At 38.2% G+C, this 48,259-nt stretch carries 43 protein-coding genes and 1 other RNA gene; 32 read left to right on the top strand and 12 right to left on the bottom strand.

Translation table 11 applies throughout. The annotated features are described in order from the left end of the window. Nucleotides 1-44 precede the first annotated feature (44 nt). The 4 genes from A5849_RS10560 to A5849_RS10575 all read left to right on the top strand — a co-directional run bounded on the left by A5849_RS10560 (nucleotide 45) and on the right by A5849_RS10575 (nucleotide 5,953). Entirely contained in the window at nucleotides 45-890 is an 846-nt protein-coding gene (locus A5849_RS10560) for a Cof-type HAD-IIB family hydrolase (RefSeq protein WP_002314166.1), read from the top strand. Nucleotides 891-1,087: 197 nt separating this feature from the next. After that, a complete protein-coding gene (locus A5849_RS10565; protein WP_002343938.1) occupies nucleotides 1,088-2,308 on the top strand; it encodes a DNA repair exonuclease in 1,221 nt (406 codons plus the stop codon). Further along, on the top strand, nucleotides 2,305-5,025 hold the full coding sequence (locus A5849_RS10570) for an AAA family ATPase (protein WP_002343939.1): 2,721 nt from the start codon (nucleotides 2,305-2,307) through the stop codon (nucleotides 5,023-5,025). The genes A5849_RS10565 and A5849_RS10570 overlap by 4 nt, the downstream gene beginning before the upstream one ends. After that, a complete protein-coding gene (locus A5849_RS10575; RefSeq protein ID WP_002314163.1) occupies nucleotides 5,009-5,953 on the top strand; it encodes a 3'-5' exoribonuclease YhaM family protein in 945 nt (314 codons plus the stop codon). Before A5849_RS10570 ends, A5849_RS10575 begins: the two co-directional genes overlap by 17 nt. A 67-nt stretch (nucleotides 5,954-6,020) precedes the next feature. Here A5849_RS10575 and A5849_RS10580 read toward each other — a convergent pair whose 3' ends face one another. The 3 genes from A5849_RS10580 to A5849_RS10590 all read right to left on the bottom strand — a co-directional run bounded on the left by A5849_RS10580 (nucleotide 6,021) and on the right by A5849_RS10590 (nucleotide 7,983). Beyond that, on the bottom strand, nucleotides 6,021-7,031 hold the full coding sequence (locus tag A5849_RS10580; RefSeq protein ID WP_002316849.1) for a peptidylprolyl isomerase: 1,011 nt from the start codon (nucleotides 7,029-7,031) through the stop codon (nucleotides 6,021-6,023). A gap of 177 nt (nucleotides 7,032-7,208) precedes the next feature. Continuing rightward, entirely contained in the window at nucleotides 7,209-7,556 is a 348-nt protein-coding gene (locus A5849_RS10585) for a YtxH domain-containing protein (protein ID WP_002309926.1), read from the bottom strand. Further along, nucleotides 7,549-7,983, bottom strand: coding sequence for an HIT family protein (locus A5849_RS10590; RefSeq protein WP_002291337.1), 435 nt, complete (start codon nucleotides 7,981-7,983; stop codon nucleotides 7,549-7,551). Before A5849_RS10590 ends, A5849_RS10585 begins: the two co-directional genes overlap by 8 nt. 137 nt (nucleotides 7,984-8,120) lie before the next feature. Between A5849_RS10590 and A5849_RS10595 the strand changes: the two genes are divergently transcribed. The 4 genes from A5849_RS10595 to trmB all read left to right on the top strand — a co-directional run bounded on the left by A5849_RS10595 (nucleotide 8,121) and on the right by trmB (nucleotide 11,779). After that, nucleotides 8,121-8,858: an ABC transporter ATP-binding protein gene (locus tag A5849_RS10595; RefSeq protein ID WP_002309930.1), complete on the top strand. Its 738-nt coding sequence runs from the start codon at nucleotides 8,121-8,123 to the stop codon at nucleotides 8,856-8,858. Beyond that, the gene (locus tag A5849_RS10600; RefSeq protein ID WP_002309932.1) at nucleotides 8,851-10,062 is read left to right on the top strand and encodes an ABC transporter permease; all 1,212 of its coding nucleotides are present in this window, start codon (nucleotides 8,851-8,853) and stop codon (nucleotides 10,060-10,062) included. Before A5849_RS10595 ends, A5849_RS10600 begins: the two co-directional genes overlap by 8 nt. Before the next feature lie 203 nt (nucleotides 10,063-10,265). Next, nucleotides 10,266-11,048: a phosphotransferase family protein gene (locus A5849_RS10605; protein ID WP_002291341.1), complete on the top strand. Its 783-nt coding sequence runs from the start codon at nucleotides 10,266-10,268 to the stop codon at nucleotides 11,046-11,048. A 68-nt stretch (nucleotides 11,049-11,116) separates the two neighbouring features. Then, the gene (gene trmB / locus A5849_RS10610; RefSeq protein WP_002309933.1) at nucleotides 11,117-11,779 is read left to right on the top strand and encodes a tRNA (guanosine(46)-N7)-methyltransferase TrmB; all 663 of its coding nucleotides are present in this window, start codon (nucleotides 11,117-11,119) and stop codon (nucleotides 11,777-11,779) included. Nucleotides 11,780-11,887: 108 nt separating this feature from the next. On the opposite strand, the gene ade is transcribed toward trmB, so the two are convergent. Then, nucleotides 11,888-13,615 carry an adenine deaminase gene (ade, locus tag A5849_RS10615; protein WP_002343940.1) on the bottom strand — a complete coding sequence of 576 codons (1,728 nt, stop codon included), beginning with the start codon at nucleotides 13,613-13,615 and terminating at the stop codon, nucleotides 11,888-11,890. A gap of 131 nt (nucleotides 13,616-13,746) precedes the next feature. On the opposite strand from ade, the gene comGA reads away from it, so the two are divergent. The 9 genes from comGA to A5849_RS10660 all read left to right on the top strand — a co-directional run bounded on the left by comGA (nucleotide 13,747) and on the right by A5849_RS10660 (nucleotide 19,828). Further along, nucleotides 13,747-14,676: a competence type IV pilus ATPase ComGA gene (gene comGA, locus A5849_RS10620; RefSeq protein WP_086310094.1), complete on the top strand. Its 930-nt coding sequence runs from the start codon at nucleotides 13,747-13,749 to the stop codon at nucleotides 14,674-14,676. Next, a complete protein-coding gene (gene comGB, locus A5849_RS10625) occupies nucleotides 14,633-15,682 on the top strand; it encodes a competence type IV pilus assembly protein ComGB (RefSeq protein ID WP_002314159.1) in 1,050 nt (349 codons plus the stop codon). Before comGA ends, comGB begins: the two co-directional genes overlap by 44 nt. Then, entirely contained in the window at nucleotides 15,679-15,957 is a 279-nt protein-coding gene (gene comGC, locus A5849_RS10630; protein WP_002309938.1) for a competence type IV pilus major pilin ComGC, read from the top strand. Before comGB ends, comGC begins: the two co-directional genes overlap by 4 nt. Further along, entirely contained in the window at nucleotides 15,932-16,402 is a 471-nt protein-coding gene (gene comGD / locus A5849_RS10635; protein WP_002316846.1) for a competence type IV pilus minor pilin ComGD, read from the top strand. The genes comGC and comGD overlap by 26 nt, the downstream gene beginning before the upstream one ends. Next, complete coding sequence (locus A5849_RS10640; protein WP_002314158.1) at nucleotides 16,374-16,721, top strand: hypothetical protein; 348 nt, start codon at nucleotides 16,374-16,376, stop codon at nucleotides 16,719-16,721. Before comGD ends, A5849_RS10640 begins: the two co-directional genes overlap by 29 nt. Next, nucleotides 16,684-17,109, top strand: coding sequence for a competence type IV pilus minor pilin ComGF (comGF, locus tag A5849_RS10645; RefSeq protein WP_002343942.1), 426 nt, complete (start codon nucleotides 16,684-16,686; stop codon nucleotides 17,107-17,109). The genes A5849_RS10640 and comGF overlap by 38 nt, the downstream gene beginning before the upstream one ends. Then, nucleotides 17,081-17,440, top strand: coding sequence for a competence type IV pilus minor pilin ComGG (gene comGG / locus A5849_RS10650; RefSeq protein WP_002343943.1), 360 nt, complete (start codon nucleotides 17,081-17,083; stop codon nucleotides 17,438-17,440). Before comGF ends, comGG begins: the two co-directional genes overlap by 29 nt. A gap of 171 nt (nucleotides 17,441-17,611) precedes the next feature. Continuing rightward, the gene (locus A5849_RS10655; RefSeq protein WP_002316844.1) at nucleotides 17,612-18,619 is read left to right on the top strand and encodes a class I SAM-dependent methyltransferase; all 1,008 of its coding nucleotides are present in this window, start codon (nucleotides 17,612-17,614) and stop codon (nucleotides 18,617-18,619) included. A gap of 24 nt (nucleotides 18,620-18,643) precedes the next feature. Beyond that, nucleotides 18,644-19,828 carry an acetate/propionate family kinase gene (locus tag A5849_RS10660; RefSeq protein ID WP_002309945.1) on the top strand — a complete coding sequence of 395 codons (1,185 nt, stop codon included), beginning with the start codon at nucleotides 18,644-18,646 and terminating at the stop codon, nucleotides 19,826-19,828. A gap of 253 nt (nucleotides 19,829-20,081) precedes the next feature. Here the strand turns inward: A5849_RS10660 and A5849_RS10665 are convergent, their stop codons facing one another. The 4 genes from A5849_RS10665 to A5849_RS10680 all read right to left on the bottom strand — a co-directional run bounded on the left by A5849_RS10665 (nucleotide 20,082) and on the right by A5849_RS10680 (nucleotide 22,539). Beyond that, complete coding sequence (locus A5849_RS10665; protein ID WP_002335230.1) at nucleotides 20,082-20,552, bottom strand: universal stress protein; 471 nt, start codon at nucleotides 20,550-20,552, stop codon at nucleotides 20,082-20,084. Between the two features lie 72 nt (nucleotides 20,553-20,624). After that, on the bottom strand, nucleotides 20,625-20,909 hold the full coding sequence (locus A5849_RS10670; RefSeq protein WP_002309947.1) for a hypothetical protein: 285 nt from the start codon (nucleotides 20,907-20,909) through the stop codon (nucleotides 20,625-20,627). Nucleotides 20,910-20,986: 77 nt separating this feature from the next. After that, a non-coding RNA gene (gene ssrS, locus A5849_RS10675) (6S RNA) lies at nucleotides 20,987-21,181 on the bottom strand. Between the two features lie 71 nt (nucleotides 21,182-21,252). Continuing rightward, nucleotides 21,253-22,539 carry a replication-associated recombination protein A gene (locus A5849_RS10680; RefSeq protein WP_002309949.1) on the bottom strand — a complete coding sequence of 429 codons (1,287 nt, stop codon included), beginning with the start codon at nucleotides 22,537-22,539 and terminating at the stop codon, nucleotides 21,253-21,255. Between the two features lie 137 nt (nucleotides 22,540-22,676). On the opposite strand from A5849_RS10680, the gene A5849_RS10685 reads away from it, so the two are divergent. The 7 genes from A5849_RS10685 to A5849_RS10720 all read left to right on the top strand — a co-directional run bounded on the left by A5849_RS10685 (nucleotide 22,677) and on the right by A5849_RS10720 (nucleotide 29,860). Continuing rightward, complete coding sequence (locus A5849_RS10685; protein WP_002316842.1) at nucleotides 22,677-23,348, top strand: DNA-3-methyladenine glycosylase; 672 nt, start codon at nucleotides 22,677-22,679, stop codon at nucleotides 23,346-23,348. Beyond that, complete coding sequence (locus tag A5849_RS10690) at nucleotides 23,314-23,802, top strand: DUF3013 family protein (protein WP_002309951.1); 489 nt, start codon at nucleotides 23,314-23,316, stop codon at nucleotides 23,800-23,802. Before A5849_RS10685 ends, A5849_RS10690 begins: the two co-directional genes overlap by 35 nt. Nucleotides 23,803-23,814: 12 nt before the next feature. Beyond that, on the top strand, nucleotides 23,815-24,762 hold the full coding sequence (prmA, locus tag A5849_RS10695) for a 50S ribosomal protein L11 methyltransferase (RefSeq protein WP_086310095.1): 948 nt from the start codon (nucleotides 23,815-23,817) through the stop codon (nucleotides 24,760-24,762). Next, nucleotides 24,763-25,527, top strand: coding sequence for a 16S rRNA (uracil(1498)-N(3))-methyltransferase (locus A5849_RS10700; RefSeq protein ID WP_002309953.1), 765 nt, complete (start codon nucleotides 24,763-24,765; stop codon nucleotides 25,525-25,527). 231 nt (nucleotides 25,528-25,758) lie between these two features. Further along, a complete protein-coding gene (locus A5849_RS10710; RefSeq protein WP_002314153.1) occupies nucleotides 25,759-27,972 on the top strand; it encodes a bifunctional (p)ppGpp synthetase/guanosine-3',5'-bis(diphosphate) 3'-pyrophosphohydrolase in 2,214 nt (737 codons plus the stop codon). 11 nt (nucleotides 27,973-27,983) lie between these two features. Continuing rightward, on the top strand, nucleotides 27,984-28,430 hold the full coding sequence (dtd, locus tag A5849_RS10715) for a D-aminoacyl-tRNA deacylase (RefSeq protein WP_002291377.1): 447 nt from the start codon (nucleotides 27,984-27,986) through the stop codon (nucleotides 28,428-28,430). 170 nt (nucleotides 28,431-28,600) lie between these two features. Beyond that, nucleotides 28,601-29,860 carry a cytochrome P450 gene (locus A5849_RS10720; protein WP_002309955.1) on the top strand — a complete coding sequence of 420 codons (1,260 nt, stop codon included), beginning with the start codon at nucleotides 28,601-28,603 and terminating at the stop codon, nucleotides 29,858-29,860. A gap of 87 nt (nucleotides 29,861-29,947) precedes the next feature. Here A5849_RS10720 and A5849_RS10725 read toward each other — a convergent pair whose 3' ends face one another. Then, nucleotides 29,948-30,895, bottom strand: a complete 948-nt coding sequence (locus A5849_RS10725; protein WP_002309956.1) for an aldo/keto reductase — start codon at nucleotides 30,893-30,895, stop codon at nucleotides 29,948-29,950. Nucleotides 30,896-31,289: 394 nt separating this feature from the next. Between A5849_RS10725 and hisS the strand changes: the two genes are divergently transcribed. The 4 genes from hisS to A5849_RS10750 all read left to right on the top strand — a co-directional run bounded on the left by hisS (nucleotide 31,290) and on the right by A5849_RS10750 (nucleotide 37,499). Then, nucleotides 31,290-32,582 (top strand): histidine--tRNA ligase, encoded by a 1,293-nt coding sequence (hisS, locus tag A5849_RS10735; RefSeq protein ID WP_086310096.1) that lies wholly within the window; start codon nucleotides 31,290-31,292, stop codon nucleotides 32,580-32,582. A 13-nt stretch (nucleotides 32,583-32,595) separates the two neighbouring features. Further along, nucleotides 32,596-34,365: an aspartate--tRNA ligase gene (gene aspS, locus A5849_RS10740; RefSeq protein ID WP_002314149.1), complete on the top strand. Its 1,770-nt coding sequence runs from the start codon at nucleotides 32,596-32,598 to the stop codon at nucleotides 34,363-34,365. A gap of 108 nt (nucleotides 34,366-34,473) precedes the next feature. Next, complete coding sequence (locus tag A5849_RS10745) at nucleotides 34,474-35,349, top strand: YitT family protein (RefSeq protein ID WP_002291388.1); 876 nt, start codon at nucleotides 34,474-34,476, stop codon at nucleotides 35,347-35,349. Nucleotides 35,350-35,615: 266 nt separating this feature from the next. Then, a complete protein-coding gene (locus tag A5849_RS10750) occupies nucleotides 35,616-37,499 on the top strand; it encodes an acyltransferase family protein (protein ID WP_002314148.1) in 1,884 nt (627 codons plus the stop codon). Between the two features lie 74 nt (nucleotides 37,500-37,573). Here A5849_RS10750 and A5849_RS10755 read toward each other — a convergent pair whose 3' ends face one another. Further along, nucleotides 37,574-37,858 carry a GIY-YIG nuclease family protein gene (locus tag A5849_RS10755; protein WP_086310097.1) on the bottom strand — a complete coding sequence of 95 codons (285 nt, stop codon included), beginning with the start codon at nucleotides 37,856-37,858 and terminating at the stop codon, nucleotides 37,574-37,576. Next, nucleotides 37,848-38,582, bottom strand: a complete 735-nt coding sequence (locus A5849_RS10760; protein ID WP_002309960.1) for a tRNA1(Val) (adenine(37)-N6)-methyltransferase — start codon at nucleotides 38,580-38,582, stop codon at nucleotides 37,848-37,850. Before A5849_RS10760 ends, A5849_RS10755 begins: the two co-directional genes overlap by 11 nt. A gap of 128 nt (nucleotides 38,583-38,710) precedes the next feature. Between A5849_RS10760 and A5849_RS10765 the strand changes: the two genes are divergently transcribed. From A5849_RS10765 to A5849_RS10785, 4 genes are all read left to right on the top strand, one after another. Beyond that, nucleotides 38,711-39,334: a 1-acyl-sn-glycerol-3-phosphate acyltransferase gene (locus tag A5849_RS10765; protein ID WP_002309961.1), complete on the top strand. Its 624-nt coding sequence runs from the start codon at nucleotides 38,711-38,713 to the stop codon at nucleotides 39,332-39,334. Between the two features lie 187 nt (nucleotides 39,335-39,521). Then, nucleotides 39,522-40,643, top strand: a complete 1,122-nt coding sequence (locus tag A5849_RS10775) for an exonuclease SbcCD subunit D (RefSeq protein ID WP_002309963.1) — start codon at nucleotides 39,522-39,524, stop codon at nucleotides 40,641-40,643. A gap of 6 nt (nucleotides 40,644-40,649) precedes the next feature. Next, on the top strand, nucleotides 40,650-43,775 hold the full coding sequence (locus A5849_RS10780; RefSeq protein ID WP_086310098.1) for an AAA family ATPase: 3,126 nt from the start codon (nucleotides 40,650-40,652) through the stop codon (nucleotides 43,773-43,775). 18 nt (nucleotides 43,776-43,793) lie between these two features. After that, nucleotides 43,794-46,988, top strand: coding sequence for a DEAD/DEAH box helicase (locus A5849_RS10785; protein ID WP_025476948.1), 3,195 nt, complete (start codon nucleotides 43,794-43,796; stop codon nucleotides 46,986-46,988). A 145-nt stretch (nucleotides 46,989-47,133) separates the two neighbouring features. Here A5849_RS10785 and A5849_RS10790 read toward each other — a convergent pair whose 3' ends face one another. After that, a complete protein-coding gene (locus tag A5849_RS10790; RefSeq protein WP_002309968.1) occupies nucleotides 47,134-47,841 on the bottom strand; it encodes an HAD family hydrolase in 708 nt (235 codons plus the stop codon). Nucleotides 47,842-48,259 lie beyond the last annotated feature (418 nt).

The following is a 48,259-nucleotide window of genomic DNA, read 5'->3' on the forward strand; positions in this document are numbered from 1 at the left end:
AGACTTATAATCAGTAGTGAATGTATAATTAACGTATAGGAGACATGGATAAAATGAAACTAATTGGTATAGATTTAGACGGTACTCTTTTGAATTCTGACCAGAGCATTAGTCAAAAAAATGCAAGAACAATGCAACATTTACCTAAAGACTGTTTTCCATTCATTTGTTCTGGAAGAGAAGTAGAAGACATTAATAATATTCTCAAAAAATCTGGTTTAATGGTTCCAGCAGTAGGATTAAATGGTTCTGTTGGATTTGATGGAGAAAAAAAAATATTTGAGTCTTTTTTCGATAAAAAGGATGTAAAAAAAATTGATTCTGTCATATCGAAATTTCCAACTAAAATATATACGAATCTCGGAAGTTATGAATCGCAGAACTATAAAAATAAAATGAAAAAAATCTTTCACGAGGTAGGCAGTGAATTTTCTGTCAAGGAGTTGAACTATGAGCTTGAGTATGAAAAATCTATTTGCTCTATTCCTTATAATAATATTGAGGAAATTATAGAAAAGGATGATATCAGCATTTACAAATTTTTTATTTTTATTCCCAATCGTCAATTGAAAGCGAATATATTTAACCGTTTGAAAAAGATGCTAAATGTGACTGTTACTGAATCAGCACCTGTAAACATTGAGATCGTGCCTCAAAATGTATCTAAAGGCACGGTGTTTGATCGTTTGGAATCAATCTACAATTTAAAAAAACCTTTGAGAATCGCGATCGGGGATAGTTTAAATGACTTATCTATGTTTGAGAGTGCAAATATTAGTTTTGCAATGGGAAATAGTCATCAAGAGATCATGAAAAAAGCTGATTATATTACCGTTTCAAACGATAAAGACGGAGTATCTCAAGCTTTTGAAAGAATTCTTACCATATAAACTAATTTAGGGAGTATAGAATATAAATATTTAGGATTGTGACAAAAATCATGTCACAATCTTTTTTCGAATAAACTCATTTTTTGAAGCCGACTATTTATCGTAATTTCTTTACATAATACGAACAAATTTTCGGTTATTGATGAAAAAAAACATTGAAAATGGTATGATAAAAGAAAAAGAGGAGGGAATTTTTAATGGTGAAATTTATCCATGCGGCAGATTTACATATGGATCGGTCATTTGAAGGACTGACAACTCTAGATAAAACTGTACAGGAAAAACTATTGAAGACGAATCTGACCGTTTTATCAAATATCATTGAACAGGCAATAATAAATAACGTTGATTTTGTTTTACTTGCAGGAGATAATTTTCATCAAAATCGTCCTTCATTAAAAATACAGAAACATTTTTCAGAACAGATGAAACGGTTAGAAAAAAATCATATACCTGTATTTATAATATTCGGAAATCATGATTTCTATCAAAAAGAGCGGTATTGGTTCTCCTTTCCTAAAAATGTCCATTTATTTACATCCGAAACGGTAGAGACAAAAAAAATAACGATAAAAAGTGGAGAAACTGTCTCTCTCAGTGGATTCAGTTATCGACAACCATGGATTCAAAAAGACAAAGTGATGGAATTTCCTTCTAGAGAACTCACAGATTACCATATTGGTTTGTATCATGGGGAACCTGGTACCTCGCAAAAAAGGAACTATGCCCCTTTCCAACCTTCAAAAATGCAAGAAAAAGGATACGATTATTGGGCTTTGGGGCATATCCATGTGCCAACAGTTTTAAATGAAAAGCAAACCATCGTTTATCCAGGTGCGCCTCAAGGTCACACTAAAAAAGAACAAACTTCTACATCCATTCTACTTGTTGAATTAAGTAAAGGAAGTTGTCAAATACATCCGATTAAAGTAGCAGAGGTCTATTGGAAGACAAAGGAAATATCATTGAGGCAAGCGAGGACGACAAAAGAGGTCATTGTTCATATTCGTCAGCAACTTTCAAAAGTAGAGGATGGATTTAGTTTAATTGAGATAAAATTAAAAGATTATGACCATCTCAATACAGATGTTCTAGAGCGAATACAATCAGGAGAGTTATTAGATTATCTGTTAGAGGAATTTTCAGATAGGATAAGGGATTTATTTATTTGGCGTATTTCTCTCATGGAGGATACTTTTTATACGAAGATTCCACTTGCTGCTTCTGCTAAATTGATGGAACAGCTATTTCAATACTATCAGACACCTCAAGACTTCCAACAAATTTTAAATGAAGTATATAGCCACCAAGAAGCGGCTAAAATATTGAGCGAACTGCCGGAATATCAAGAAGAAACACTTGAAAAAGCCAAGCAGCTACTTAATCAAGATTTTTTATTTGAGGAGGATCAGGAATGAAGATTTTAAGGATCGAGATTGCTGCTTTTGGAAAATGGCGTCAAAAAAGTTTTGATTTTTATTCAGGCAATCAGCTGATCTATGGGGGAAATGAAGCAGGAAAATCAACGATTTATCAATTTATCCAAGCCATCTTATTTGGATTCCCTTCAAAAGGTCGCAAAAAAAAGGATTATACACCAAAAGACGGCTCAGCCTATGGTGGCAAAATATGGCTTAAACATCCTATATACGGTGAGTTTGCTGTCGAACGCTATAAACAGCAAAATCGTGGAAAATCGAAGGTATGGCTGGGGAATCAAGTTGGAAGTGATGAATTACTAGAAAAACTGATTGCACCTTTGACGAAAGAGTTATTCCAGCAGGTATTTACTTTCCAGCAAGAACAGTTGATGGAACTAGATCACTTGAGAGAAAAAGAGCTACATGATGCACTGATTTCTTTAGGAATTACGGGCAGTTCTCAAGTATTCCAAAAAAGACAAGAATATTATCAGAAAGCACAACAGTTATTCAAGAAAAAAGGCCAAAAACTGCTGATCAATCAAAAATTAAATGAATGGAAAGAGCTTCAAGAGAAAATCCATCTAAAACAAGAACAGGAAGCTTATTTTGGCAAGTTGATCCAACAAGAACAGGAATACGAGTCGCAACAGCAACAGTTACTGGAACAACTAAATGAGGCGAATAAGCAATTTGCACTAGCCAGACAGCAAGAACTCAATTTTTCTTTATATGAAGAATGGCAATCCCTCAAAAAAAACATCGCTACAGGTCTTCCTGATGAACAACTTCTTCTTGATCTGGAGTCTTTTTCCAAACGGTATCAGCAAACAAATGAGCGTTTAGAAGAATTAGAAGCAACTCTGGAAAAGCATAGCGGGATGGATCAGCAGTCAGCTAGATATTATTTTTATTTAGAGCAGGAGCAAGAACTAAAAGACCTCCAACAACTCCAGTTTACAACGGAACAATTAAGCGAAGAATGGCAAAGACTTCAAATAGAGACTAGAGAAACAAATTCAGAATTGAAAATCTTGGAACAAAGATGGCAGTGGCAGAAAAATCCGTTACCGGAAGAATTTTTATATGAAGAAGAGTGGAAGAATCTTCTGGCTGAAGAAAGAAGGATTGCTGATCTAGAAAGCCAGATTTCTGTGCGTCTCCAGATAGCTAAAGAACAGCAAAAAATGATCGAAGCAGAAGTGAATGAGTTGGAAGAGACTTATCCAGCATTATTACAAAATCAGTCAGAGATAGCACCAACCCCTTCATCTAAACCCTATATGCTAATTGCTAGCGGAGCAATAATCATTGCAGGTATATTTGTTCCAATGCCCTTAAAAGTGATCCTTTTACTAATTGGTGCAGGCATGATTGGCTATTTCTTCTACAAACAGCAACCAAAGGTCAAAACTAAAAATGATTTCTCAGAAATAAAAGGAATGTGGCAAGAAAAACTAGGTCAGCTTGATTTAGCTTTAGCCCAATTAGCAGAAGCAGAAGAAAAACAAAAGAGAATAGAAGAAGAAAAACAGATTCTTCAGCAAGAAGTATATCGTTTTGCTGATCATCGGCACTTAGGAAAGATGGATACACTCAAACTCATGAAAGAATATGGGCAAGAAGTCATAGATTATCAGAAATTGTATGGCGTATTTGTGCGGAAACATAAAAGAGAGCAGGAAATCCAAGAAAAACTACAACAGATCGATCAGAAATTTGAGTTTGTTAAAGAATGGCTACCCATACAAGATAAGACGATCTCAGAAAAAATGGCTATGCTTTCCCGTTTTATCCAAGAAATGGAACAGATGAAATTTGCCAGAAGCTATCAGCAAAATACTTTATTGAAGCAAGAAATCAATCAATTGAAAAAGAAACAAAAAGTATGGGTACAAGAATACAGCGAACAATTGAGCCAAGCTGGATTATCTTATCCTTCGGAAGTACCTGTCTTTTTACAAAAAGCCAAACAAGCCGAACAGCAGATGAAAAGATACAATGAACTGTCAGAAATGCTTCGTCCACTGTTTCCTGAAGAACTGACGAAAGAGAAATTATCTGTAAGACTGCGGCAACTGAAAGAAAAACAAGGCCAACTCCAGCAAGAAGAAAAAGAAGCAAGTGAAAATCGGCAACGACTCCAACTTCAAGTAGAAGAGCTGCAAAGAGACGGCACATTGGACGAACTCTATCAACAAGCTAGCCGACAAAAAGCAAAATTGCAGGAATTGCTGGAGGAATGGGGCGCATTTGAAATCGCCGGAACATTCTTAGGCGATCTTTCAACAGAGATGAGTGAAAGACAATTACCACAGTTGTTAAAAGCAGCGGGTGATTATTTAGGTATTTTAACAAAAGGAAATTATCAGAAGATATTACTGAAAAACGATACACTGACTTTAACAGACGGATATACAGACTTTCCAATCTATGAGTTGTCTACAGGTACGAAAGATCAGCTGATAATGGCGATGAGGTTTGCTTACCTCTCGTTAGAAGCCAATCGTTCGATATGCCCGATCATCATAGATGATGGCTGGCTTCATTATGATCATCAGCGAAAGTATCAATTAGCTGAACTTTTAGCTAAATTTGGAGAAAAGTATCAAATAATTTGTTTTTCTTCTGATAAAGAAATGGTAAGCTATTACCATGAGATGAACCAAACCGTAAAACAATTAGAAGGAGCAAATAATGAAAAAAATTCGTGATTTAGTAATCGATGAGCAGTTTGAGCAATTTGTCCTGATCAAAAGTGCAGATGTAAGAATCGCTAAAAACGGAAAAAAATTTATTGCTTTTACTTTCCAAGATACTTCAGGTACTATCGATGGCAAGTACTGGGATGCTTCGGAAGAAGAAATCAATAAATTTACAGCCGGCACAGTCGTTTTTCTAAACGGTAAAAGAGAGGTTTATCAAGGGAACCCGCAAGTAAAGATTCTTCACATGCGTTTAACAAGGATGGATGAGCCAGGGGAACCTAGTTTATACATGGAAAGAGCCCCTTTGAAGAAAGAAGAAATGGAAGAAGAAATCAATCAATTATTATTTGAAATCACAAATGCGCATTGGAATCGGATCGTTCGCTATCTACTCAATAAATACCAAAAACAATTTTTTGAGTTTCCGGCAGCCAAAAGAAACCATCATGCATTTGCCAGTGGATTAGCTTATCATACTTTGACAATGCTTCACTTAGGAAAATCAATTGCCGATGAATATCCTGAGTTGAATCGACCATTATTATATGCGGGTATCATTTTGCATGATTTAGGAAAGGTGATCGAACTTTCCGGTCCTATGTCGACAGAATATACGCTTGCAGGGAATTTAATCGGACATTTGGTATTGATTGACGAAGAAATAACTAAAGCCTGTCTTGCGCTGAAAATCAACGAAGCTGACGAAGATGTTCTCGTATTACGTCATATGGTTTTAGCACATCACGGCCTATTAGAATATGGTTCACCTGTACGTCCAAGGATAATGGAAGCAGAAATATTACATCAAATCGACAATATTGATGCTTCCATGCAGATGATGTTGACTTCGATTCGTCAAACAGAACCAGGAAAATACACAGATCGGATTTTTGGTATGGACAACCGAAGTTTCTATGTACCAAAAGATTTATAGCAAAAATTTATTTTTTTCATTCAAAACAAAAAAGCGAGACATAAGTCTTCGCTTTTTTTGTTTTCTTTTATTTTGATGAATCAGTTGTTTCTTCAGTTGAAGATTCTTTTGTTGAATCAGTTGATTTTGTGTCAGAGCTCTTTGTTGAAGATGTGGCTTCACTTGAGTCTTTAGCACCTGATGAAGTTGTTGTGAATGCACTCAACACATTTTCAAAGGCATCGTCTTTGATTTTTACATTTGCATCTTTTAATTCTTCACCGATTACTTTAGTCGTGAATGCATTGTCACTTAATTTTGTTTCAGTAGCGATTTCTTTTAATTGATCTTTGTATTTATCCATGTCGTTGCCTTTATTTTGGTTTTTCACCATTTTGACAACATAGTATTCTGTTGCATAAGAAGTAGTATTTGTTGCAGTAATAACGTCAGAGACTTCGCCGTCTTTCAATTTGAAAGCTGCTTCTTTTACTTCTGCAGGAATGGTTGTTGTCGTCGAGTCGAATTTGACTTTACCGCCATCTTCTTTTGTCTCTGAATCAGTTGATTTGTCTTCGGCTAATTTAGAGAAATCATCCCCATCGTCCGCTGATTTTTTGACATCTTTTGCTTCATCTTCACTTGATAATTTGATGATTTGTGCTTCTACTTCTGGATGGAAAGATTCCCAAGCAGTTTTCAAATCATCATCTGTAATATCTACATGAGCCTTCAAACCAGCTTCAAAAGCTAGATTGTTACGGATATATTCTTTGTAAGAATCTTTCGTATACCCAGCAGTTTCTAATTGTGATTCAAAAGTATCACCTAAAGATTTCGCTTGTTTGTCGTATTCTGCATCCACTTGTTTATCTGTTACTTTATCGCCGTATTTGTTATTGAATACTTTATAGATGATCATCCGTTGTACTAATGATTGGTTCGATGATTCGAGCTTTGCTTCATCGTAGAAATCAGATACAGTGATCGTTCCGCCTTTCATCGTTGCGATATCTTTATTGGTATCGCCTGAACAAGCCGCTAGAGTTAAAACAGCCAACGCACTAGTAGCTGCCAAAATAATTGATTTTTTTTTCATTAATGTTTGCACTCCTGTAATTAGTTATTATTTTTTATATATTAACTATACCATACCCCATGCCCTTTAAAAGCGTTCTCGTGATAGTTTCAAACAAAATTCAAAATTTCATCACATTCCTAGGAAATGTGCAATTATTCCTCTATTAGACAGTCATATCTGTTGAGAAAATGATCATTATTGTATGTGATCAGGATACTCAGGCAGATCAGCTGTTAGTTTTTCTACTTGTTCATTGATTTGGGCGATACGTGGTTCGGCTTGGAATTTAAAATTTTCGATATCTTTGTTGATGGCTTCTTGGAAAGCGGGAATCACAGATTCAGCTGTTTCTTTTGTCTCGATCAATGCGCTTTTAAAATGATCCAAGCTGTTATTTAAATCGTTTGTCAGAGTGGTTGCTTCTTCCAGTTCTTCAATCAGTTTTTTTCTTGTTTCGTTCCCGCTCCTAGGTGCAAATAGCAGACCACCGACAGTTCCAGCAGCAGCTCCGAATAGCAGTCCTTTGAAAAAGTTTTTAATCATCGCTATGCACCTGCTTTACGATTGTTTCTTGAATAGCTTTTAGTTCTTCTGGTCCATAACTGTCTTGATGGTTGCCAAAGTGGATAGAAAAATCGTCCTCTTTGCTATAGCGAGGAACTAAATGGATATGTGAATGAAAAACAGATTGATAAGCTAATTCACGGTTGTTATTCAAGATATTAAGACCTTTCATTTCTGGAAAAGCTTTTTCTAATGCTTGAGCAATCTTAGGCACACGTGAAAAAACTTCTCCTGCAAGTTCAGGATCATATTCAAAAATATCTGCTACATGACGTTTAGGAACAACTAACGTGTGTCCTTTCGTTGCTTGGGAAATGTCTAAAAAAGCATAGACTTTGTCGTCTTCATAAATTTTATAGCTTGGGATTTCTTGATTGATGATTTTGCAAAAAATACAGTTTTCCATAAAAAACATCCTTTCCATAAAGAATAAATACTTCAGCTTAACTTTACCATAAGTTAAAGCCATTGTAAGGAAAAAAACAAAATACCGTCATTTTCTTCGTGGTATAATAAATAAAAATAAATGGCGGAGGAAAAAGAATGAGTTTAATTATCGATCATGTCACAGGAGGGTATGGCCATCTCCCTGTGTTAAAAGATATCAGTTTCAACGTACAGCCTGGAGAGATAGTAGGATTGATTGGGCTGAACGGAGCAGGGAAAAGTACAACCATCAAGCACATTATCGGTCTGTTGGAAGCTACAAAGGGAACGATAGAAATCAATCATCTATCTTTAAAGAAAAATACAGAAGAATATCGTAAACAAATTGGGTATATTCCAGAGACGCCTTCTTTATATGAAGAATTGACTTTGAGGGAACATATCGAAGTCACTGCAATGGCCTATGATATACCTATGGATACAGCAATGAAAAGAGCTGAAAAGCTGTTAGAGACTTTCCGTTTGTCTAATCGCCTTGACTGGTTTCCGGCTAATTTTTCAAAAGGGATGAAGCAGAAAGTGATGATCTTATGCGCCTTTTTGATCGAGCCTTCTTTATATATCATTGACGAACCATTCTTAGGATTGGACCCACTAGCTATCAATGCGCTGCTTGAATTGATGGTAGAGATGAAAAAAGAAGGAGCCGGTATTTTGATGTCTACGCATATTTTAGCTACTGCAGAAAAATACTGTGACCGTTTTGTGGTCTTACATAACGGAGAGATACGAGCAGATGGAACCCTTGAGATGTTGAGAAAAGAATTTCATCTGCCGGATTCTTCTTTGGACGAAATCTATATCGCTTTAACAAAGGAGCAGGCACATGAGTAGTTTTTTTCAAAAACGTTTAGCAAGGCATCAAAAGAAAATGATGAAATATATGCGCTATGTGTTGAACGATCATTTTGTTTTAGTTTGTCTTTTCTTAATTGGTGGCGTGGGATTGTACTATTCTAGCTGGTTGAAAACCTTGCATCCGCCTTTTGCACTTGGGGGAATGATAATCTCTGTATTTTGGATGCTCTGTTTATTTGTAGGCAAGATGGCTACTTTTGCGGAGGCAGCAGATATTGTTTTTTTACTTCCGAAAGAAAAAGAAATGCAGACCTATTTGGAACGAGCTTTTCGCTATTCTTGCATTTTTCCGATGATCCTTTTGATATTGGCATGCGGATTTGCTATGCCATTAGTGGTGGTTAGTACTCAGCAAGTCTTTTCGATGTTTTTCGTCTATCTGATTATATTATGGAGTTTGAAATTCAGTCATCTGCAAATTAAGCGAGCAGAATTGTTTCGGCTAGATCAACAGGTCATTCGTTATTGGAAAACAGGTTGGTTACTTTCTTCTATGCTCATTTTGCTTCTTTCATTTTATTGGCTAGTCTGGGCAGGGGTAGCAGGTGCATTGGTACAGGCAAGTCTATATTACTGGTTTTTGTGGAAGCAACAGGAAAAAGGATTGGATTGGGAGAAAATGGTGCATGTAGAAGAACAAAGGTTGCATCAAATCTATCAATTTATTAATTTATTCACCGATGTTCCCGAAATTACGGCAAAAGTAAAAAGAAGACGCTACTTGGATCCTATATTGACTCATATTAAGAAAGAATCAAAAAACACTTATCTTTATTTGTTTGCAAGAAGATTGGCAAGAGGTTCTGATTTTAGTGGTCTTTACTTCCGGTTAGTAATTATAGGTGGGGTATTGATTTTCGGAGTGATCGACTTTTATTTTAGTCTGATAATCGGTTCTTTATTTTTATATTTAATCGGTTTCCAATTGTTGCCTTTAGCGAGCCAGTTCCGTTACATGGTGCTCGTTCAGCTTTATCCAATCCATGAGAATCAGAAGAAGCAAGCAATCCAGTATCTGCTCACATGGGTATTAGTTATCGCATCGGTTATCTTTGGATTGATTGCTGCAGTCGTATTGGATGGTCAGCAGCGATGGGTTCCGCTAGCGGCTTATTTGATTGTTACGGGTCTCTTTGTTAAACTATATGTACCAACTCGTTTGAAGAAGATGTCAGACTGAAAACAAAGCTGTGTAGGATAAAAATGAACATGAAAAATAGAGCGTTGACAGTAAGAATGCTGTTCGTTCTATTTTTTTTGAGAAAAGTCGGTTTTTTGAATGGCAAATAAATGAAAAAGAACGTATATGTGCTTGACGTGTAGTGATCAGGCGACTAGAATAATAAGTACTGCAAAACAAAGAGTAAGAGGACGGGAGAATGCATGATGGAGTTTCAGTTAGACCAAGAGTGGCGGTTACGTCCCATCAAAGGCGATACAGGAAAAACATACATAGGCATGCGTGATGAAGACAAAGTCTTTATTAAACGAAACACGACTCCGATGTTGGCTGCTCTTTCAAGGGAAGGAATTACACCAAAACTTGTTTGGACAAAACGAACGGGGAATGGCGATACCTTGACAGCACAAGAATGGCTAGAAGGCCGCTTGCTAACTCCTAATGAGATTGGTCAAAGAAATGACGTGATTGATGTTTTGTACCATTTACATCATTCAAATTCTCTTAAAACCATGCTGACCCGTATCGGCGGACGTGTTATGACGCCGGAGAAGATGTTGCAAAAATATGAAAAAGAATTACCAGAAGAACTCCAGAAAAATCAATTTCTGCAAATCGTCCATCGATTTCTTCGTGAGCAGATCCCGCCGATAGATAAGGAAAATCTATCAGTGGTGCATGGAGATGTAAATCATCGAAATTGGTTAGTATGTAAAAATTATTTATATCTCGTGGATTGGGATTCAATCATGTTTGCAGACCCTGCGGTAGATATTGCAACGATTTTAGGGAATTATGTGCCTCTATCCAGTTGGAATCAATGGCTGATCAGTTATGGCATACGTCCAACTGACGAAATGCTTGAAAAGTTTCACTGGTATGCGGCCATGAATTTGCTCCAAGAAATCACTAGATACTGCAAACGTGAAGATCATCGACGAATGAACGAAGAAATTTTACAATTAAAACGAATTTTCAGTGGCTGAGGTTTGGCCCAAACTCTGCGGAGATTTGGCCAGACCTTTTTAATTAGAGAAAGGAATGGAGATAAATAATGCGTGTCCGAAATCGTCCGGGAGCAGCGGAAATGTTAGCGGCTCACCCGAATTTTGTAATTAGTGATCCAACATTGTGGAAGGGGAAATGGAATGAATTGTTTGGAAACGATCATCCAATCCACATTGAGATTGGAATGGGGAAAGGCCAGTTCATTACTGGAATGGCAAAAGCCCATCCTGAAATCAATTATATTGGAGTAGAAATGCAAGTAAGTGTTGTTTCTATAGCATTAGACAAGTTGATTGAACAACCGCTTCCTAACCTGAAGCTTCTGCATGTGGATGGATCAGCATTGACAGAATATTTCGCTGACAGCGAAATAGATCAGATTTATCTGAATTTTTCTGATCCATGGCCGAAAAAACGACATGAAAAACGGCGCTTGACATACAAAACTTTTCTTGCTGTAGATGAACAGATCCTCCGCCCAAATGGAGAAATCCACTTCAAAACAGATAATCAAGGATTGTTTGAGTATTCGCTGGCAAGTTTTTCTCAATATGGCATGATCCTCAAACAGGTATGGTTGGATTTGCATCAAAGTCAATTTGAAGGCAATATTATGACGGAGTATGAAGAAAAATTTTCTTCGAAAGGTCAACGTATTTATCGAGTAGAAGCTCAATTTCAAGATAAGACCAAAAAGAAAAGTCTGTGAATGAACTTTTTACTTTCATAAAAAGATAAATCCCAGAAAACACATTACATCTGTCATGTGCATTTTCTGGGACTTTTTTGATTTAAGATATACCTATTTCCTCGGTTTTCAACAAGGTGGAATCAATTGGAATCGAGAGAATGAAAATAATCCTTTGTCAGTGATCTTCAATTCGGGTATGACAGATAATGTTAAGAAAGAAAGTGTCAAAAAAGGATCAAAGGTTTTAGCTGCCCCTAGTTGATGTGTTTCAGCTATTAATTCATTCAGCTGTTCATTGACGAACGAAAAAGGTTCCTGTGTCATGATACCGCCTATCGGTAGAGGAAGACAAGCCATTTCCTTCTGTTTATTGACAACAGTCATCCCGCCACCTTTTTGAATCAAAAGATTAGCAGCATACAGCATATCCTCATCATTTGTCCCCACGACAACTAGATTATGAGAGTCATGAGCAATCGTTGTCGCTATCGCCCCTTGTTTCAGCTGAAATCCTTTTACGATGCCTAACCCAATATTTCCGGTTTGATGGTGACGCTCGATCACCGCAATCTTTAATTGGTCTTTTTCGATTGAAGGAATGAATCGTTCGCCTTGTCGGTCCACTTTTTCTACCAAATCGTTCGTGACGAGACTATTCGGGATAATTTCGATCACATGGGCTTGTGAAGAAGGGAGAAGCAGCTCTAACGAACGAGGATGCAATGGTTGAGCATTTAGGTTTGGTAGACAGCACATGTATGGATTTGAATAATCAGCAAATAAATGGTCTTCGAGTTGACCAGATTGGACGACCAATGTTCCCTTATAGAAAACTTCATGAATTGGCAGCTTGGTAAGATCGTCTGTTAAGAAGAAATCAGCTTGATATCCAGGAGCAATCGCACCTAGTGTTTTCAAATCAAAACATTCTGCTGCATTCAATGTTGCCATCTGGATTGCCTGTAATGGATCAATTCCCATTGAAATAGCTTGACGGACGATATGGTCAATTGATCCTTCTTTAACTAAATCATTGATGAGTTTATCATCGGTGACAAAGAAGCATCTTCTTGAATTATCAGGCGTGATCGCCGGTAGTAGCGATGCCAGATCTTTTGCAACGGTCCCTTCTCGAACCATTAAATACATACCAAGATCCAAACGTTCTTTAGCCTCTTTTGCAGTTGTAGCTTCATGATCCGTCCGAATACCAGCTGCGGGATAAACATTTAATTCTTCCATGCCGATACCAGCTGCATGTCCGTCAATCTTTTTCTTATGCTGGTGCATCAATTGGATCTTTTCTAGGATATCTGCTTCATTATTTGCTACTGCTTGATAGTTCATGACTTCAGCTAAGCCTAAAACTTCGGGATTTTGTAAAAAAGGTGCTAGATTTTTGGCATTTAGATTTGCACCATTTGTCTCAAATGGAGTGACAGGTACACAAGAAGGGAGCATAAAGAAAATATTCATAAGCGTTTGTCTTGCGTCTTCTATCATAAATTGAAGACCAGTACTCCCAGCGATGTTTCCTATTTCGTGGGGATCTGTTACTACAGTAGTAACTCCATGAAGCAAGGATACTTTTGAAAATTCACTTGGTGATAAAAGTGAACTTTCAATATGCACATGTCCATCAATGAATCCTGGTACTAGATATTGCCCCTTAGCATTATGTACGCTTTTTCCTTCATATTCACCAATCCCTACAATCATTCCTTCGTAAATCGCTACATCTTTTTCCATGATCTCTTTCGTAAAGACATTGACGATCTTAGCCTGTTTGATTACTAGATCAGCGGGCTTTTTTTTACTTGCTACTTCGATGTATCTCTTTAATGTTGATTCCAATGGAATGCCTCCCAAGATAAATTTTTATAAGTATAACATAAATTCGTTTTTTGCCAATGTTTTTTAATAAATTCATTTTATTTGAAACAAAAAGATCAAAAAGACGTATGTTTTTTGTGGAGGGGAGAATAATGGAAATAAAACGATTATCAGATCAAATGATAAGTGAAAGTTTCGCCAAACATGCCCAAGACGTATATGTCTTGCCAGCTTCAGAAGTATTTTACATCTATTTTCGCTATGGCAAAAAACGAACGTTCTGGAAGGAAGTATCTTCGGTAGATGGCCAGCAATTGATTTCAAGATTTAAGTATTTGGGACAAATGGATATCGGAGAAAAAAGAAAAGCTCAATTAGGTGCATTGACCTATTCTTTAGAAAAACAGAAGGTTCGGTTACGACTGTCTTCTGTAGGAGATTACCTTCAACGAGAAAGCTTAGTGATTCGGCTATTATACGGTATTTCTGAAACACCTCATCGTTGCTTTAATTCTCGAGATTTTGCAACTATTTTGCAGAAAACCGTTAGACGTGGATTATATCTATTCAGTGGACCAGTCGGATCAGGCAAGACGTCATTAATGTATCGGTTGGCTTTGAAAGAAAAACGGCAAGTAATCACGATCGAAGATCCTGTAGAGATCGAAGAACCATTCTTTCTGCAATTGCAGATCAATCCCAAAATAGCACAGACTTATGACACACTTTTGAAGCTCGCATTACGGCATCGCCCTGATTTGTTGATTATTGGTGAGATAAGAGATGAATCAACTGCACATGCTGCGGTAAGAGCTGCACTAACGGGACATCGGGTATTCGCAACCGTACATGCACGCAATCTTGAAGGTACATTGATCAGAATCCATGAACTAACAAAGAAAAAAGAAGAGCTATCTGAATGTTTAGCTGGAGTCATTTATCAAGAACTTTTGGAAGATGCCGATCACCATCCTTCTGTCTTGTGGAGTTATCAATTTATGGAGGAAGAACCAGTAAAAAAATCATGGGAGGAAAGCTATGAAGAAGCTCAGAAAAAAACTTGGCAGTCAGAACTATTTTAAAGGATTGACAAGAAGCCAGCAAAATCAGTTTGCACAAACTATGGGAGAGCTGCTTTTAACTGGTTTTAGTTTGCAAGAATCCCTTTATTTATTACTCACGATCCGTTCGTTCCAGCCTGCTATTTTGGCAAACATCCAACATCAGCTAAAGGAAGGACAACCGTTTAGTGAAGTACTTTCGCAAACAGGGTATGGAGCAGAACAACTGGTACAGATCGAATTAGCTGAACTTCACGGGAATCTGCCGGCAACTTTGTTGGAAATTGCCAAACAGTTACGTCTGGTCGAAGGATTTCGCAACGATTTGAAAAAGCTGCTCGCCTATCCGATGCTATTACTCACCTTTTTGCTAGGTATCTTATTTAGTATGCGTTTGATCGTTTTGCCTCAGCTTATTGGTTCAGGGATGGTTATAGAAGAGCATTGGGGGATTCAGCTGATACAAGTCTTTCACTGGTACGTTCTACTATTTATCCTAGTGGTTACTTTATTGACTTTGCTAGTAAGGTATCGGCTGATGAAATTGTCTCCTATTGATCGGAGTGAATGGATAAGCAGACAATTAGTGATTGGACCAATATATTCCTTATATCAATCTGCTTATTTGTCGCTAGAGATTGGCAAACTTTTTCATGAAGGTTTCGAATTAAGGCAAATCATCGTTTGCTTGAAGGAGACGAAACAAGAAAGTCTGATTCAACACCTTGCTTCCAAGATGATACAAGGATTAGAGGCAGGTATACCATTAGCTGATCAGTTCCAGAATTACCATTTTCTATCTGAAGAATTCAGCAAGATTATTTTGCAGGGAGAGGCAAAAGGAAATTTAGGGAAAGAACTGATATTTTACAGCGAATGGACAAGAAAACAGCTTTTCAAACGACTTCAGCACTGGCTGCATTTTATTCAGCCAATTATTTTTTTGGGCGTAGCGGTTTTGATTTTACTGGTTTATGCTGCTGTTTTATTACCTGTTTATGGAAGTATCGAGGAGGTCTTGCCATGAAAAAGAAAAGAACACCTTATTATAGCGGTTTTACATTAATCGAAATGCTGATCGTTTTACTGATCATCAGTGTACTAGTATTGTTGTTTGTCCCAAATTTGTCACGTTATAGGAATCATGTAGACCAAGAAAGTCGTGAAGCAATCATTCAGTTGGTAGACACACAAAAAGAGCTCTACGCGCTTCAAAACAATGGAAGAATCCCTACCGTGGAGGAATTATTGAATGAAGGCTATATCAAACGAGAACATGCAGACATCTACCAGCGGCCTTGAAGGAAAAACATTAGCATCAGGATATACGTTGGTTGAGTCACTCTTACTGATTTTATTGCTTACAACAATCCTTTCTTTTCCAGTTCTCGCATTTTCTGCATGGAAGAATGAATTGGCAGTCTATCAATTTTTCAGCCAGTTTGAAAAACGAATCTATACCACTCAAAAAATCGCTATTGTGAACCAAATCCAAACAGGTTTTTATTGGAACATTGACGAAAATCAGATCATTTTTCGTATGTCGCAACCCGATGAAGCGAGCTGGAAAGTATTAGATATTCCTGATGAGATTACCTTGAAACGCCATGCTTCCATCACTTTTGCTGCTGGAACTGGAAATGAAAGTTCACTAAAAGCATATCAATTTTATTGGGAAGAAAAAGGGCAAACGATTACGTATCAATTCCAGATGGGGAGTGGACGTTATACAAAAAGAATTGAATAGAAAAGGGTTTATTTTATTAGAATCCCTTACAGCGCTGATGATTGCTTCCGTCTGTGTGTACTTAGTGAGTTTTGGTCAGCTTTTTTTACTTCAGGCAGAAAAGAACAGCGGGGAGGAAATGCTACTTATTCGAATGGTTTACGAAGATACCAAGACACAACGGATATATCACAAAAGACCAGAGCGAAGCGAAGAAATGATTATGTACGATATCCAAATTGTCGAAAATAATGGAGTAATCGAAAAAGTGCTTGTCAATATGGAGAAAGAAGCGATCAATATTGAAAAAACAAGAAATCCCGGCATTTACGCTGATTGAATGTCTAATCGGACTAATGATAGTAAGCAGTATATTGCTGTCATTCAATCTTTTGATCCAGCAAACTATCCAAGTAAGTGACTTTCTGCAGCGTAAAGATCAAAAAGAGTGGCTGATATTTTTAGCACAATTAGAAGAGGAACTTAACAGCAGTCACAATGTTTCCGCGAAAAATCAGCAATTGTATTACACTGTAGAGGATAAACAGTACATCATCGAAAGATACCAGACGATGATACGTAAAAGAAGAACTTCCGGCGGACATCAACCTATGTTAACAAGTATCACTGAGTTTCAATTATTGGAAAAAGAACACACAATTTCTTTTTATGTACACTTTGAAAATGGAGAAGATGGATATGCCATATGGACAAAAAACGATCAATAGAAAATGTTGTAAGGGATCTATTTTATTTTCTGTGTTGCTTTTATTTCTTTTATGTACGTTTTTATTGACGGCAGCATTAGAAAGCTATCGCTTGTCAATAGATCTGAATATACGAATAAAAAATTATTATATAGCAAAAATAATGAAACAGATGTCTCTATCGGAACAGTCTATACTTGCTGAGAAGTCGGAAGGGATTTTTTACTACACAACTGGATCTGTAACATATCAATGGGTACAACAGTCTCTATTCTTGGAGGTAGAAGTCTCGCCGTTTATCTTTCGATTCATAGAAGAAGTAAAAAATGATACAGATACTGGTACAGAATGAGGGGTTGTTCGTGAAAACGCCCTCTTTTCTGTTATAACACTGTTTTTAATAAAAAAATGGTTGCCGTTTCACAAATAAAAAACAGTGAAAACGATTGAAATTTTGTCAATTGTTCGATAGAATTAAACAGGTGAAAAAATTGTTATAATATATCTAGAAATGAGGTGCACCATGTTACCAGAAAAAATGGAACAAGGGTTCAATCAGAACCTGGAAGCTATTCAGCTTTTACAGAATGCATTGGGAACTTCCTTTTTAGAAGCCTATGTCGAAAATGCAGAAAATCTAATAGATGATTATCAAGTACGTGTGGTGGATGGAGTGCCGACAAAAGAGACAACACAACGGATCACAGCTCTTTATGAAGAGTTGAAAAAACTTTCTTTCGAGCCAGAAGAATGGCGCAGATTGTCTCAATTGCTTTTATTGAAGGGCAACCAGACAGAACATCTGCAGGCGAACCATCAACTCACTCCTGATAGTATCGGTTTTTTATTTGTTTTTCTTATTGAACAACTATACACAAATAAAAAGGAACCAGTTAAGATTCTGGATATTGCGGCAGGAATGGGCAACTTGTTATTAACAGTTCTTTTAAACCTATCGAATGCGGGGTATCAAACAGAAGGATTTGGTGTGGATATTGATGATACATTGTTGGCTGTGGCAGCTTCTACAAGTGATTTGACACAAGCAAATGTTCAATACTTCCATCAAGACGGGTTGCAGGATTTATTAATCGATCCTGTCGATTTTGCAATCAGCGATTTGCCGATCGGTTATTATCCGAATGACGAAAAAGCAAAAGAATTTTTAACAAGTACTGAAGAAGGCCACAGTTATGCACATCATTTATTGCTGGAGCAATCAATGAAATACGTGAAGCCGGATGGTTTTGGTTTGTTTTTGATGCCAAGCGGTTTTTTAGAAACGGATCAAAGCGAAGAAATCAAAAAATGGTTTAAAGAAGAAGGCTATCTTCAAGGAATGATTCAATTGCCAGATGAGTTGTTCCGCAACAAACAATCACAAAAAAGTATTTTGATCTTACAGAAAAAAGGACCACAAGCAAAACAAGTAAAAGAAGTGTTGCTTGTGAAACTTGCTTCACTAAAAGAACCAGAGAAGGTGACGGAATTTTTCAACGAGTTTAAAAACTGGAAATCATCTGCTCTGTAATCATTCAACGAGAAGGAGAGTCATATGTCTAAAACAATTGCAATCAATGCTGGAAGTTCAAGTTTGAAGTGGCAATTATATCAAATGCCAGAAGAAACCGTAGTTGCGAAAGGAATCGTCGAACGTATCGGTTTACAAGATTCTATTTTTACAATCAAGTACGGCGATAGTCAAAAATTCGAACAAATCATGGATATCGAAAACCACGAAGTAGCAGTAAAAATGCTGTTAGATCAGTTGATTGAACTGCAAATTTTAAGTTCTTATGATGAAATCACCGGTGTAGGGCACCGTGTTGTTCACGGAGGAGAAACTTATGGGGATTCAGTAGTGATCGATGAGGGAGTAATGGACCGCATTGCTGAATTAGCAGAATTTGCTCCTTTGCATAACCCTGCTAACCTGATGGGAATCAAAGCCTTTAAAAAGATTTTACCTGACATTTTGAGCGTAGCTGTATTTGATACATCTTTTCACTCAACAATGCCAAAGCAAAATTATTTATACAGCTTGCCAGTGTCTTATTACGAAGATTTCAAAGTAAGAAAATATGGCTTCCACGGCACAAGCCATCGTTATGTATCGGAACGTGCAGCAAAATTATTGAATAAACCGATTGAAGATTTAAAAATCATTACTTGCCACTTAGGAAACGGAGTATCAATCACAGCTGTAAATGGTGGTAAATCCATGGATACTTCTATGGGATTCACGCCATTAGCTGGTGTAACAATGGGTACGCGTTCAGGCGATATCGATCCGGCTGTTCTTCCATACTTAATGGAAAAATTAGAGATTGATATTGATGAAATGATCAATGTTTTGAATAAGAAATCTGGTTTGCTAGGCCTAACAGGATTGTCTAGCGATATGCGTGATCTTGAAAAAAACTATGAAAAAGAACACATTCGTTTAGCTTATGATATCTTCGTGGATCGCATCCGAAAATATATCGGCGGATACGTGACAACAATGAATGGTGTCGATGCAATCGTCTTTACTGCTGGTATCGGCGAAAATGACGGACATGTACGCAACGAAATCATTAAAGGTATGTCTTGGTTTGGCTGTGAAATCGATCCAGCGTTGAATGAATTGCATGGTGAAGAAGTAGATATCTCTACAAAAGAATCAAAAGTAAGAGTATTAGTGATTCCAACAGATGAAGAACTAATGATTGCCCGTGACGTGGAGCGTTTGCGCGGCTAAAAATACACGCGTGTTCTCTTTAGAAAATGGATAATTTTATATCCGTTTTCTAAGAGGACATGCTTTTTTATTTTTTACACAGAAGGAGCTGAATATAAAGAAGTGAGTGAATCCAAGTATTCTATGAATCGTGAGAGGAAAGACGCTCAATAAGCGACTTTATTTTTTGAAGAGCAAAAAAAGCTGTGTCCAGACAAGTGATCTTCAAAAGTTTTACTTTTGAGATCCCCTCTGAAACACAGCTTTTTATCAATTAGTCTTTTTTAGGAGGCAATTGGTTTTCTAAATCAGTTCGAACAACAAGCACATCGCAAGCCGCGTTTCTAATAACATATTCAGAAACAGAACCAATAAATAAACGTTCTACAGCATTCAATCCTGTAGCTCCTAACATAATCAAGTCTACTTGATTATCTTCTGGGATTTCTTTCGCAATAATTTGTTTTGGTGAGCCATATTCTACAACAGAGGTTACATTATTCAAGCCAGCTTTCTTCGCGTTGCTTTCATAATCTGCCAATGTTTGCTTTGCCATTTCAGTAGCTTGTTCTGCCAACATTCCATCAAAAGATGAAACGGTTTGGAAAGAACGTGTGTCAATGACATGTGCTAATAGAAGTTCTCCGTTATTTCGGATAGCTACATTGACCGCCTTTTTAAAAGCTAATTCAGCTTCATCAGAACCATCCACGGCAACCATGATTTTTTTGTATTGTTGTAACATAAGCATTCACTCCTCAAGTCAATCGTGTTGTACTCTTTTATTGTAGAACAATTTGTGGAAAAAGAGAATTATTTACTGCTTTGGTTCAGCAATTTTTTTTGCAAAGCGGATACTGAAGGTGGCAGAAACGAGAATCACAATCAATAAAAAGATCAAAGCGATGAAGCGTTGATTGAAAAAAGCGGCTAAAACACCCATAACGCCTAAAACAGCATACGCAGCTCCATAAAATTGTAGGAATCCTTGATTTTTGTCATTTTTCTTGATCAATACAAAAAAGATATCCTGTTTATTAAATAAATAATAGCTAACGAATAATAATAGTAAAGTGGCGATAATCATCAAAATCCTAATCATGAACAAATCCTCCAAAATAAGCAACAAATAGAAAAAGCAATTTGCCAAGAGCAAATTGCTTTATTCTTTAAAAGATGGTAATCTCCGTTAATGCCGTTATTTGTCCTGTAGTATTGATCCCGCGAATTCAAGCAGGTGGGTCCCATGGTCGTAGCTTCGAACTACCAAATGATAAGGCATGTTACCAGCAGTGACACAAGACGGGTCCCAAGATATCAATAAAAATGTTCGGTCAACACACAAAGAGGACAATTCGAACATCACAGATTTCCCATCTCTATAGTAGCATATGAATTTAAAAAGAGCAATGAGAGAGCTCGCAGAAATAGAACCGTTTTCTTGTTTAATTTTTTAGGGGATGTTTTTTCCACTCTTTTATGCGGTAATACTGTTGACCTAGCGCCTGTTCATATTTTCCTGTATCCTTTGGCTGATAATATTGAGCATTTTTTAACCTATCTGGTAAATATTGCTGATTGACCCAAGCATGATCGAAATGATGAGGATACTGATAACCCACACCGCGGTTGAGGGATTTCGCACCTTTATAATGGCTATCTCTCAAATGGTCGGGAACATTACCAGCTTTGCCCTCTCGAATATCAGCAAGTGCTGCATCTAATGCCATATAGGCAGAATTGGATTTTGGCGACAAGCAAAGATCAACGACGACATCTGCTAGCGGGATACGTGCCTCAGGTAACCCTAGTCGTTCAGCAGCTAATACAGCGTTTACTGTACGCGCAGCAGCAGCAGGATTGCCTAAACCTATATCTTCATAACCGATAACCATCAGGCGACGACAAATACTTGCCAGATCACCTGCTTCAACTAGACGGGCGAGATAATGAAGGGCAGCATCCACATCACTTCCGCGAATCGATTTTTGAAACGCTGAAATAACGTCATAATGAGCATCTCCATTTTTGTCATGGGTAAGAGCTTTTCTTTGGACACATTCTTCGATAATCGACAGAGTAAGATGAATCTTTCCTTCTTTATCTGGAGGAGTCGATCGTGCAGCCAGTTCCAACCCATTCAAAGCACTCCGCAAATCGCCATTCGTTGCACGAGAAAGGTGAAGAAGAGCCTCTTCATCTAACTGGATTGCTTGTTGACCAAGACCGCGTTCCTTATCCTTTAAGGCGTGTTTCACTGCCAACTGGATGTCTTGCTCTGTTAATGGCTTGACTTCAAAAATCTGTGTGCGGCTGCGGATCGCTGGATTGATAGTAATATAAGGATTTTCAGTAGTCGCTCCGATCAAGATGATTCTGCCACTTTCTAAATGAGGAAGCAGAAAATCCTGTTTTGTTTTATCTAATCGGTGTACTTCATCCAATAAGAGGATCACAGTACCACTCATTTTAGCTTCTTCCGCTACAACCTGCAGCTCTTTTTTTGAATCTGTAGCCGCGTTCAGCATGCGAAATGCATAATTAGTAGAACCGGCAATCGCACTTGCGATACTCGTTTTTCCAGTACCAGGAGGCCCATATAAAATCATGGAAGAAAGCATACGAGCATCGACCATGCGGCGTATGATTTTTCCTTCACCGACTAGATGTTGCTGACCAACGACTTCATCGATCGTTCGAGGTCGCATGCGATAAGCCAATGGCTGTTGCATAGGATTTTCCTCCTTCTTGTTTTTACGTTCCTTAATTATAACATATTTAGTAATATAGCTAGAAAGAACAGCCTTCTGTTGTTTTGTTTTCATAGCTTATCCAACTAATATTGTGTATGATAAAGTAGGTGAGAAAAATGACGGATAAACAAAAGATAGATGAATTTTTTTGGAATAAAACGACGCCGGAAGTAGCGCGGGATTTATTGGGGATGTATTTGGAGCATGACACACCTGAAGGAAGATTAGCTGGATATATTGTAGACGCGGAAGCATACTTAGGTCCAGAAGACGAGGCCGCCCATAGCTATGGTTTAAGAAGAACACCACGTGTGCGGGCAATGTATGAAAAACCAGGTACAATCTACCTTTACACGATGCATACTCATCGGATTTTGAACATCATCACTCAGCCAGAAGGGATTCCTCAAGGAGTAATGATACGTGCAATTGAACCAGCTACAATGATTGAACAAATGAGTAAAAATCGTGGTGGAAAAACTGGTCCAGATATCAGCAACGGTCCTGGAAAATTAGTGGAAGCATTAGCAATTCCTCAAGAACTCTACGGACAATCTATAGCAGATAGTTCATTACGTTTAGTTTTTGAGAAAAAGAAGATACCAAAAAAAATCGATGCTTTGCCTAGGATCGGTATCCCGAACAAAGGAGAATGGACAGAAAAGCCGTTGCGTTTTGTTGTGTCTGGCAATCCATATATATCTTTACAAAGAAAAAACCAAATCGAGGAAGATTGGGGTTGGAGGAAAGAAAATGAAAAAGAAGGATCTATTAACATACTTAGATGAAATAATCGAAAAACAAGTGACGGACTATGATGTGGCTTTAGATTGGGATACAAAAAATCATACGATCGAAATCGTTGTTCGTTTGTTTGCGGAAAATAAAGCACAATTTGAGATTGATGATGCAGAAGGGATCGTTTCGCAAGAACCAATTATCGAATTTGAAGATGGCGTACTCCTTTTTAATCCTCAGAAATCTGTTTTTGATGAACAAAATTATCTAGCGGTAATCCCCTATGAAGGAAAAAAAGGATTGGCAAAATCAGTAGCTGATTCTTTAGTGGAATATTTGAATGAAGTATTAGCACAAGGGCAAAGTGATTTGCTTGATTTTTTAGATGAAGATGATGACGAAGCTGTATTCGAACTCCATTGGGATAATCAGAAACTAGCAGAGTTAGTAGAAGCAAAACAGCAAAATGAAATAGAGACTTATTTACCGTACCCAAGTTATTAAGGAGTGACAGACATGAAATGGAATGAAGTAAAAGTAGAAACCGAAAGTGAAGCAGTCGAAGCGGTCGCTAATATTTTGATGGAGGCAGGAGCGAGTGGTGTTGCGATTGAAGACTCTTTAGATGTTGAACATTTTCAATCGGATCAATATGGTGAAATTTTAGATAAAAATGATTTTACATCGTTGAAAGAAGGCGCGCTAGTCATGGCTTATTTTCCAGAAACGACTTTTTTACCGGAAATCTTGCCTTTTATCAAAGATCGTATCACGCAATTGCCTGAGTTTGGTCTAGCGATTGGAAAAAACAAAGTAACTGTTAGCGAAGTAGAGGAAAGCAATTGGGCAACAGCATGGAAGAAATATTATCATCCGGTGCGTATTACACGAATGCTGACGGTTGCGCCAAGCTGGGAAAACTATCAGACAGAAGATCCTCTAGAAAAAATCATCACATTAGATCCAGGCATGGCGTTTGGAACAGGCACCCATCCGACGACTTCTTTGTCATTGACAGCACTAGAAACAGTATTGCGTGGTGGCGAAACATTGCTAGATGTTGGAACTGGTTCGGGTGTACTAAGTATTGCAGCAAAATATCTTGGTGTGAAAGATGTCTATGCCTTTGATTTAGACGAAGTAGCTGTTCGTTCAGCGAAAGAAAATATGGATATGAATGAAGTAGCTAAAGATGTTCACGTATCAGCTAATGATCTTTTGAAAGGAATCGAGATTGAAAGTGATGTAATCGTTGCGAACATTTTAGCAGATATCATCTTATTGATGATCCCGGATGCATGGCGTTTACTAAAACAAACAGGGACATTGATCGTTTCAGGAATCATTGAAGAGAAAAAGCAAATGGTTCTAGATGCTATGATAGAACAAGGATTCATCGTGGATCAAATTTTCCAACAAAAAGACTGGTATGCAATTATTTTGAAAAAACCAGAGGTGGAATAGATGCAGCGATATTTTTTGAAAGAATCGTATGAACCAAAAGACCATTTTATTTTAAAAGGGGAAACCTATCATCACATTGTACGGGTTATGAGAATGGAACCGAAAGATGAAGTTTTTTTGGCATTCAATGATCAGATAGCCGTTGTTGCAGAAATCACAAAAATCACCGAAGATGCTGTTTATCTGAAAGAAATTAAAAAAGAAGAAAACCAAAAGGAACTGCCAAGTTCGATAACCATAGCTAGCGGCTATCCTAAAGGAGAAAAATTGGATTGGGTTATTCAGAAGTCCACTGAATTAGGCGCACAAGCTTTTATTGGTTTTCCGGCATCAGCCTCTGTGGTTAAATGGGATGCAAAGAAACGTATGAAGCGACAACAACGGCTTGAAAAGATTGCTCAAGAAGCAGCGGAACAATCCCATCGGCAAATCGTGCCCTCAGTAGAGTTACTGGAAACGAAACGTGACTTATTTGAACGGTTAGATGATTATGATGTAGTCTTGGTTGCTTATGAGGAATCAGCAAAACAAGGCGAAAAATCAAATGTAGCCAAAATTCTTAGTGAAACAAAACCGGGCAGTCGAATCTTAGCTGTCTTTGGACCAGAAGGCGGCTTGTCCCACGAGGAAATCGATTATTTCGTAGAACACAAAGGGATACTATGTGGATTAGGACCAAGAATCCTTCGTACAGAAACAGCGCCTCTTTATTTATTAAGTGCTGCTAGCTATCAATGGGAGTTAATGGATCCCTCTCATAGCTAACATTTTTCATCAATAAAAGAGTATCGACGGAAAGAATTGAAAAAATAGGGAACAATTTGTATAATAGAAACAATTATTTGTACAATGAATACGAAAAATTGTTTGAAAAAGCTTTTTAAAAGCGAACATTTCCGTAAAAAAATGTATAACTTCACGGATTTTGGGGCAACTATCAAACAGATATTTGTCCCGATTCCTGTTTTACCGAAAAAGAAAGGGGGATCGATTCCTGTGCCAAAAGAAGAAATTTTAACGGGTCCCGGTGTCATAAAGCTCGTTAGTCAATATATGGGGCCCGAACATGTAGCATTTGTTGAGAAAGCATGCGAATATGCGACTGCTGCACATGACGGACAGTTTAGAAAATCAGGAGAACCCTACATTATCCATCCTATCCAAGTCGCAGGTATATTAGCAGATTTAAAAATGGACCCCCACACAGTGGCTACTGGCTTCTTGCATGATGTTGTTGAAGATACAGAAGTCACCTTAGAAGATCTGAGAGAAGAATTTGGCGATGATGTCGCTATGTTAGTAGACGGAGTAACCAAATTAGGGAAAATAAAATACAAATCCCACGAAGAGCAGCTAGCAGAAAACCATCGAAAGATGCTGCTGGCAATGGCTCAAGATTTACGCGTTATCATGGTCAAATTAGCTGATAGACTACATAACATGCGTACGTTGAAACATCTGCGAGAAGATAAGCAAAGAAGGATTGCCCAAGAAACTTTAGAAATCTATGCACCTCTTGCACATCGTTTAGGTATCAGCCGAATCAAATGGGAATTAGAAGATACAGCACTTCGTTATCTTAATCCAAAACAGTATTACCGTATCGTTCATTTGATGCAGACGAAGCGAGAAGAACGTGAAAAATACGTGAATGGTACTGTTGAGGATATTCGAGTAGCAACAGAAGAGCTAGGGATTTTTGCAGAGATCTATGGACGGCCAAAACATATTTATTCGATCTATCGTAAAATGAAAGACCAGAAAAAGCAATTCAACGAAATCTATGACTTGCTAGCCATTCGAGTAATCGTAGATTCAATCAAGGATTGTTATGCTGTATTAGGTGCGATCCACACAAAATGGAAACCAATGCCTGGCAGATTCAAGGACTATATTGCCATGCCGAAAGCTAATATGTACCAATCTTTGCATACTACAGTGATTGGTCCGGCAGGAAATCCAGTAGAAATCCAAATCCGTACACAGGAAATGCATGAAATCGCTGAATTTGGGGTGGCTGCGCACTGGGCGTATAAAGAAGGAAAAAATGAAAAAGTAGAACCAGATGGTATGACGAAACAATTAAGTTGGTTCCATGAGATACTTGAACTCCAAGATGAAAGCTATGATGCCTCTGAATTTATGGAAGGTGTAAAAGGAGATATCTTTAGTGATAAAGTCTATGTCTTCACGCCAAAAGGAGACGTTACTGAGCTGCCAAAAGGATCTGGACCACTGGACTTTGCATACAGTATCCATACAGATATCGGTAATAAAACCACTGGTGCAAAAGTAAATGGCAAAATGGTGCAACTTGATTACAAATTAAAAAACGGGGATATCATAGAAATCATGACTTCTCCAAATTCATTTGGTCCAAGTCGTGACTGGTTGAAATTGGTGGCAACTAGCAAAGCAAGAAATAAGATCAAGCGTTTCTTCAAAGCACAAGATCGGGAAGAAAATGTGATCAAAGGTCACGAGTCTGTGGTCAAGTGTATTACAGATTTAGGGTTTACACCTAAAGATATTTTGACAAAAAACAAACTTCAAGAAGCACTTGATCGTTTTAACTATCAATCAGAAGATGATCTATATGCAGCTGTAGGATATGGGGAAGTCAGTCCTTTGACAATGGCCAATCGTCTGACAGAAAAAGAACGGAAAGAACAAAAAATCGAGCAGCAAAAGCAAGAAGCAGAAGAAATCATGAATCAGCCGAAAAAAGAACCTGAGAAAATGAAAGTACGTCATGAAGGTGGCGTTGTCATTCAAGGGGTAGAAAACTTACTGATTCGTATCAGCCGATGCTGTAATCCGATTCCTGGTGATGATATCGTTGGCTACATCACTAAAGGCAGAGGGATATCCATCCATCGTCGAGATTGTCCGAATGTTCAGCCTGATAAACCAAATGTAGCAGAACGTTTGATTGAAGTCGAATGGGAAGATACATCGAATACACGAAAAGAGTACGATGCAGACTTGGAAATCTACGGCTATAACCGTTCAGGCTTATTGAATGATGTACTTCAAACAGTCAATGCGCTGACGAAAAATCTCAACAGCGTCGAAGCTCGGACGAATAAAGATAAAATGGCGACAATCCATTTGACGGTTGGTATCCAGAATTTGTCCCACCTAAAAAGTATCGTGGATAAAATCAAAGCAGTACCTGATGTCTACAGTGTACGCCGGATGAATGGATAGGAGGGCCAGATATGAGAGCAGTCATTCAACGGGTGAGTCAAGCGGCAGTGTCAGTTGATCAGCAAGAGATTGGAAAAATTGGCTGTGGCCTACTCGTTTTATTAGGTATCCATGAAACAGATACGCCAAAAGATGTGGAATATCTAGTAAAAAAAATCGCACAAATGCGTATTTTTGAAGATGATCAAGGAAAAATGAATATTAGTGTAGAAGACGTAGGAGGTCAAATTTTAAGTGTCTCTCAATTCACACTATTTGCGGATACGAAAAAAGGAAATCGACCAAGTTTTGTGGAAGCCGCACGACCAGAAATAGCTATTCCTTTATACGAATCGTTCAATGAAGGAATCAGAAGTCGCGGCATCACAGTCGCTACCGGACAATTCGGAGCAGATATGTCGATTTCTCTCGTCAATGATGGACCTGTAACGATTATTATTGATTCTAAAAACAAATAAAGTCAGTTGGTTTTCATCAATAAGAAATATAAATCAAGTCGTTTAAGTTAGACTGAAAAACTCTAACTTAAGCGACTTTTTTCTCGTCTATAAAAAGCGCTTCTTTTGTCAGCAGTCAGAAAAAAAGTTAAGCTTAAATTATACAAGTTATTTTTGGGAGGTTGCTGAAGATGAAAGAAGTACCAGTAATAGATGTCAAAATCACGGATCTAAAAAGATTGTATCAAAAGGGATACAATATGTTGGAGGAGTTACGTCATGAAGCAGACGCTCCCGTTGTCAAAGCAAAGATTTTCAATAAAGAAGCTATTGTGATCTACGGATCGTCAGCGGCAAAAATATTTTATGACCCAAGAAATTTCAAACGAAAAGGTGCTATGCCAAAATTAGTGTTGAAGACACTTTTTGGTCAAGATGGAGTACAGACTTTGGATGGAGCTGCCCATCATCATCGGAAAAATATTTTTATGGATCTGATGACCCCCGAAAGAATGGAAGATTATCATCGTATCTTAGATAAGAACCTGACGCAAGCACTTGAAACACAGCATGGTCAATTTAAATTATTTGATTTAAGCAAGATGGTTTTCTTTACATCGATTTGTGAGTGGGCAGGTATCAATTTATCTTTGCTTTCTAAGGATGAAGTCAAAAAATTAGCAGAATATCAAATCTCTATGATCAGCGGAACGTTTACTTCTCCGATTGATCACATAAAAGGTGTCGAAAATCGCAAAAAATCAGAAAAATGGGCGCAAGGCTTGATTGAAGAAGCTCGGCAAAATCCTGTGGCTGGAAAAGAAAATGTGGCATTATATGCTTTTGCCAATGCCACAGATCTAGACGGACAGCTTTTGCCTCTGGAAGTAGCAGCTGTTGAATTATTGAACATCATCCGTCCAACGGTTGCTCTAACTGTGTGGGCGGCGTTGATGGGACACGCGCTTTTCAGCAGACCTGATTTGTACCAACAATTGAAAAACGACTTTTCTACGTTGCAAGATCCGTTCATTCAAGAAATGAGACGCTATTATCCGTTCTTTCCGATGTTACCTGCGATTTCTCTGAAAGAAGTAGAAGTCGATGGTTATCGTATACCAGAAGATAGCTGGGTCATTCTAGATTTATATGGAACAGATCATGATGAACGAACGGTTGAAGCACCAGACTCCTTTATGATCAAACGATATTTAGGAAAAGCAAAAGATATTTCATATAAAGAAGAATATGAGATGATTGCCCAAGGTGGAGGAAACTTTCGACAAATGCATCGCTGCGCAGGAGAATGGATCACTCTCCACAGCCTACGTGTGTTTTCTGATCAGCTAGTAAACAAGTTTGAATTCTCTGTACCTGAACAAGATTGGACGATCCCATTCAATCAGTTTCCGACTTATCCAAATAGCCGAGCGCTACTTTATAAGAATTAGATTAGTATAAACTTATCGAAAAAAGGAAGATCAGCACTGTTTGATCTTCCTTTTTTCATACTACTATAAGTGGATAAGGTCAATTGCTCAAAATCCGTGAAATGCTTCATCAATGGTTTGATAATCCTCACTGGATAAATGCAAATCTAAAGCTTGGACATTATCAGAGACTTGCTCTGGACGTTTAGCTCCGGGTATGACTACAGACACTCTTGGATTCTTCATATACCAGGCTAGAACAAGTTGCGTAGGGGTGGCTTGGTATCTTTTAGCAATGGGGCGAAGTATGTCGACAGCGGCTAAAATTTCTTTGAAACGTTCTCCTTGAAAATCCGGATTGCTTTTTCGAGGATCTCCTTCGCCGAATTGTTTTTCCTGACCACGTTCATATTTTCCTGTCAGTAAACCGGAAGCAAGAGGAAAATAGGGGACAAAGCTGATTTTGTTTTTTTCAAGATAAGGAAATAATTCTTTTTCAGCCTCCCGATGGATCAAACTGTATTTATCTTCTACTACATCGACATATCCATCTGCATTCGCTTCTTTCAATTGTTCTAACGTGAAGTTCGATACACCAACTGCTCGGATTTTTCCTGCTTCTTTCAATTCATGCAATGCAGCAACTGCTTCATTTTTTGGTGTGCTTTTATCCGGAAAGTGGATATAAAAAATGTCGATGTAATCAGTTTGCAGACGTTTCAGTGCGTCTTCCACCGATTGTTTGAGAAATTCGGGTGAATTGTCAAATGTTCGTCCTTTATTTGGCACATGAGCAGCTTTTGTAGCAATGACGATACGTGAACGATCATATTCTTTTTCCTTCAATACCTCACCGATCAGTTCTTCAGAACGGCCGTTTCCATAAGCATAGGCGGTATCGATCAAATTGATTCCGCTATTCAAAGCTGTACGAACCACTTGTTTTCCTGTCTCGTCTTCCAAACCGTCAAAAAGATTGTGTCCCCCAACGGCATTTGCTCCTAGTCCAAGCTGTTCTGCGTAGACTTGTGAATGTCCGATTCTTATTTCTGCCATAGCTGATTCCTCCTTTTTTTCTAGTCTAAAACAAAAGAACAAAAAGCTGAACTAAAATGTTTTTGTGAGGGAAAATAGTCAGATAACTCTTGACTTTGAGATTGGTTTTTAGTAGGTTATAAGTAATATCGAAATGTCAATGAAAGAGCGAGTAAGTTTTTGAAACTTTACAAGAGAGGATCATCGAGGCTGAAAATGATCCAAAGTTTCATTAGCCCAAAGACACTCTGGAGATGGACGAGTGAAAAGCCGTCCCGCGTACGAGCGTTATTCGTAAGAGGAAAGAGAAATCTTTCAAAATTAGGTGGTACCGTGTATGAATTTCATTCACCCTTGTTCAAGATGAACAAGGGTGATTTTTTTATTTACATAGCTAAGAAAGGGAGAGAAAACTATGAGTTTCCAAAGACCAAAAGGAACAAATGATATTTTGCCAGGCGAATCAGAAAAATGGCAGTTTGTCGAAGAAACAGCACGTTTATTGTTCAGAGATTATCAGTATAATGAAATACGTACACCGATTTTTGAACATTATGAAGTGATATCCCGCAGTGTAGGTGATACGACGGATATCGTTTCAAAAGAGATGTATGATTTTTATGACAAAGGGGAACGTCATGTGACGCTTCGACCAGAAGGTACAGCGCCAATCGTTCGTTCTTTTGTTGAGCATAAATTGTTCGGTCCAGAGTATGCAAAACCGTTCAAAACTTTTTATATGGGACCAATGTTTCGCTACGAACGTCCGCAAAAAGGACGGTTACGTCAATTCCATCAGATCGGAGTAGAAGCATTTGGATCAGAGAATCCTGCAACAGATGTGGAGAGCATGGTGATGGCACTCGATTTCTTCAAACAGTTGGGAATCACGCAAATCCGTCTAGTCATCAATTCATTGGGTGATAAAGACACACGTCAAGCCTATCGTCAAGCATTAATCGACTATCTTTTACCTTTTGAAGCAGAGTTGAGTGAAGACTCTAAACGCCGTCTTCACGAAAATCCATTGCGTGTGTTGGATAGTAAGGACAAACGAGATCAAAAATTTGTAGCAGATGCGCCATCTATCTTAGATTATTTAAGCGAACCTGCTCAAAAACATTTTGATACCGTTGTTTCCATGCTGGATGCATTGGCTGTTCCTTATGAAATCGACAGTAATATGGTTCGCGGATTAGATTACTATACGCATACGATTTTTGAAATCATGAGTGACGCACCGAAAATGGGGGCACAAGCAACGATTTGCGCAGGCGGACGTTATGACAATCTAGTGGAAGAACTGGGTGGTCCTTCAACACCTGGCTTTGGATTTGCAATGGGTATCGAGCGATTACTCTTGACTATGGAAGCAGAGGAAGTAGTTATCCCTACATTTAATGAGTTGGATGCTTATGTGGTCGCACTCGGAGACGAAACAAATATCGAAGCATTGAAAGTGGTCCAAGCGATTCGAAACTTCGGTTTTTCAGCTGATCGCGACTTCATGAACCGTAAAGCAAAAGCACAATTTAAGACAGCAGATAAAGCGAATGCCAAGTTAGTATTGGTAATCGGTGAAGATGAGCTTGCTAGCCAAACAATCAATGTCAAAGCAATGGCAAGCCGAAAAGAAAAAAGTTTTCCATTAGAAGAAATATATGAGCATTTTGATGAAGTCTATGATGAAATGACTTTATTCGAGTAGGAGGAAAAAAGAAATGGCACAAAGAACGATTTATTGCGGATTAGTTTCCGAACAACAATTAGAACAAACAGTTACATTAAAAGGATGGGTACAAAAAAGACGAGACCTTGGGGGAGTAATCTTTATCGATCTACGGGATCGTGAAGGAATCGTTCAAGTCGTCTTCAATCCTGAAATCAACAAGGAAGCATGGGAAATCGCAGATAAATGTCGTAGTGAATACGTGATCGAAGTAACTGGGGTAGTCAGAAGACGCGGTGAAAATGCAGTAAATCCTAAAATGGCCACTGGTGAATTTGAAGTGATTGCAAGTGAAATCGTGATTTTGAATCAAGCAAAAACACCGCCATTTCAAATTGAAGATGATCAAGCAATCAGTGACGAAATACGTTTGAAATATCGTTATTTGGATCTGCGACGTCCCAAAATGACTAAAAACATCAAATTGAGAAATGCGACAACAAAAGCGATTCGTCATTATTTAGACGATAATGACTTTCTAGATATTGAAACACCTTACCTAGGAAAATCTACACCAGAAGGCGCAAGAGACTACTTAGTTCCTTCACGTGTCCATGCTGGACATTTCTATGCGTTGCCGCAATCTCCTCAACTATTCAAACAATTGCTGATGAATGCTGGGTTCGACCGTTATTATCAAATCGTTCGTTGTTTCCGTGACGAAGATTTACGTGGAGATCGTCAGCCTGAATTTACGCAAGTAGATATTGAAACAACGTTCCTAACAGCAGAAGAAATCCAAACTTACACAGAGGGATTAATTGCGAAGGTAATGAAAGAAGTTCGCGGCATTGAAGTCACATTGCCATTTCCCCGTATGACCTATGATGAAGCAATGGCTCGCTACGGCAGCGACAAACCGGATACACGTTTTGAAATGGAATTGATCGATCTAAGCGAAACAGTCAAAGAAGTAGAATTCAAAGTCTTCCAAATGGCTCTTGAAAACGGCGGAGTCGTGAAAGCATTGAATGCGAAGGGCGCTGCAGATCGCTACTCACGAAAAGATATGGATCAGTTAGGACAATATGTAGGGCAATTCGGAGCCAAGGGACTTGCATGGCTGAAAGTGGAAGAAGACGGTCTGAAAGGCCCGATTGCTAAATTCATGGGAGAAGCAACAGAAGCAATCATCAAAGCAACAGATGCAGAACCAGGTGACTTGCTGATGTTTGGCGCAGATAAAAGTGAAATCGTCGCTGCTGCATTAGGGGCTATCCGAACACGTTTAGGAAAAGAATTAGGACTGATCGATGAATCAAAATTCAATTTCTTATGGGTAACTGATTGGCCTCAATTTGAATTTTCAGAAGAAGAAGGTCGATATGTCTCTGCTCACCATCCATTCACGATGCCAAAAGCAGAAGATATCCCATTACTGGCTGAAGACCCTGCAAAAGTCTATGCAGAAGCTTATGATATCGTCTTGAACGGTTATGAACTAGGTGGAGGTTCTATCCGGATCCATACTCGGGAACTTCAAGAAAAAGTGTTGAAAACTTTAGGCTTCACAAAAGAACAAATGGAAGAACAATTTGGGTTCTTGCTAACAGCTTTAGATTACGGATTCCCTCCACATGGCGGCATTGCATTAGGATTGGATCGTTTTGCAATGTTATTAGCAGGGGAAGACAATATTCGTGAAGTCATTGCCTTTCCTAAAAACGGAAAAGCAGCCGATGTGATGAGTGATGCACCAAGTATGGTTTCACCTTTACAATTGTTCGAATTGAATATTGATGTAACCAATATAGAAGAATAGCCGATAAAAAGGCAAAAAGGATTTGTCGAATCTGCTTCTTTTGGCAACCTTGATTTAATTGAAAAACACTTTATAATGAAGCCATAACATATAAAGCGGGGCTTTTCCATGAAAAAAACATTCGAAAATTGGGCTTACCATGATTACACGACCAAACTTTCGGTATCAATCGTTTATGCGTTGATTGCATCTGTCGCATTGAATTTCTTTTATCAACCAGGACATATTTATTCAAGTGGTATTACGGGCCTGGCTCAGATTTTGACGACTTTGTCAAAATCACTGATAGGGTTCGAGGTGCCGGTATCAACCACTTTGTATTTACTGAATATACCTTTGTTCGTCTTGGCGTGGTTCAAAATCGGGAAGAAGTTTACAATTTTCACTTTTATCACAGTCACTTTGACCTCCCTTTGTATCCATATTTTACCGGAAACAGTCTTATCTACCGATCCAATCATTTGTGCGTTGTTTGGTGGGGCTGTGATGGGACTAGGGATTGGGCTAGCGTTGAGAAATGGCCTATCATCGGGTGGTCTAGATATCGTGAGTATCACGATTCGTAAAAAAACAGGAAAGTCGATTGGTTCTATCTCGATCTACTTCAATGCATTGATCGTTTTTGTTGCTGGGATTCTATTTGGCTGGCAATATATGTTTTACAGTACGTTGTCTATTTTCGTCAGTGGAAAAGTAACTGATGTCGTTTATACTAAACAAAAGAAAATGCAGGTAATGATCGTAACGAAACATCCAGAAAAAGTAGTGAATGAAATCCAAAACTGTATGCGTAGAGGAATCACGATTATCAATGAAGCAGAAGGTGCTTATAAACATGATAAGCAGACAGTATTGATGACAATCGTTACACGTTACGAACTGCCTCTACTCAGAGAAGCGATGAAAGCTTCTGATCCGCAAGCTTTTGTAAGTATTGCAGAAAATGTCCAGATACTTGGGCGTTTCTACGAGGATGGCATTTAGATCGAGTTTGACAAAAATTCATGAAATACTACTGTAGACAGACATTCGTTTGTCTGCAGTTTTTTTCTACCAAAGGATGGATCAGCAAATAGAAACTACTTTTTTATTTGAAATTTTCTTAAAGTTGAAAAAAAGCATGTTTATTTTTTAAAATTTATGGGATGATAGAAAAAAATAGTAGAGAAAGGACACGATTCTACTTGCTATTTTCACTTAATACCCGTATATTACGAATGAAAAAAGTTTATGAAAAGTTGGAATATTGAATGGAAAAACAAAAAAGGTTAAAAAACAGCCGCTACATCACTGGGTTTGATGGGCTCCGTTCATTAGCTGTGGTTGGTGTTATCTTCTATCACCTTCTGCCAACTAGTATGAAAGGCGGCTATTTGGGCGTTCCGATTTTTTTCGTCGTATCTGGTTATCTGATCACGGATCTGCTAAGGCAGGAATGGGAACAAAATGGAAAAATCAATATTTGGCAATTTTATGTCAGAAGAATGAAGAGACTCTATCCGGCACTCGTTTTTATGCTTGTTACAGCTTCGGCTTATATCACCTTGTTCCAGCGAGGATTGTTGAATAATCTTAGAGGAGTTGTCGTCAGCAGCTTACTGTATGTCAACAATTGGTGGCAAATCAATAACGGTTTATCTTATTTCGACCGATTTGCTAATGAATCACCGTTTACACATATCTGGTCTTTAGCGGTAGAAGGTCAAAACTATTTGGTTTGGCCAATCTTGTTTGTATTGTTGATGGTATTTGTTCGTAAAAGAAAATGGATCTTTTATACCGTGTTAGGTACATCTTTCCTCTCTGCGATCTTGATGATGATTTTGTATACACCAGGGGGCGATCCAACCCGTGTTTATTATGGAACGGACACCCGGCTGTTTTCTATATGGTTGGGAAGTGCGCTCGCTTTTGTTTGGCCAAGTACTCGTTTGAAGAAAAACATCCCGAAACAAGCAAAAAGTATCCTGAATATCGCTGGAGGAATCTCACTGCTGGCACTGATTCTTTGCTTCTTCTTTTTAGATGATCATTACAATTTCATCTATTATGGAGGGATGCTCCTAGTGAGTCTCTTATGCGTAGTACTAGTTGCAGTGACAGCACATCCTGGAGCAAGCTTGAATCGTTGGCTGACAAATCCAGTATTTACTTGGATTGGCAAACGAAGCTACGGGATTTATCTGTATCAGTTTCCAGTTATGATTTTTTATGAAGCAAAAGTGACTGATATTGCTGATCATGTTCTGTTCCATACTTTAGTAGAAATCACATTGATTTTAATCATCAGTGAACTTTCTTATCGATATGTGGAACGTCCGCTAGCACGTTTTGACTATGGTCGTACATTCCAAGTGATGAAAGGATGGTTCAGTAAACCAATCATCAGTAAGAGCAAACCATGGGTTGTTCCAGGCACATTACTTGTAGCAATTGCATTCGTTGGTTTCGTTACGGCACCGAAAAATGCTGTAACGGCCGATCAAAAACAATTGCAGGCAAAGATCGCTGAAAGTAAAAAATTAGCAGAAGAAACCAGAAACAATTCAGAAAATACCACTAGTTCCGTTGACCAAGCGATTCTTGATAAGTACGAGTTGTCTAAGGCTCAAGGAAACAAGGCACAAAAATTAGAGTTAACGGCATTTGGTGATTCAGTTATGCTAGATGCTGCAACTGATCTACAAGAGCTTTATCCAAAAGTAGTGGTAGATGGCGATGTGGGGCGACAATTATACGCCAGTGTACCGTATATTGAAAAATTAAAGGAACAAGATTTATTGAAAGACACTGTTCTAATTGGACTAGGAACGAATGGCTCATTCTCTGAAGCTCAGTTTGATAGCGTGATGGATGCAATCGGTGATCGAAAAGTATACTGGGTCAATGTCCGAGTACCGACGAAACGTTGGCAAAATGACGTGAATGCGATGCTTGAACAGATGACAAAAAAATACGACAATATGACGCTGATTGATTGGTATAGCTACAGTAATGACCATAGTGACTGGTTTTATGATGATCAAGTCCATCCAAATCCTGAAGGGATGACACATTACATTCACCTAGTCAGCGAAGCCTTGCTAGGAGGAAGTTCAAGTACGAACAGCAGCGAGACAAACGTATCAGAATAATAGCTACAAAAAACTTCAGGTAAAAACAGTTGTTTTTGCCTGAAGTTTTTTTATATTTATCGTGTTTTTAACAGTCATCTATTTTCAGGAAGCAAAACAGTTGAGTGTGTCTTCAAATAATGTTCTTTTTGTTTTCGGGTGAGTTTTTTGAATGCAGCTTCTGCTTTTGTTGCTTCGCTTCTTGAAAAAAATACTTCTGCATGGATCATCTTAACAGGTCTTCTTTTTTGAAGACGTGTATATTTAGCGCCAGTACCATTGTTATGTTCCCCTAGTCTCCTAGAAAGGTCTGTTGTGTACCCACCATAAAATGTCTGATCTTTACAGAATAATACGTAAAAATAATGTTTATTTGCCATAGAGCATCTCACGAATCTCTGCTGTGTATTCCCCGTCTGCATCGTAAGTGATCAATGGCGGAGCGACTTTGAATCCATCTAATTTACCTTCTTTGATTCCTTCAACTAACAAAATATTTGCCTCTTTTCCAGCTTTTGGGTAAACAAATTGGATCCGTTTAGGTGCAATCCGATGATTTTGCATAATTTGGATGATCTCTAAGAATCGTTCAGGTCGATGGACCATAGCGAAACGCCCATTTGTTTTTAGTAACTTACTTGAATTATCGATCACTTCTTCTAATGTTGTATGGATTTCATGACGGGCGATTGCTAGGTGTTTATTAGGGTTCGTTTTATTTGTTGGCAGCCCTTTGAAATAAGGTGGATTGCAGACGACTAAGTCACAAGAATTATGCCGAATGACGGATAAGCTGTCTTTCAGATCGATGGTGTGGACTGTCATCTGTTCATCTAGATGGTTCAGCGCGATGCTACGTCTTGCCATGTCTGCTAGGCGAGGCTGAAGTTCGATAGCATCAATAGCTGCTTGAGTTCGTTTGCTTAAAAACAGGCCAACTGCACCATTACCTGCGCAAAGGTCAACAATCTGTCCTTTTTTAGGCACACGAGAGAAGTGAGCAAGTAGCACAGCATCTAAAGAAAAAGAAAATACTTGGGAACTTTGGATAATTTTGATATCTTCTGCGTATAATTGGTCGATTCGTTCGTCTTCGTGAAGCATGGATTCCCTCCAAAATGAAAAAAATAGTCGTTTGTATTATACTATTTTTATTAAAAAGAACCAAGGTGGCTTGTCAAACCTCTGTTTTTTATGCATACTATGACCATAAGAAGGGAAAGGAAGAGACTATGTTTTATCGATTTATGCGAGGGGTAGTTCGAGTACTATTAGCTTTAGTCAATGGGAATGCCCGTTATGAGAATAAAGAAGTATTACCGCAAGATGAGAATTACATACTAGTTGCCCCCCATCGTACTTGGTGGGACCCATTATATCTAGCGGTAGCTGCAGCACCGAAGGAATTCAGCTTTATGGCAAAAGAAGAACTGTTCAAAAATCCGGTTCTGCGATTTATATTAACTCGATCTAATGCTTTTCCAGTTAAAAGAGAGAATCCAGGACCAAGCGTCATTAAAACACCTGTAAAGATTTTAAAATCGACAAATTTAAGTTTAATCATGTTCCCCAGTGGGACAAGGCATGCTACAGAACTTAAAGGCGGGATGGCGTTGATTTCCAGAATGTCTAAAGCGAAAATCGTACCAGCCGTATACCAAGGTCCACTGACACTTGGGGATTTGTTCAAACGTAAGAGAGTAACAGTGCGTTTCGGTGAACCAATCGACCTATCAGATATCAAGAAAACGGATAAAGAAGGAATGGCGGAGATTGAACGACGAACACAAGCGGCTTTTGACAAATTGGACAAAGAAGTGAACCCAGATTTTAAATATGAAATCAAAAAAAAATAAAGTGATAAGTTTAGGAGTGGGCGGTCTTTTTGAATCTCCTGTTCTGTTCAGACTTTTCGATGAAAAACGAGGGAGAGACGTCAAGTCTGCCCTCTTTTTGCTTTCTAACGTGCAAAATAGAAGACAGGTGTCATGTAATGGATCAAAGTGTTATAATGATTAGAAGGACATTTTTTGAGGTGATTGGATGCGTTTTTTACATACAGCCGATTGGCATATCGGAAAAAAACTACAAGGTTATGACTTGATTGAAGACCAACGTCATGTATTATCTTCTATACTGGATATCGCGAAAGAAGAAAAAGTAGAGGCAATCGTGATTGCAGGAGACTTATATGATAGGAGTGTGCCCGCTGTCGATGCCGTAGCATTATACAATGAATTGATGGTTGATTGGAATTTAAAGGAAGGGATCCCAATTTTTGCTATATCAGGAAATCACGATAGCAGTACGCGACTTTCAGCTGGTACGCCATGGTTCAGTTATTCGAACTATTTTTTGCGAACGCAGCTAGCAGAAGCTTTCGAACCAGTCGAGTTTAACAACATACAATTTTTCTTTCTTCCTTACTTTGAACCAATTGCAGCCAGATTATATTTTGAAGATGACAGTATCCGCACGATCCAGCAAGCGGTAGCAAAAGTGATAGATAAAATGGAGGAGCTGTTCGATTCAGGGAAAAAACACGTATTGATTAGCCATTTTTTTGTAATGGGAAGTGTAAAATCTGATTCGGAAACGAAAATCGAAGTAGGGGGTCTGGATTCGATCCCAGGAGAACTACTTACACCGTTTGATTATGTAGCACTAGGACATTTGCATAATCAAGCAGCTTTAAGACAGGATAATGCTCGCTACAGTGGCTCGCCGTTGAAATTTTCTCTATCTGAGATCAACCAGAAAAAAGGCGTATGGATCGTTGACCTGGCAACAGACCTAGAGTTGAATTTTAGGGAGATCGAACCACTGCATGATATTGAAGAAATAACAGCAAGTTTTAAAGAATTGTTGGATCCTGCCTTCTATCAGTCCGTCAATCGGGAGAATTATATCCAGATCTATCTCACGGACAGAACGATCATCCCGAATATGATGAACCAGCTTCGGCAAATATATCCTCGTATTTTGGGGATTGAACGGGCAAACGGCCGAGCAGAACAAACAAAGCACAAACGAAAAGTACTAGAAATGAAAGATCCTCAAAAATTAGCAGAAGCATTTTTTAGTGAAATGACGGAAGAACAGCTAACGGCAAACCAAGAAAAATGGCTCGGAGAAACGTTGCAAGAAATCATGGAAATGGAATGATCAAGAATGAAACCGAAAAAATTAAAACTTAAAAATTTTGGTCCTTTTATCAATGAGACCGTTGATTTTTCACGATTGACAGAAGCACCGCTTTTTTTGATCAGCGGGAAGACAGGAGCAGGAAAAACGACGATTTTTGATGGGATCACTTTCGCACTTTTTGGTGAAACTTCCGGAAGACTTCGTTCTGGAAAAGAGATGCGTTCCTTGTTTGCTACACCAGAAGAAGAAACAAGCGTGACTTTTTCTTTTGAACATCAGCAGATGAGCTATGAAATCGAACGAAAACCAGAGCAAGTTTTAGCGAAACGAAAAGGAAACGGAACAAAAAAACAGGCAGCTAAAGTAACGTTGACCATTTTTGATGGGAAAGGAAAAGAAATAAAACAAATCACAAAACGTACAGAAGCAGACCAGTTGATCAGAGAACTGATGAATCTCGATGCGAAACAGTTTTCCCAAATCGTTTTACTGCCCCAAGGAGAATTCCGTAATTTTTTGGTTTCATCAAGCAGTGAAAAAGAGACTGTTTTACGTCATTTGTTCGGTACTCAGCTTTTCCAACAGTTCAATGAGCGATTAAAGGAAAAAGCAAAGCAACAGCAACAAAAACTAGATCATTTAGAGCAAAATCTTCATCTTCTGCAAAAAAGATTTGTTTTAGTCAAAGAAGAGGAAGCAGTAGCAGGGTTTGAAGCCGTTCTTTCCCAATGGACAAACCATCAGGCCATACTAGAAAAACAAATCACTAAAGAAAAAGAAGTTTTAGCAGACTATCAGGAGAAACAGAAACAATTAGAAAATTCCTACTATCGTTTTGAAACCTTGAAAAAAAGCTATGAAGAAAAAGCGACATTACTAAATAAGCAAAAGAAATTAGCCGCTCAAAAAGACGAAATAGAGGAAAAGAAACGATGGATTGGGTATTATGAATTTACACAACGCTTAATTGAACCAATCCAGCACCTGAAAGAAATAAAAGCTGAAAAAATAGAACTGTCACAAAAAAGCAATGAACAAACAAAGAAACTAGCGATGACTACGCAACATTATGAAGAGTGGCAAAAAAATGAAACAGACCGCATACATCGGCAAACAAAAATCAAAGAAGCTGCTCAACAATTGCAAAACAAACAGATGATGGTACCGATTGTCGAAGCCTTGCGTAGTAAAAAACAAGAAGCAGAACAATTAAAACATTCATTAGATAAAGAAGAAACGAACGCCGAAAAGCTACATCAAAAACAGGCTATTTATCAGGAAAGAACTCGATTTCTTCAAGAAATCTTATTAGATCAGGAAAAACTGCAGGAAGATCGTCTTGCTTTTGGACAGTTAAAATATCTAGATGAAAAACAGCAGGAAATAAAACAACAAAAAACAAAAAGCATCGAATCACTCGAACAGATAAGAGAAGAGCTCAAAAAAGCAGCCGAAGAAACAACAAAAAATAATCAGCGATTGAAACAACAGATAGAACAAGCAGAACAGCTGAAAAGCCAATGGGCAAAGCAGCAAATTGCTCGTCTTCAGCTTTTCTTGCGTCCGGGGGAACCATGTCTGGTTTGTGGGTCGACAGAACATCCCGTACAACAATCAAAACATGAACAGCCAAATAAAGAAGATATCTTGAAAGTAGAGCAACAACTGGCAGAAGCTGAGTCAGCTGTAGAAAGAACCCAGCAAATCATTGCCAAAAATGAAGCACATGAAAATAATCTTCAACAGCAATTATCTGATTTAGAACAAAAAATCATGGAAACGAATATACAACTAGCTGGACAAGAAAAACACTTACAACAGGCTTTACAACAGGCATTTCCTGCGATAACAGAACAAACAACAACTGCTCTTACAGTAGTCGAACAATCTTTAGATAAACGAAAAAGCAAGATAGCCAATGCAAGAGCAGAACTAGAAGAAATAAGCCAACAAGTAGAAAAGATTGAGCAGCAACTAGCTGTCTACAAGCAGCAACAGACAGCAAAAAATAATCAGCTTCAACAACTGCAAGGCGAAATCAAAAGTTTAGAAAAACAATTACAAGATACGGATAGCAACTGTTTAGAAGAAGAGATACGACAACTTGAAAAACAGTTAGAAGAAGACTCGAACCAACTCGCTGCTGAACAGAAAGCAGGAATGCAATTGTTGCAAGATCTGCATATGTTTCGGACACAACTTGATCTTCAACAGGAACAAATAGAAAAAACAGATGAAAAAATAGAAAAAGAACAGCAAAGAATAGCTAAAAAGCTGGAAACCCAAGCGTATTTTTCAACAACTGAGGAAGTCTGTGCATTCGCACAACAGCAAGCACAATACGAAGAGAACCAGCGCATAATCACTACTTATCATGAAGCACAATTAGTGACAGCTGACCGACTACGTCAATTAGAAAATATCCAGCTGACGGAGATAGTTCCAGATACAGAAGAGATCAGCCAGCAATTGGAAGAGATAAGAGAGATGATCGAAACAAAGCAAGAAAAGATATACAGTTTACAAGAACAAAAAATCAATAACCAGAAAATCTACGATGAATGTCTTTCGATTTATCACGCAAGCCAGACGCAATTAGATGAACTTACGCAATTACAGCAACTTTCGCAAACATTCAACGGAGAAAATCCTAAGAAAACTAGTTTAGAACGGTATGTGCTTCAAGTTTATCTACAAGAAGTGTTACAAGTAGCAAATGATCATCTCCAACGTTTAACGAAAAATCGTTATCAGTTTGAACTAGCGGATACGATCGGCAGTTATCGAGGGAAAACCGGATTAGAAATCAATATCTATGATGATCAGGCAGGCATGTCTCGAAGCGCGCATACGCTGTCTGGCGGTGAAAGTTTTATTGCAGCACTTTCTTTAGCATTAGCCCTTGCGGATGTGATCCAGACACAAGCTGGTGGGGTAGCAATCGATGCATTGTTTATTGATGAAGGTTTTGGGTCATTAGATGAAGAAGCTTTGGAAATGGCGATGGAAGCTTTAGAAACGATTGAAAGTGAAGGAAGAATGATTGGGATCATTAGCCATGTAAGAGAATTGAAAGAACGAGTATTACAGCAAATAAGAATTGATACAGAAGGTAGCGGACAAAGCAAAATACGCTATCAACTTGGATAAAAAGGGAGATTGGTAACTATGAAATGGAGTATTCCGGAAAAAGTCATTGCACGTGGGCGTCAATACTTGCAAGAAGGCCGAGTGTTATCGGTTGTCCCTGACCAAGAAGAAAACGTGTGGCATGCAGAAGTCTTGGGCAGTGAATTGTACATGGTTGATTTGGATGGGACAGCAAAAGAGATAGATTACTGCCAATGTCCATATTGGGAGGAACATAAATATTGTAAGCATACAGTTGCTGTGGAACTTTACTTACGGTCGAAAAATCTATCTCGTATCATGAAAAAAGACCAGCCGATGTTAGAACCGGTAAAAACAACAAGTGAAGGAGAAATCATTGCAAAAGGTTTTTCTCGTCTAAAAACACAAAAAAATCCTCAAGCGGTGCAACCCTTGATTATTGAATACCAAGTAGAAACGATTGAGACAAATCAGTATCATCCAGAGCTTTCTATTTTGGCGCTTTACTTACGTATCGGTTCTTTGGCATCGCCGAAAAAGACATATATCGTAAAAAACATCTATGATTTTTTACAGGCTTACACAGAAAAAGAAACCTACACAGTCAATAAGCAGTATCAGTTTCGTCTAGATAAACGGGCTTTTCAAAAAGAAGATCAAAAAATACTCGCTCACCTTGCAGGAAGTGCCCAAACGCATCAATTATTAGGCACGAATGGCTTGCAAGTCAAAGGGAAACTAGATAAAAGATACCTGCTTCTCCCAGTAGAACAAGCCCGCTTCCTGCTAGAACAGATGAATCAGACGACACGTTTGCATCTGCAAATAAATGGACAAAACGATCAAGGAATCCAATTTTCCGATCAAAACAAGCCTTTATCATTCAAAGTGGAAAAACAGGAAGAAGACTATTTATTGCAAGCATTGAATGATTTTGATTTTTTCTTTATGCATTATCAGTGGGGACTTATCCAGGGAGTATTCTATTCTCTAACGAAACATCAACAAACAGTTTATCAAACTTGGAAACAATTGATTCGCCGATTGGAGAAACCAGAAGTAATATTCAAGAAAAAAGAACTACCGGCCTTGTTTAAAGAAATCATTCCTCTTCTTTCGGAGATTGGAGACGTAGTGGTTGCCTCTGAAGTAGAAAAGGAAGTAGCGGATATTCCAGTCGAATTTATTTTCTTTTTCCGAAAAGCCAAAGGAAAAATCCAAGCTCGAGTCGATTTCGTTTATGGCGAAGTCATCTATTCGACCAATCCAAAACATGAGGTCTCGGCCAATCAGGACTTTCAGGTGCTGCGTGACAGAGCTGAAGAGAAACGAGTCCTTGATTTATTCAGGATGTATCGCTACCAGAAAAATGAAACTGGCTATGAGCGTCCGTTGCCAAGCGGGGAGGAACTGTATACCTTTTTCCGTACAGAACTATCTGTTTTCCGTCAGTTTGGTGAAGTCAGACTTGGCAGAAAGTTGCGGGAGTTGTATTTAGATGCGCATAAACATCAACCGCAAATCGAAGTAACCGAGACTGGTTCATGGCTTGATATTCGATTCGACGTATCGGGGATAGAAGAGCAAGAGATTGATCATGTACTGCAAAGCTTGTTGCGAAACGATGCTTTTTATACATTGGAAAACGGACAGGTTCTTTCTTTTGATTCAGAGGAATTCCAACAAACAAGCCAAGTATTGCAACAATTACGGGAGTCAATACGTTCAGAAGAAGGGACGATCCATGTACCTAAGAATCAAGGACTGATCATTCAAAATCAATTGGAAAAAAGCAATGCTACTTTTAGCGAATCGTTTCAAACGATGGTCCAAAATCTCATTCATCCAGAAGGGTATCAGGCACAACTTCCCAAAGGATTGAATGCAAAGATGAGAGAGTATCAGAAGCAAGGGTTCCGATGGTTGAAGATGTTGGGCCATTATCAGTTTGGCGGTATCTTAGCCGATGAAATGGGACTTGGGAAAACACTGCAGACGATTGCCTTTTTACTTTCGGAAAAAGAAGAACGGGAAAGCTTTTCTGCTTTGATCGTAGCGCCGGCCAGCTTAATCTACAACTGGCAGGCAGAGGTAAAAAAATTCGCTCCTTCTTTGAGTATCCAAGTAATCAATGGGAATAAAAAAGAACGGGAAGAATTGCTGGCTAAAGACACAGATATTCGAGTGACCTCTTATGCCAGTTTGAGACAAGATTTAGCTGATTACCAATCACAAAAAATTGATTATTTGATCCTTGATGAGGCGCAAATGGTCAAAAATAGTAGTACGAAAACTGCTCAAGCATTGAGAGAATTAGCTGTGCCTCAGCGATTTGCATTAAGTGGGACACCAATCGAGAATAATTTAGAAGAATTGTGGTCGTTGTTTGCAACAATCATGCCAGGATTTTTCCCAACCAAAACAAAATTCAGAGAACTTGCCGCAGAAGAAATTGCGCAAATGATCCGACCGTTCATTTTACGGCGAGATAAGCAAACTGTGTTGAAAGACTTACCAGAAAAAACAGAAATGAATCTATATTCTGCACTGACAGAAGAACAAAAGACCGTTTATTTAGCTTACTTGCGTCAAATGCGTGAAGAAATCTCGTCAATGGATTCTGAAGCATTCAAGAAAAACCGGATCGGGATACTAGCAGGTCTGACAAGGTTGCGTCAAATTTGTTGCGATCCTCGTCTGTTTATTGAAGATTACCAAGGCGGTTCTGGCAAACTCGAACAAGTAAAAGATCTATTAGTCGCTGCCAAAGAGAACAAACGCAGAGTTCTGCTGTTTTCTCAATTTACAGGTATGCTTACTATCTTACAAGAAGAGTTAGCCGAGCTGGGGATCTCAACATTTTATTTAAGAGGCAGTACAAAACCGCAAGATCGATTAAGTATGGTAGATGCATTTAATGCAGGCGAAAAAGATGTTTTCCTGATTTCTTTAAAAGCCGGGGGAACGGGACTGAATTTGACAGGAGCAGATACGGTCATCTTGTATGACCTTTGGTGGAACCCTGCAATTGAAGAACAAGCTGCTGGTCGTGCGCATCGAATCGGTCAGAAAAATGTGGTAGAAGTGTGGCGTATGATTTCTGAAGGAACGATTGAAGAACGAATGGATTCGCTCCAACAAGAAAAACGCGAACTGTTCCAAAAAGTGATCCAAGGAAATGAAGAACAGCTGACAAAACTGACTGAAGAAGATATCCGCATGATCTTAAGTGTAGGAGAGATTGAGAAGTAAGAGATTCGAAACAATCGTTCAGTAATGGATAAGAAGATCTTTCGAAAAAAGCAGGTGTTTAGTTGATTTAAGAAATAGCAAGGAAGTTGGGTTTCCGTTTTAACCCGATTTCCTTGCTATTATTTTTTGTTTTTATTTATAGGAGTTAAGCAAAGATTGTCTTCATTGTTTCTAACAGCTGATCAAAAGAAGAAATTTCGATATCGCAAATAGGAGTCTGGTCGATTTTGCGTTCTCGATGGTTGAACCAAAGTGCTTGCCAGTCGGCACTTTTTGCACCTAGAACATCATTGTCATAATTGTCGCCAACATATAGAGTTTCTCCTGGAAGCATATGAAATTCTTTCTCAGCAAGCTGAAAAATCTCTTTTTCTGGTTTTTGGAACCCTGTTGCTTGAGAAACCAGCATGTTGTGGGAAGGAATCCAATTGTTCAATTGAAGTTGTTTTAATTTTTTTGTCTGATGGTCAGTCGGTCCATTTGTGATAATTCCTAATGGGACATTTTTTTCCTTCAAGAAGTCAAGTGTTTTTTTGACCTCCTCATGCAAACAGATATTATCAAGTTCTTCCTCGTAAATTTTTTGAAATAGGAGACCTTCTTCTTCTGTGATGTGAGGGTAGTCTAAATCTTTTAGTGATTGGCTGATTCGATGTGCTCGCATATATTCTAGCGTCCACTCTCCTGCCATTACTTTTGGAAAGTTTTCATCACTATGATGACGGAAGCGGATATATAGTGGATGCATATCTTCATCTGAAACAAGCGGCACGACTCTTTTTACCGCGTTTCGAAATGGCTGCTGCTGATCATACATTGTATCATCAACATCAAACACAACTGATTTAATCAAAATTTTACACGCCTTTCGGTTTTCATTGATTTTTTCACAAATCCTTGACTATTGTAACAGAAAAAATTATCTAAAAAAGCTGATAAATAAAGGTTTTTCTTACTATATTTCTGTTTCCTTGACAGAATAAGGTTTTTAGATTTCAGTTTTTTTCACTAAAAATCATGAAACACGTCAATAGGTTTGATGAACAAATTAATCATTATTGTGTAACTCGGTGGGTTTATTTTAATGCAATCTCTGAGGAATTTTCGAAAGGTTTATTTTTTTAATACAGTCTCAATATAACTATTCAAACATAAAATAACGTTATTTAGTTTATTTGTTTATAGTAAATTTTATCTAGTAATCATTGCTTTAAAATATTGTGCTTATATAACAGAGAAAATAAGCGTTATAATAAAGAACAATATTATCT

This window comes from Enterococcus sp. 10F3_DIV0382, assembly GCF_002140245.1.
GTDB lineage: Bacteria > Bacillota > Bacilli > Lactobacillales > Enterococcaceae > Enterococcus_B > Enterococcus_B lactis.

Bases quoted from the DNA above. Each gene is read 5' to 3' on its own strand.
- A5849_RS10570 (WP_002343939.1), top strand. From the start codon at position 2,305: ATGAAGATTTTAAGGATCGAGATTGCTGCTTTTGGAAAATGGCGTCAA.
- hisS (WP_086310096.1), top strand. From the start codon at position 31,290: ATGAGTTTCCAAAGACCAAAAGGAACAAATGATATTTTGCCAGGCGAA.
- comGD (WP_002316846.1), top strand. From the start codon at position 15,932: ATGCAGACATCTACCAGCGGCCTTGAAGGAAAAACATTAGCATCAGGA.
- A5849_RS10775 (WP_002309963.1), top strand. From the start codon at position 39,522: ATGCGTTTTTTACATACAGCCGATTGGCATATCGGAAAAAAACTACAA.
- comGG (WP_002343943.1), top strand. From the start codon at position 17,081: ATGCCATATGGACAAAAAACGATCAATAGAAAATGTTGTAAGGGATCT.
- A5849_RS10600 (WP_002309932.1), top strand. From the start codon at position 8,851: ATGAGTAGTTTTTTTCAAAAACGTTTAGCAAGGCATCAAAAGAAAATG.
- A5849_RS10565 (WP_002343938.1), top strand. From the start codon at position 1,088: ATGGTGAAATTTATCCATGCGGCAGATTTACATATGGATCGGTCATTT.
- A5849_RS10655 (WP_002316844.1), top strand. From the start codon at position 17,612: ATGTTACCAGAAAAAATGGAACAAGGGTTCAATCAGAACCTGGAAGCT.
- A5849_RS10760 (WP_002309960.1), bottom strand. From the start codon at position 38,582: ATGCTTCACGAAGACGAACGAATCGACCAATTATACGCAGAAGATATC.
- comGB (WP_002314159.1), top strand. From the start codon at position 14,633: ATGAAGAAGCTCAGAAAAAAACTTGGCAGTCAGAACTATTTTAAAGGA.
- A5849_RS10585 (WP_002309926.1), bottom strand. From the start codon at position 7,556: ATGATTAAAAACTTTTTCAAAGGACTGCTATTCGGAGCTGCTGCTGGA.
- comGA (WP_086310094.1), top strand. From the start codon at position 13,747: ATGGAAATAAAACGATTATCAGATCAAATGATAAGTGAAAGTTTCGCC.
- A5849_RS10575 (WP_002314163.1), top strand. From the start codon at position 5,009: ATGAAAAAAATTCGTGATTTAGTAATCGATGAGCAGTTTGAGCAATTT.
- A5849_RS10560 (WP_002314166.1), top strand. From the start codon at position 45: ATGGATAAAATGAAACTAATTGGTATAGATTTAGACGGTACTCTTTTG.
- A5849_RS10680 (WP_002309949.1), bottom strand. From the start codon at position 22,539: ATGCAACAGCCATTGGCTTATCGCATGCGACCTCGAACGATCGATGAA.
- A5849_RS10665 (WP_002335230.1), bottom strand. From the start codon at position 20,552: ATGTTACAACAATACAAAAAAATCATGGTTGCCGTGGATGGTTCTGAT.
- A5849_RS10780 (WP_086310098.1), top strand. From the start codon at position 40,650: ATGAAACCGAAAAAATTAAAACTTAAAAATTTTGGTCCTTTTATCAAT.
- A5849_RS10700 (WP_002309953.1), top strand. From the start codon at position 24,763: ATGCAGCGATATTTTTTGAAAGAATCGTATGAACCAAAAGACCATTTT.
- comGC (WP_002309938.1), top strand. From the start codon at position 15,679: ATGAAAAAGAAAAGAACACCTTATTATAGCGGTTTTACATTAATCGAA.
- A5849_RS10750 (WP_002314148.1), top strand. From the start codon at position 35,616: ATGGAAAAACAAAAAAGGTTAAAAAACAGCCGCTACATCACTGGGTTT.
- aspS (WP_002314149.1), top strand. From the start codon at position 32,596: ATGGCACAAAGAACGATTTATTGCGGATTAGTTTCCGAACAACAATTA.
- A5849_RS10660 (WP_002309945.1), top strand. From the start codon at position 18,644: ATGTCTAAAACAATTGCAATCAATGCTGGAAGTTCAAGTTTGAAGTGG.
- A5849_RS10685 (WP_002316842.1), top strand. From the start codon at position 22,677: ATGACGGATAAACAAAAGATAGATGAATTTTTTTGGAATAAAACGACG.
- A5849_RS10785 (WP_025476948.1), top strand. From the start codon at position 43,794: ATGAAATGGAGTATTCCGGAAAAAGTCATTGCACGTGGGCGTCAATAC.
- A5849_RS10595 (WP_002309930.1), top strand. From the start codon at position 8,121: ATGAGTTTAATTATCGATCATGTCACAGGAGGGTATGGCCATCTCCCT.
- A5849_RS10725 (WP_002309956.1), bottom strand. From the start codon at position 30,895: ATGGCAGAAATAAGAATCGGACATTCACAAGTCTACGCAGAACAGCTT.
- prmA (WP_086310095.1), top strand. From the start codon at position 23,815: ATGAAATGGAATGAAGTAAAAGTAGAAACCGAAAGTGAAGCAGTCGAA.
- A5849_RS10590 (WP_002291337.1), bottom strand. From the start codon at position 7,983: ATGGAAAACTGTATTTTTTGCAAAATCATCAATCAAGAAATCCCAAGC.
- A5849_RS10605 (WP_002291341.1), top strand. From the start codon at position 10,266: ATGATGGAGTTTCAGTTAGACCAAGAGTGGCGGTTACGTCCCATCAAA.
- dtd (WP_002291377.1), top strand. From the start codon at position 27,984: ATGAGAGCAGTCATTCAACGGGTGAGTCAAGCGGCAGTGTCAGTTGAT.
- A5849_RS10755 (WP_086310097.1), bottom strand. From the start codon at position 37,858: ATGGCAAATAAACATTATTTTTACGTATTATTCTGTAAAGATCAGACA.
- A5849_RS10670 (WP_002309947.1), bottom strand. From the start codon at position 20,909: ATGATTAGGATTTTGATGATTATCGCCACTTTACTATTATTATTCGTT.
- A5849_RS10690 (WP_002309951.1), top strand. From the start codon at position 23,314: ATGAAAAAGAAGGATCTATTAACATACTTAGATGAAATAATCGAAAAA.
- A5849_RS10580 (WP_002316849.1), bottom strand. From the start codon at position 7,031: ATGAAAAAAAAATCAATTATTTTGGCAGCTACTAGTGCGTTGGCTGTT.
- trmB (WP_002309933.1), top strand. From the start codon at position 11,117: ATGCGTGTCCGAAATCGTCCGGGAGCAGCGGAAATGTTAGCGGCTCAC.
- A5849_RS10765 (WP_002309961.1), top strand. From the start codon at position 38,711: ATGTTTTATCGATTTATGCGAGGGGTAGTTCGAGTACTATTAGCTTTA.
- A5849_RS10745 (WP_002291388.1), top strand. From the start codon at position 34,474: ATGAAAAAAACATTCGAAAATTGGGCTTACCATGATTACACGACCAAA.
- A5849_RS10720 (WP_002309955.1), top strand. From the start codon at position 28,601: ATGAAAGAAGTACCAGTAATAGATGTCAAAATCACGGATCTAAAAAGA.